Here is a 57,671-nt window from a genome sequence, read left to right as displayed (position 1 = left end):
TTTTGCGCCTTGTCGCTGCTGCGTGTGGTTGGTAAAGTAAGCGGATTTTGTTTTCCGCCCCAGCTTTCAGGATTATCCCTTAGTATGTTGAAAAAATTTCGTGGCATGTTTTCCAATGACCTGTCCATTGACCTGGGTACCGCGAATACCCTTATTTACGTAAAAGGACAAGGCATCGTATTGAATGAGCCTTCTGTTGTGGCCATTCGTCAGGATCGTGCAGGCTCGCCGAAAAGCGTCGCCGCAGTGGGTCATGACGCGAAGCAGATGCTGGGTCGTACCCCTGGCAACATCGCCGCAATTCGCCCAATGAAAGACGGCGTTATCGCTGACTTCTTCGTGACTGAAAAAATGCTTCAGCACTTCATCAAGCAGGTTCACAGCAACAGCTTCATGCGTCCAAGCCCGCGTGTTCTGGTGTGTGTGCCGGTTGGCGCAACCCAGGTAGAACGTCGTGCAATCCGTGAATCTGCTCAGGGTGCGGGTGCTCGTGAAGTGTTCCTGATTGAAGAGCCAATGGCGGCGGCAATCGGTGCAGGTCTGCCTGTGTCTGAAGCAACCGGTTCAATGGTGGTGGATATCGGTGGTGGTACCACAGAAGTAGCCGTTATTTCTCTGAACGGTGTGGTGTACTCCTCCTCCGTACGTATCGGTGGTGACCGCTTCGATGAAGCCATCATTAATTACGTGCGCCGTAACTACGGCTCTCTGATCGGTGAAGCGACCGCAGAGCGTATCAAACACGAAATCGGCTCTGCTTATCCGGGCGATGAAGTGCGTGAGATCGAAGTGCGTGGTCGTAACCTGGCGGAAGGTGTGCCACGCGGCTTTACCCTGAACTCCAACGAAATTCTGGAAGCGCTGCAGGAACCGCTGACTGGCATCGTGAGCGCGGTAATGGTTGCGCTGGAACAGTGCCCACCAGAACTGGCGTCCGATATCTCCGAGCGCGGTATGGTTCTGACCGGTGGTGGTGCGCTGTTGCGTAACCTCGACCGCCTGTTAATGGAAGAGACAGGTATTCCTGTCGTAGTTGCAGAAGATCCACTGACTTGCGTCGCCCGTGGTGGTGGCAAGGCGCTGGAAATGATCGACATGCACGGCGGCGACTTGTTCAGCGAAGAGTAGTCATTGTGAAAGGGTAGCGAATCGCTACCCTTTCTCTCTGACACGAGAATACGCATAGCCTATGAAGCCAATTTTTAGCCGTGGCCCATCGCTACAGTTTCGCCTTATTCTGGCGGTTCTGGTTGCGCTTGGCGTCATTATTGCCGATAGCCGCCTCGGTACGTTCAGCCAGATCAGAACGTACATGGATACCGCCGTCAGTCCTTTCTACTTTATATCAAATGGTCCCCGTGAACTGCTCGACTCCGTTTCTCAAACGCTGTCTTCACGAGACCAGCTCGAACTTGAAAACCGGGCATTACGCCAGGAACTGCTGCTGAAAAACAGCGAACTGCTGATGCTGGGGCAATATAAGCAGGAAAACGCGCGTCTGCGTGAACTGCTCGGCTCGCCGCTGCGTCAGGATGAGCAGAAGATGGTCACCCAGGTGATCTCCACCGTGAACGATCCTTACAGCGATCAGGTTGTGATCGACAAAGGGAGTGTGAACGGTGTGTATGAAGGCCAGCCCGTAATCAGTGATAAAGGCGTAGTGGGGCAGGTTGTTGCCGTCGCCAAGCTGACCAGCCGCGTGCTGCTGATTTGCGATGCCACGCATGCGCTGCCTATCCAGGTCCTGCGTAACGATATCCGCGTGATTGCGGCCGGTAACGGCTGTACGGACGATCTGCAGCTGGAGCACCTGCCTGCGAACACGGACATCCGTGTCGGTGATGTACTGGTGACTTCCGGTTTGGGTGGACGCTTCCCTGAGGGTTACCCGGTTGCGGTGGTCTCTTCCGTGAAGCTCGATACTCAACGTGCGTACACCGTCATTCAGGCTCGTCCGACTGCGGGTTTACAGCGTCTGCGCTACCTGCTGCTGCTCTGGGGTGCCGATCGTAATGGCACGAATCCGATGACGCCTGAAGAGGTGCACCGTGTCGCAAACGAACGCCTGATGCAGATGATGCCGCAGGTTCTTCCGCCTGCGGACTCCATGGGGCCACCTGCGCCAGTGCCCGCGCCGGCAACCGGGTTAACGCAGCCGCTGCCTGATGCGCCGCCACCGCCTAAACTCTCTTCGGGAGGGCAGTAGTGGCAAGTTATCGTAGCCAGGGACGCTGGGTCATCTGGCTCTCGTTCCTCATTGCACTGTTGCTGCAGATTATGCCCTGGCCGGATAACATTCTCGTTTTCCGGCCAAACTGGGTCTTGCTCATTTTACTTTACTGGATCCTTGCCCTGCCGCACCGCGTAAATGTCGGCACGGGTTTTGTTATGGGTGCCATACTGGATCTCATTAGTGGCTCTACGCTGGGCGTTCGCGCCCTGTCCATGAGCATTATTGCGTACCTCGTCGCACTGAAATTCCAGCTCTTTCGTAACCTCGCGCTCTGGCAACAGGCCCTGGTCGTGATGTTGTTGTCGCTTGCTGCGGATATCGTTGTTTTCTGGGCAGAGTTTTTAGTGATCAACGTCTCTTTCCGACCGGAAGTGTTCTGGAGTAGTGTAGTAAACGGTGTGCTCTGGCCGTGGCTGTTCCTGCTGATGCGTAAGGTTCGCCAGCAGTTTGCCGTGCAATAAAAAGGTTTCTATGACGTCTTTGTATCTCGCTTCCGGTTCCCCGCGCCGTCAGGAACTCCTGACCCAGTTAGGGGTATCTTTTGAACGCATCGTGACCGGCATTGAAGAAAAACGTGCTGAGGGCGAAAGTGCGCAGCAATACGTCTCTCGCCTGGCGCGCGAGAAAGCGCAGGCGGGCGTGGCGTTAGTGCCCCGCGATCTGCCGGTGCTGGGAGCAGATACCATCGTTATCCTTAATGGTGAAGTGCTTGAGAAACCGCACGATACCGAACATGCGGCGCGTATGCTGCGCAAAATGTCCGGGCAAACGCATCAGGTAATGACGGCGGTCGCGCTGGCGGATAGCCAGCACGTGCTGGATTGTCTGGTGGTAACCGATGTCACGTTCAGAGTACTTACCGACGACGAGATCGCCGCTTATATTGCCAGCGGTGAACCGATGGATAAAGCAGGTGCATACGGTATTCAGGGGCTGGGTGGCTGTTTTGTCAGGAAGATTCATGGCAGCTATCACGCCGTAGTCGGCTTACCGCTGGTGGAAACGTATGAGTTGCTCAGCAATTTTAACTCACTGCGTGAGGGAAGGGATAATTATGACGGCTGAATTGTTGGTAAACGTAACGCCATCGGAAACCCGTGTGGCCTATATTGACGGTGGCATTCTTCAGGAAATTCATATTGAGCGTGAAGCGCGGCGCGGAATAGTAGGCAATATCTACAAAGGTCGTGTCAGTCGTGTACTGCCGGGTATGCAGGCGGCTTTTGTAGATATTGGTCTGGATAAGGCGGCATTTTTACATGCCTCCGATATCATGCCGCACACCGAGTGCGTTGCGGGCGAAGAGCAAAAGCAGTTTGCCGTGCGCGATATTTCCGAACTGGTGCGTCAGGGACAGGACTTAATGGTGCAGGTGGTGAAAGATCCCCTGGGCACCAAAGGCGCTCGTCTGACCACCGACATCACCTTACCCTCCCGTTATCTGGTCTTTATGCCCGGCGCGTCACACGTCGGCGTTTCGCAGCGCATTGAGAGCGAAAGCGAGCGCGAGCGTTTGAAGAAAGTGGTCAGCGCCTACTGCGATGAACAGGGCGGGTTTATTATCCGCACCGCCGCGGAAGGGATCAGCGAAGACGATCTGGCATCCGATGCCGCATACCTTAAGCGCGTCTGGACCAAAGTGATGGAGCGTAAAAAACGCAACCAGACCCGCTACCAGCTTTACGGTGAGCTGGCGCTGGCTCAGCGCGTTCTGCGTGACTTTGCCGATGCGCAGCTCGACCGCATTCGCGTGGACTCTCGCCTGACGTATGAAGCGCTGCTGGAATTTACCGCTGAATACATCCCGGAAATGCCGGGCCTGCTGGAGCACTACACCGGGCGTCAGCCTATCTTCGATCTCTATGATGTCGAAAACGAGATCCAGCGTGCCCTGGAGCGTAAGGTTGAGCTCAAGTCCGGCGGGTATCTGATTATCGATCAGACCGAAGCGATGACCACCGTCGATATCAACACCGGCGCGTTTGTTGGCCATCGCAACCTCGATGACACCATCTTCAACACCAACATTGAAGCCACGCAGGCGATTGCCCGCCAGCTGCGTCTGCGCAATCTCGGCGGCATTATCATCATCGACTTCATCGATATGAGTAATGAAGATCACCGCCGCCGCGTGCTGCATTCACTGGAGCAGGCGCTGAGTAAGGATCGCGTGAAAACCAGCATTAACGGTTTCTCGCAGCTGGGGCTGGTGGAAATGACGCGTAAGCGCACCCGAGAAAGCGTTGAGCATGTGCTGTGTAATGAATGCCCAACCTGCCATGGACGCGGAACGGTAAAGACGGTTGAGACCGTCTGCTACGAAATTATGCGTGAAATCGTCCGAGTTCATCACGCCTACGACTCCGACCGTTTTCTGGTCTATGCTTCCCCTGCGGTGGCGGAAGCGTTGAAAGGCGAAGAGTCGCACGCGCTGGCGGAAGTGGAAATCTTTGTCGGCAAACAGGTAAAAGTACAAATTGAACCGCTCTATAACCAGGAGCAGTTTGACGTTGTGATGATGTAAAACGCAGTACGCTGCGTGACGAAAGCTGACAAGGAGAGATGCGTGAGGCGATTGCCGGGGATTTTATTGCTTACAGGGGCAACGCTGGTCGTGATTGTCGCGTTGCTCGTGAGCGGGCTACGCCTCGTTTTGCCGCATCTCGACAGCTGGCGTCCGCAGCTGCTGGCAAAAATCGAATCTACCACCGGTGTGCCGGTCGACGTAAGCCAGCTAAGCGCCAGCTGGCAAAATTTTGGCCCGACGCTCGACGTCCGGGATATCAATGCCAGCCTGAAAGATGGCGGCCATCTGAAAATCAAACGCGTGACCCTGGCGCTGGACGTCTGGCAAAGCCTGCTGCATCTGCGCTGGCAGTTTCGCGATCTCACCTTTTACCAGCTTCAGTTTCTGACCAATACGCCGCTAACGGGCGGTGAGGATAATCAGGGCCTGGAAGCCAACCGCTTCAGCGATCTCTTCCTCCGTCAGTTCGATCATTTCGATCTGCGCGACAGCGAAGTGAGCTTTATTACCCTTTCCGGCCAGCGCGCCGAACTGGCGATCCCGCAGCTCACCTGGCTTAACGGCAAGAACCGACACCGCGCGGAAGGACTGGTGAGCCTGTCCAGCCTGAACGGCCAGCACGGCGTGATGCAGGTACGTATGGATCTGCGCGACGATGACGGCCTGCTAAACAACGGTAAAGTCTGGCTGCAGGCCGACGATGTGGACGTGAAGCCCTGGCTCGGCGACTGGTTACAGCAAAACATGCAGCTGGAAACCGCCCGCTTTAGCCTTGAGGGCTGGCTAACCCTGACGAAGGGAAAATTCGCCAGCGGCGATATCTGGCTGAAGCAAGGGGGAGCAAGCTGGAAGGGCGAAAATCAGCAGCATCAGCTTTCCGTCGATAACCTCACCGCGCATGTGACGCAGGAGAAAGAGGGCTGGCAGTTTGCTATTCCGGATACGCGCATCACGATGGACGGCAAGCCGTGGCCGCGCGGTGCGCTGACGCTGGCCTGGATGCCGGAGCAGGACGTGGGCGGCGCGGCCAGTAAACGCAGCGATGAGCTGCGTATCCGCGCCAGTAACCTGGATCTGACAGCCATCGAAGGCCTGCGCTCAATGGCGGCGAAACTCTCCCCGGATTTGGGCGAGATTTGGCTGGCAACGCAGCCGAGCGGCAAGATTGATGCGCTGGCGCTGGATATCCCGCTTCAGGCCACAGAGAAAACCCGTTTCCAGGCCTCGTGGAACGATCTTGCCTGGAAGCAGTGGAAGCTGCTTCCAGGAGCCGAGCACTTCAGCGGCAAGCTGGAAGGTAGCGTGGAAAACGGCAGGCTGACGGTGGATATGCACCACGCCAAAATGCCTTACGAGACGGTCTTCCGTGCGCCGCTGGAAATTGAACAGGGCAATGCGGTGCTGAACTGGCTCCGTAATGATAAGGGCTTCCAGCTTGATGGCAGGCATATCGACGTCAAAGCCAAAGCGGTGCATGCACGCGGCGATTTCCGCTACCTGCAGCCAGATGGCGATGAGCCCTGGCTGGGTATTCTGGCCGGCATCAGTACCGATGATGGTTCTCAGGCCTGGCGCTATTTCCCGGAAAACCTGATGGGGAAAGCGCTGGTCGACTATCTGAGCGGCGCGATTCAGGGCGGTCAGGCGGATAATGCCACACTGGTCTACGGTGGTAATCCGCACCTTTTCCCGTACAAACATAATGAAGGTCAGTTCCAGGTGCTGGTGCCGCTGCACAACGCCACCTTCGCGTTCCAGCCTGGCTGGCCTGCGCTGAAAAACCTGGATATCGAACTTAACTTCCTCAATGACGGCTTATGGATGAAGTCTGACAGCGTTGCGCTGGGCGGCGTGACGGCCAGCAACCTGACGGCTAACATCCCGGACTACTCAAAAGAGAAGCTGCTTATTGATGCCGACATTAACGGTCCAGGTAAAGCGGTGGGGCCGTACTTTGAGGAGACGCCGCTGAAAGAGTCTCTGGCGGCGACGCTGCAGCAGCTCCAGCTTGATGGCGATGTGAATGCTCGCTTACATCTTGATATCCCGCTGGACGGTGAGATGACCACCGCCAAAGGTGATGTCCGTCTGAAGAACAACAGTCTGTACATTAAACCGCTTGAGAGCACCCTGAAAAACCTCAGCGGGCAGTTCAGTTTTGTGAATGGTAACCTCAAGAGCGAGCCGCTGACCGCCAGCTGGTTTAATCAGCCGGTGAATATTGACTTCACAACCACTGAGGGTGAAAAAGCTTACCAGGTGGCCGTCAATCTGGACGGTAACTGGCAGCCTGCGCGTATGGACGTCCTGCCGAAGCCGATCGCGTCATCAGTGGATGGCACGGTAGCCTGGAACGGCAAAGTGGCTATTGAGCTGCCGTATCACGCAGGCGTGCAGTATAAGGTCGACATCACGGGTGACCTGAAAAACATCCACAGCCAGTTGCCCGCGCCGCTGGATAAACAGGCCGGACAATCGCTGCCGGTGAAGGTCAACGTCGATGGCAACCTGAACAGCTTTGCGTTGACCGGAAATGCGGGCAGCACAAACCATTTCAACAGCCGCTGGCTGCTTAATCGCAAATTCACCCTCGACAGGGCTATCTGGACGACGGACAGCAAAACCACGCCGCCACTGCCCGACCATGCGGGCGTTGAGCTCAATCTTCCGCCGATGGATGGCGCGGAGTGGCTGGCGCTGTTCCAGAAAGGCGTTGGACAAAACGTGGATGAAGCCGCCCAGTTCCCGCAAACCGTTACGGTACGCACGCCGTCGCTGATGTTGGGCGGACAGCAGTGGAACAACCTTAGCATTGTTTCTCAGCCCACCGCGAATGGCTCTAAAGTGGAGGCGCAGGGTCGGGAGATCAACGGCACGCTTACCATGCGTAATAACGCGCCGTGGCAGGCAGCGATTCGCTATCTCTACTACAACCCGGCCACCGCGAGTAAAGATCAACCGGCGAATACATCGCCGCTGAGTCAAGCCTCCCGCGTCGATTTTAGCGGCTGGCCCGATCTCCATCTGCGCTGCGCGGAATGCTGGCTGTGGGGGCAAAAATATGGCCGTATCGACGGCGATTTTGCCATCCAGGGGAATACGCTTACGCTCTCCGGCGGCCTGGTCGATACCGGTTTTGGCCGCATGACAGCCGCAGGGGAATGGGTCAATAACCCGGGCGAACAGCGGACCTCCCTGAAGGGCGACATTAAAGGCAACAAACTGGATGCGGCAACCAATTTCTTTGGCATCACTACGCCGCTGCGGGGATCGTCATTTGACGTGAATTACGATCTTCACTGGCGAGACGCGCCGTGGAAGCCAGACGAAGCGTCACTGAACGGTATTTTAAAAACCCGCTTTGGCAAGGGGGAAATCGCCGATGTGAGCACGGGGCGCGCCGGGCAGATCCTGCGCCTGCTGAGTTTTGATGCGCTGCTGCGCAAGCTGCGCTTCGATTTCAGCGACACCTTCAGCGAAGGTTTCTACTACGATTCCATCCGCAGCACGGCGTGGATAAAGGACGGCGTGATGCATACGGATGACACGCTGGTAGACGGCCTGGAAGCGGATATCGCCATGAAAGGCTCAGTCAATCTGGTACGCCGTGAGCTGGATATGGAAGCCGTGGTGGCGCCGGAAATTTCCGCGAGCGTGGGCGTGGCGGCGGCGTTTGTGGTGAACCCGATAGTCGGTGCGGCGGTATTTGCTGCCAGTAAAGTGCTGGGCCCGCTGTGGAGCAAAGTTTCGATTCTGCGCTATCGCATTACCGGTCCGGTGGATAAACCCCAGATTAACGAGGTACTGCGCCAGCCGCGCAAAGATGCACAGCAATGATTTGACGTGGGCAGGTAATTGCCTCACTCTCAATAAATACGATTTTTATACCGCCACGGGCGGCAACGAACGAGTAGCAATACGATGAGTCTGAACCTGGTAAGTGAACATTTGCTCGCAGCGAACGGCCTGAGCCATCAGGACCTGTTCTCCATTCTTGGTCAACTGACCGAACGCCGTCTCGACTACGGCGATCTCTATTTCCAGTCGAGCTATCACGAATCTTGGGTTTTAGAAGACAGCATCATCAAAGATGGTTCTTATAACATTGACCAGGGCGTCGGCGTGCGCGCCGTCAGCGGTGAGAAAACCGGTTTTGCCTATGCCGACCAGATTAGCCTGGCTGCGCTGGAGCAAAGTGCGCAGGCTGCGCGTACCATTGTGCGTGATACTGGCGATGGCCGTGTGAAAACCCTCGGTGAAGTGTCGCACTCTGCGCTCTATACCAGTATCGATCCGCTGCAAAGCATGAGCCGCGAAGAGAAGCTGGATATTTTGCGCCGCGTGGACAAAGTGGCGCGTGCTGCAGATAAACGCGTGCAGGAAGTCTCTGCCAGCCTGAGCGGTGTTTATGAACTGATTCTGGTGGCGGCAACGGACGGTACGCTGGCCGCCGATGTGCGTCCGCTGGTGCGTCTTTCCATCAGCGTGCAGGTTGATGACAACGGTAAACGCGAGCGTGGCTCCAGCGGCGGCGGCGGTCGTTTCGGCTATGACTGGTTCCTGGGCGATGTAGATGGCGAAGCGCGCGCTGACGCGTGGGCAAAAGAAGCCGTGCGCATGGCGCTGGTGAATCTTAATGCTGTTGCGGCTCCCGCCGGGACGTTCCCGGTGGTGCTGGGCGCAGGCTGGCCGGGCGTGCTGCTGCACGAAGCGGTGGGCCACGGTCTGGAAGGCGACTTTAACCGTCGCGGGACATCCGTGTTCAGCGGTCAGATTGGACAGCTCGTCTCATCTGAGCTGTGCACCGTGGTGGATGATGGCACCATGCCTGACCGTCGCGGTTCGGTGGCTATCGATGATGAAGGTACGCCAGGCCAGTACAATGTGCTGATTGAAAACGGCGTGCTGAAAGGTTACATGCAGGACAAACTCAACGCGCGCCTGATGGGTGTCGCGCCAACGGGTAACGGCCGTCGTGAATCTTACGCGCACCTGCCAATGCCGCGCATGACCAATACTTACATGTTGCCGGGCAAATCCACGCCGCAGGAGATTATCGAGTCTGTAGATTACGGTATCTTTGCGCCAAACTTTGGCGGCGGCCAGGTGGACATCACCTCCGGTAAATTTGTCTTCTCTACCTCAGAAGCGTATCTGATTGAGAAGGGAAAAGTGACCAAAGCGGTAAAAGGTGCGACCCTGATTGGTTCCGGTATCGAAGCCATGCAGCAGATCTCTATGGTCGGTAACGATCTGAAGCTGGACAACGGCGTGGGCGTCTGCGGTAAAGAGGGCCAGAGCCTGCCGGTTGGCGTCGGCCAGCCAACCCTGAAAGTGGATAATCTGACGGTGGGCGGTACAGCGTAGTTTTTCACCGCCTCACCCTAACCCTCTCCCCAACGGGGAGAGGGGAAAGGCCTATTCTTTCCTTCTTCCCCGCATCCCCTGAAACAGCTCTGCCACGTCCACAAAATAGTCGGTCAGATAGTTGATACACACCTGCACTTTGAGCGGCAGCTTGTCCTTTTCGGTATACAGGGCGTAGACCGGGCGCGGATCGGATTGATAGCGAGGGAAAAGGATCTCCAGCACGCCGCTGTTGATCTCATTGATCACCCACATCAACGGGACGTAGGCGATCCCCGCACCGGCCACCAGCCAGCGCGAAATAGTCATCGGATCGTTAGTGACGAATCGCCCTTCCGGCAGCAGCCGGGTGGAGATCCCCTCCGGGGCAATCAACTCGAATTCATTGTCGGGTCGCACGCTGTACTCCAGCCAGGAGTGGTTGGTGAGATCCGCGGGTTTCTCCGGAACGCCGTACTGCGCAAGATAGCTTTTCGAGGCGCAGACAACCATCGGCATGCTGCCCAGTCGACGCGAGAAGAGGCTGGAATCCTGCAACGCCCCCACGCGGATCACCACGTCCAGACCATCGGCGATCAGATCCGGCGCCGGGATACCTGTCACCAGATTGACGCTAAGCCCGGGGTACTCCTTCAGCATATCCGCGGTCATGGCAGCGAGTACATTTTGAGCCATAGTTGAAGAACACCCTATACGGAGTGTGCCGATCGGGGTGTTGTTAAAGGCGTAGAGCTGTTCATGGACGTCTTGTACTTCGTGCATCATGCGTCGGCAGCCCTGATAGTAAATTTTACCCGCCTCCGTCAGCCCAATGCTGCGGGTACTGCGGTTGAGCAGCTTGACCTGTAACTCATCTTCCAGTTTAGAGACCGTCTGGCTAATGGATGAGACGCTCATCTGAAGCTGACGTGCCGCGGCGGTAAACGAACCCAGTTCAACCACTTTGGCGAAGACCGACATGCGTTTTAAACGTTCCATTGTTCACTCTGGCTTAAAAGTGATTTAGATCACATATTATAGATAACAGCATAACAGTTACGTTAATATATTATTAATTACATAACGGCTGCGCCATTCTCGCCCGACGTTTCTTGCTCTTCTGCGATGGCGTGCGCTAAAAAATTCTGAAGCCTGCACTCTCTCTTATCAAGGTCAACATGAGTCTGTTTCCCGTTATCGTGGTGTTCGGTCTGTCGTTCCCACCGATATTTTTCGAGCTACTTTTATCACTGGCGATCTTCTGGCTGGTGCGCAAGGTGCTGGTCCCTACCGGGATTTACGATTTCGTCTGGCACCCTGCATTGTTCAATACCGCGCTGTATTGCTGCCTGTTTTACCTGATATCGCGCATGTTTGTCTGAGGTTGATGTGAAAACGCTAACAAGAAAAATCTCCCGCACTGCCATCACGATGGCGCTGGTTATCCTCGCCTTCATCGCTATTTTTCGTGCCTGGGTCTATTACACCGAATCACCGTGGACGCGTGATGCGCGCTTCAGCGCGGATGTCGTGGCCATCGCCCCCGATGTGGCTGGTCTAATCACGGCGGTGAATGTTCACGATAACCAGCTGGTGAAAAAAGATCAGGTTCTGTTCACCATCGACCAGCCTCGTTACCAGAAGGCGCTGGAAGAAGCGGAAGCAGATGTCGCCTATTACCAGGCGCTGGCATCGGAAAAACGCCGTGAGGCGGGCCGCCGTAACCAGTTGGGCGTTCAGGCCATGTCCCGTGAAGAGATAGACCAGTCTAACAACGTGCTGCAAACCGTGCTGCACCAGCTGGCGAAAGCGCAAGCCACGCGCGATCTCGCTAAGCTCGATCTGGAGCGCACCGTGATCCGCGCGCCATCCGACGGCTGGGTCACTAACCTCAATGTCTATGCCGGGGAGTTTATTACCCGTGGCTCCACTGCCGTGGCGCTGGTTAAACAGAACTCCTTCTACGTGCTCGCCTATATGGAAGAGACCAAGCTGGAAGGCGTGCGTCCGGGTTATCGTGCGGAAATCACGCCGCTGGGCAGTAACCGCGTCTTCAAAGGTACCGTCGACAGTGTCGCTGCAGGGGTGACCAACTCCAGCAGCTCTAACGATACTAAAGGAATGGCGACGGTGGATTCCAACCTGGAATGGGTGCGTCTGGCGCAGCGTGTGCCGGTACGTATTCACCTTGATGAACAGCAGGGCAACCTGTGGCCAGCGGGGACCACGGCGACGGTGGTGATCACCGGTGAAAAAGATCGGGATGCCAGCCAGGACTCCTTCTTCCGTAAAATTGCCCATCGCCTGCGCGAGTTTGGTTAATCGCCATGGGTATCTTTTCCATCGCCAGCCAGCACATTCGCTTCGCCGTGAAGCTGGCCTGTGCAATTGTGCTGGCGCTGTTTGTTGGCTTTCACTTCCAGCTTGAAACCCCTCGCTGGGCGGTCCTGACGGCTGCAATAGTTGCGGCGGGTCCTGCCTTTGCCGCGGGTGGGGAACCCTATTCTGGCGCGATCCGCTATCGTGGGATGCTGCGTATCATCGGGACGTTTATCGGCTGTTTCGCGGCACTCACCATTATTATTCTGATGATCCGCACGCCATTGCTGATGCTGATGGTGTGCTGTATCTGGGCGGGTTTCTGCACCTGGATTTCGTCTCTGGTGAAAGTGGAAAACTCCTACGCCTGGGGGCTGGCGGGTTATACCGCGCTGATTATTATCATCACCATTCAGTCTGAACCTTTGCTCGCGCCGCAGTTTGCCGTTGAGCGCTGCAGCGAGATTGTGATCGGTATTGTGAGTGCGATTGTCGCTGACCTGCTTTTCTCTCCACGCTCCATCAAACAGGAAGTCGACCGTGAACTTGACGCGCTGATCGTTGCCCAGTACCAGCTGATGCAGCTGTGCATTAAGCATGGCGACAGTGAAGAGGTGGATAACGCCTGGAGCGGGCTGGTTCGCCGGACGCAGGCGCTGGAGGGGATGCGTAGCAACCTCAACATGGAGTCCTCGCGCTGGGCCCGTGCGAACCGCCGCCTGAAAGCCCTCAATACTGTTTCCCTGACGCTGATTACCCAGGCGTGTGAAACGTATCTCATCCAGAACACCCGTCCGGAAGCGGTCACCGATACGTTCCGTGAGCTGTTTGCCGAGCCGGTGGAAACCGTGCAGGACGTGCATAAACAGCTTAAGCGTATGCGTCGGGTGATCGCCTGGACCGGGGAGCGCGACACGCCGGTGACCATCTACACCTGGGTCGGGGCCGCGACGCGCTATCTGCTGCTGAAACGTGGCGTGATCGGCAACACTAAAATTAGCGCGGCGGAAGAAGAGGTCCTCCAGGGTGAAGTGGTCATCAAGGCCGAATCTGCCGAACGCCACCACGCGATGGTCAACTTCTGGCGTACCACGCTTGCCTGTATGCTCGGTACGCTGTTCTGGTTGTGGACAGGCTGGACGTCTGGCAGCGGCGCGATGGTGATGATTGCCGTTGTGACCGCACTGGCGATGCGTCTGCCTAACCCCCGTATGGTTGCCGTTGATTTCCTCTACGGTACCATTGCCGCCCTGCCGATAGGGGCGCTCTATTTCCTGGTCATCATCCCGTCGACGCAACAAAGCATGTTGCTGCTCTGTATTAGCCTGGCGGTGATGGCGTTCTTTATCGGCATTGAAGTGCAAAAGCGTCGCCTGGGATCGCTGGGGGCGCTGGCGAGTACGATTAACATCATCGTGCTCGATAACCCGATGACTTTCCATTTCAGCCAGTTCCTCGACAGCGCGCTGGGCCAGCTGGTGGGCTGTTTCCTGGCGATGATGGTCATTCTGCTGGTGCGGGATAACTCACAGGCGCGGACGGGGCGTGTGTTATTGAATCAGTTTGTTTCTGCCGCCGTGTCGTCGATGACCACCAATACCGCGCGTCGTAAAGAGAACCACCTCCCGGCGCTCTATCAGCAGCTGTTTTTACTGCTGAATAAGTTTCCGGGCGACATCGCGAAGTTCCGCCTGGCGTTAACCATGATTATCGCGCACCAGCGTCTGCGCAGTGCACCGGTGCCGATCAACGACGATCTCTCCGCCTGGCACCGTCAGCTGCGTCGTACCGCGGACCATGTGCTTTCCGCCAGCAGTGATGACAAACGTCGCCGTTACTTTACGCAGCTGCTTGAAGAGCTCGATATCTATCAGGAAAAGCTTAAGCACTGGGATGCACCGCTTCAGGTCACCGAACCGGTAGGGCGGCTGGCGCTGATGCTGCGTCGCTATCAAAATGCCCTCACCGATAACTGACTGAAGTAAAAAAACCGACGCCAAAAGCGTCGGTTTTTTTGTGGCTATACTTATTCCAGCACGTTCTTACATTCAGAAAGGGAGGACACATGACGACCCAGGCGCTTCAGGACAATACCCTTTTTCAGACCGGCTATCTGGTTAACGGCCTCTGGAAACCGCTGGATACGACGTTTGATGTGCTTAACCCGGCTACCGGGGAAGTCATCGCCCGCGTCGCGAAAGCCGGCAAAGCAGAGACCGAAGCCGCAATTGCTGCCGCCACCCAGGCTTTCCCTGCATGGCGCGCCAAAACCGCGAAAGAGCGTTCGGCCATTCTTTACCGCTGGTACGAACTGATTATTGAGAATAAAAGCTGGCTCGGACGGCTAATGACCACCGAACAGGGTAAGCCCCTGAAAGAAGCGGAAGGTGAAGTGGAGTACGCCGCCAGCTTTATCCAGTGGTTTGCCGAAGAGGCCAAGCGTGCGAACGGTGAAATTATTCCGCCGATCAAACCCGGCTCGCGCATTCTGGCGACCCGTGAACCGATAGGTGTTGTCGCGGCTATCACGCCGTGGAACTTCCCGATGGCGATGCTCACCCGCAAGTTAGGCCCGGCGCTGGCAGCCGGATGCACCGGGGTAATCAAACCGGCCAATAACACGCCGCTCAGCGCTTTTGCGCTGCTGACGCTGGCAAAACAGGCCGGCGTACCGGATGGGGTACTCAACGCAGTCGCCGGGAATACGCACGAAATCAGCGACGCGATTATGGCCAGCCGGGACGTGCGAAAAATCTCCTTCACCGGCTCGACATCGGTTGGCAAAACGCTGGTGCGTAACGCCGCAGAAACCATGAAAAAAGTCTCGATGGAGCTGGGGGGAAATGCTCCGTACATCGTCTTTGAGGATGCAGACATCGACGCGGCTGTGAAAGGCGCGATCGCCAATAAGTTTCGCAATGCCGGGCAGGTCTGCGTCAGCGTGAACCGCTTCTATATTCAGGAAACCGTCTACGACAAATTCGTGAATAAACTCGCTGATGCGGTGAAGGCGCTGAAGGTGGGAAATGGTCTTGAGGACGGCGTCGTCGTCGGGCCGTTGATTGAAGGTGCAGCGGTCGACAAGGTACGTGAACATGTTGACGACGCTGTTGCGCGTGGCGCGACCGTGCTGGCGGGCGGTAAACCTCATTCCCTTGGCGGCAATTTCTGGATGCCAACCGTACTGGGGGACTGTCATGAAGGGATGAAGCTGGCAGAAGAGGAGACGTTTGGCCCGGTCGCGGCGTGCTTCCGTTTCACCTCAGAAGATGAAGTCATCCAGCGTGCCAACAACACGCCTTATGGTCTGGCGGCGTACTTCTATACACAGAATCTCTCGCGGGTCTTCCGCGTTTCACAGGCAATTGAAAGCGGAATGATTGGGATTAACGAGTGCGCCGTCTCCACAGAGCTGGGGCCCTTTGGCGGCGTAAAAGAATCCGGCCTGGGGCGTGAGGGATCGGTGCTGGGGCTGGAAGAGTATCTGGAAGTTAAAACCCTGCATATCGGGGGATTATAATAGATGGAGCGGCATCTGCCGCTCGCCTGGACTGGTGGCTGGTAATGAAAACCTATACCTTTGATTTTGATGAGATAGACAGTCAGGAAGACTTCTATCGGGAATTTACTCGGGTGTTTGATCTTGAACGGCAAAGCGTGACGAATCTGGATACGCTGTGGGATGTGGTAACCGGCAGTCTGTTGCCGCTACCGCTGGAAATAGAGTTTATCCATCTGCCCGATAAGCTGCGCAGACGTTTCGGGGCGCTGATATTACTGTTCGATGAAGCGGAAGAAGAGCTGGAAGGACAACTGCGTTTCAATGCTCGCCACTGAGCAAGCCATAAAAAAGCCCCTGACCATCAGGCCAGGGGCAAGTCGTATGATGAGATACGACGAGGGTTTATTTATACAGTTCTGCCGTGGCATGCCAGTGGTCACCCTGATTCAGTTCGGTGACGCGATAGCTGCTGGCGCCTGCTTTTTCAGCTTTGGCGGCAAGTTCCTGACGGATATCCATCGGTGAGCCGGTGACCGACGTGACGGATACGCTGCCCATACGCTGCAGATTTTGTGCCTGGTCGGCATTCACTTGCTGTACGGCTGCGCTTGCGCCGAAAGAGAGAACGGATGCCAGACCGAGAGTTGCGATGATCAATTTGGTTTTCATAGTCTTTACTCCTGGAAAAGGTTTTTTGCTCAACGGCGAGAAGGGTTAAACCGCTATTTTTATGCCTGGTGCCGTTGAGTGGAGAATTACATCTTCAGTGATAACTAAAACTTATTTGTACAGCTCTGCGGTTGCGTGCCAGTGGTCACCGGAACGCGCTTCGATGATGCGATAAGATGATGCACCTTTTTCTTCCGCTTTTTTGTTCAGCATTTCATGCATGTCCATTGGCGACGTGCCGACTGCGCCGACCGAAACCGTACCGATTGCCTCACGGGATTGTGCCTGGTCAGCATTAATAGCGTCAGCCGCGAAAGCACCGAAGGACAGGACAGACAGGACGCTCAGCGCCGCTACAGTAGTTTTGATTTTCATGATTCTTACCTCGTCGAATTTTTTAGTGGGGTCTTGTTTCGTGACCCTCATCACAAAATCAAGTATACACTAATAACGGAAAAAATTAATACCAGACTAATGGTTTCCTGTGTTATTACGTGTTAAACACACCGTTTTTTATAACCAAAATGCATAATATTGAGTGATTTTTGAGCTTTAAGTGTGTTTAAATCTAAGCAAATCAGATGGATATCTGCTTTTGATTTTTTGTGCGATTTTTTGATTTATCATTCACCAGATGAATGTTAATAGGTGGTAAAAAGCACTATTTGTTAAAACCAGAGGCAGTGGAATGCAGGGGAAAACGAGGCTGGAGCAGGATGTTCCCCGTAGCAGCGCTACGGGGAGAGAGGATTACAGTTCCTGTTCGAACAGAACCAGAATCGCTTCGTGGAGATCTTTTACGGAGAAACCGCTGGCTGGGGTGGTAAAAATGGTGTCGTCGCCTGCGATGGTACCCAGGATGCCCTCCGTTTTACCTAACGAGTCCAGCATGCGGGCAATCAGCTGTGCGGCACCAGGGCTTGTGTGGATCACCACCACGGCGTCGTTATAGTCGATATCCAGAACCAGATTTTTGAGGGGGCTGGAAGTGGTCGGCACGCCAAGTTCAGCCGGCAGGCAATAGACCATCTCCATCTTCGCGTTACGGGTACGTACCGCGCCAAACTTAGTTAACATGCGGGAGACTTTCGACTGATTGATGTTATCGAAACCTTGTTCCTGCAGCGCCTGAACAATTTCTCCCTGAGAACTGAATTTCTCTTCTTTGAGTAGCGCTTTAAACGCCTTTACTAATTCTTCTTGCTTAGACGAGCTTCGCATAAGTCACCCGGAATATGACGAAAGAAACAACATTATTATGCATGTGGATGAATTTTTATGCAAATTATCTACTCAGCGCAAGGCTGAAATAATGTTATGAAAGGGAGTGATTTTATCAGATTTCGTTATCAGAAAACATGCCTGGGTCACGCCACGCAAATAAGCTTAAAAGTAAATTAAATGTTATCAAAATGATGTTGTTTTGGTGGCGGGGCAGGGTGTATTGTAACCCCCTCTTAATGCGTTGCCTTCTGTCGTCAGATAGCCTTCTGATGAGAGATAAAGACGCGTGACCTCAAATTCTTTAGCTTCGAAAATTGTAATTAAAGACTTGCTGAATTAAGGTCGCGGCAACGGATTTACAGATACTTAAGTTAACCATAATAAGGAGTTTAGGATGAAAGTCGCAGTCCTCGGCGCTGCTGGTGGTATCGGCCAGGCGCTTGCCCTACTACTGAAAACCCAACTGCCTTCAGGCTCAGAACTCTCCCTGTACGATATTGCTCCGGTAACCCCAGGTGTGGCGGTTGACCTGAGCCACATCCCGACAGCTGTAAAAATCAAAGGCTTCTCCGGTGAAGATGCACGTCCTGCACTGCAGGGTGCTGACGTGGTGCTGATTTCTGCAGGCGTGGCGCGTAAGCCAGGCATGGATCGTTCAGACCTGTTTAACGTCAACGCGGGCATCGTGAAAAACCTGGTGCAGCAGATCGCTGAAGTCTGCCCGAAAGCGTGCATCGGCATCATCACTAACCCAGTGAACACCACCGTCGCTATCGCGGCAGAAGTGCTGAAGAAAGCAGGTGTTTACGATAAAAACAAACTGTTCGGCGTGACCACGCTGGATATCATCCGTTCCAACACCTTTGTTGCTGAGCTGAAAGGCAAACAGCCAACAGAAGTGGAAGTGCCTGTCATTGGCGGTCACTCTGGTGTCACCATTCTGCCTCTGCTGTCGCAGATCCCAGGCGTGAGCTTTACCGAGCAGGAAGTGGCTGACCTGACCAAACGTATCCAGAACGCGGGCACCGAAGTGGTGGAAGCGAAGGCGGGTGGCGGTTCTGCAACGCTGTCTATGGGCCAGGCGGCGGCACGTTTCGGTCTGTCACTGGTTCGCGCTCTGCAGGGCGAAAAAGGCGTTGTTGAATGCGCTTACGTTGAAGGCGATGGCGAACATGCCCGCTTCTTCTCTCAGCCGCTGCTGCTGGGTAAAAATGGTATTGAAGAACGTAAGTCTATCGGTACGCTGAGCGCGTTTGAGCAAAACGCGATGGAAGGCATGCTGGATACGCTGAAGAAAGATATCACGCTGGGCGAAGAGTTCGTTAATAAGTAAAACGAGCCAACTGCCGTAGGCCGGGTATGCGTTAGCGCCACCCGGCAAAAAAAACCGAAGCACTGACTGGCTTCGGTTTTTTTATGGCTGTCAGTTTGTTGCCGGATATTCCTGAACCGTCACATGCAGCGTCAGTTTTTTATCGTTACGCATGACTTCAACAGGGATGATCGAACCCGGACGAATTTCTGCCACCTGGTCCATCGTCTCCAGGGCAGAGACGGCCGGTGTGCCGTTAACCGAGACAATGACATCATTCACCTGAATCCCCGCGTTAGCCGCCGGACCGCCAGGCGATACCTCGTTGACCACAATGCCCTGAATCTGATCGATACCGCCGCCCTGGGTATGCATCGGTGCAATTTCGCGCCCGCCAATGCCGATATAGCCGCGGATGACGCGCCCGTCGCGAATCAGCTTATCCATAATCTTGGTCGCCAGCTGGAAGGGAATAGCAAAGCCGATCCCCTCCGGCGTCTCGCCGTCGTTGCTCTTATCGAACGAGAGGGTATTGATGCCCATCAGTTCGCCCAGCGAGTTAACCAGCGCGCCACCCGAGTTACCGTGGTTGATTGACGCATCGGTTTGCAGGAAATTCTGCCGCCCTGACGGGTTAAGGCCAATTCGACCGGTTGCGCTGATAATCCCCTGCGTGATCGTCTGGCCGAGGTTGTAAGGGTTACCAATAGCCAGGACCACGTCGCCAATGTGTGGCGTGCGTTTGCGGTTAATCGGAATGACCGGCAAACCCCCGGTGGCATTGATTTTGAGCACGGCAAGGTCGGTCAGGCTGTCAGAACCCACCAGCAATGCTTCAAACACGCGACCATCCTGCAGGGCAACGATGATTTGGTCGGCATCGTTGATCACATGTTTGTTGGTAATAATGTAGCCGCGCTCGTCCATAATTACCCCGGAGCCCAGCGTGCGGATCTCAAGCTGGTTATGGGCCGAGCTATTGAGGCCGCGGTTATAAACGTTAACCACGGCAGGGGCGGCACGGCGAACGGCCGTGTTATAGGTTGCGGGCGTTTCATCCGCGCTGTCGAACTGGGGAGCGGACAGTTTATTGAACTGACGCAAAGACGGCATCGCCAGCAGCAGCAGGCCAGCGACAATCAAACCGATAACAATGGAACGTAAGAGCTTTGAAAGCATGATGCGCGTGTCGTGATAAAAGGAACGATTTGCAGCATAACATGAGTTATCCGGACATCACACGCAGCGGTGATGTCCGGGATAGCAAATGCTTAGCGCAACAGAATGTAGATGGACTCATTGCCGCGCATCACCTGCAGGGCAATGACCGCCGGCTTGCTCTCCAGCACTTTGCGAAGTTCAGCGATGGATTGCACGCGATTACGGTTTACGCCAATGATGACGTCTTCCTGATGCAATCCGGCCTGCGCGGCAGGGCTGCTCTTCTCAACGGTGTCGATGCGAATGCCTTTCGTTCCGTCTTTCAGTTGTCCGTCGCTCAACGTTGCCCCTTGCAGCGCAGGGGCGATAAGCTCCGCGCTGGCCGATGACGAGGTACTCTTATCCAGCGTCACTTCGACGTTCAACGGCTTACCGTCACGGATCAGACCGAGTTTCACCTTCGCACCGGGCTCAGTCGTGGCAATACGCGAGCGCAATTCAGCAAAGCTGCTCAATGGCTTATCGTTGAGGCTGACGATTACATCGCCTGATTTGATGCCTGCTTTTGCCGAGCCGGAGTTTGGCAGCACTTCACTGACAAAAGCACCACGCTGCACGTTAATATTGAACGCTTTTGCAATATCCGCACTCATCTCCATGCCTTTGATACCCAACAGCCCGCGTTTGACTTCGCCAAACTGGATAAGCTGCTGTGCCAGCGTTTTGGCCATATTGCTCGGGATAGCAAAGCCGATCCCGATACTGCCGCCGCCCGGTGCCAGTATCGCTGTGTTAATCCCAATCAGCTCACCGTTAAGGTTGAGCAACGCCCCGCCGGAGTTCCCGCGGTTGATCGAGGCATCGGTCTGGATAAAGTTTTCCAGACCTTCCAGATTCAGGCCGCTACGCCCCAGCGCAGAGATAATGCCGGAGGTGGCGGTTTGTCCTAAACCAAAGGGGTTGCCCACGGCAACGGCAAAATCACCGACGCGGAGTTTGTCGGAATCCGCAATGGCAATCTGGGTCAGGTTGCTCGGGTTTTGTACCTGCAGCAGTGCGATGTCGCTCTGGTCATCACCGCCAATCAGTTTAGCGTCAAATTCGCGACCATCGTTCAGCTGTACGCTGATTTTATCGGCCTGGCTGATGACATGATTGTTGGTCAGGATATAGCCTTTGGCCGCATCAATAATGACGCCTGAACCCAGACCTTCAAAGGGTTGTGCCTGCTGGTCAGGGCCCTCATCGCCAAAATATTTTTTCAGTTCTTCCGGTACGCGCTGGCTTTGTACTGCCGTACCTTCAACCTGCACGCTGACAACCGCAGGCAACACTTTTTCCAGCATCGGCGCGAGGCTTGGAATGGCTGCTTGTCCCGGCACCTGTGAGGGCAACGCCGCACTGGCAGGGAAGGACGCCGAGAGGGATAACCCGACACTTAACGCTAAAGCGCTCAACAGCTGGTTTTTTTTCTTCATTGATGCTGACTCTCGTATCCTGGAATGAAAGAAGAACGGCCCAAAATCATAATGATGTTATTGAATTTTATACCGCTGAACAATGAGGCGTTTGACTAAATAATAGCTGGGGACGGGAAGAAAGGACGGGCGCAAGGGATGCGCCCGTAAAATATATTCAGGTTGTGCGATTAATCGCGTTTTGCGCCACCGCGTAGCAGACCGGATGCGCCGTCAGAATAGTCACGAGGCATCTGAACCGGAGCCTGATCGTTACCGGCCTCCGAGTCTGCCAGACGGTTGCGGAACGGGTTCGTTTCCGCGGTCATTTCCGGCAGCAGGCTGCTGGAGCTCTTCGCCATATGCTGATACAGCTGACGGTAGTCGGTTGCCATATTGTCCAGCAGCTCAGCGCTACGGGCAAAGTGGCTAACCAGCTCTTCGCGATACTCTTCCAGCTCTGCTTTGTTCTTTTCCAGTTCGTACTGCAGTGACTGCTGCTGACGCAATTTGCGGTTACCGAAACGCATGGCCACAGCACCGATCACGATGCCGACGACTAAACCGATTAGCGCATATTCCCAGGTCATGAACTTCTCCCGTTGTCTTGTTGTTCCGTAGGGTGTTGGCTCGGCTCCTGCCTGTGCCTGATAATGCCACTATAACCGCTATTTCCGCAGAAGTGGAATCCTGACGTATCATCGCGTAGTGTAGAACGGCCTTTTTTTCATCAGTCACGCCTGCTGGTGAGCGTTAATTGAAGGAATAACAATAAGATTATGCAAAACCTGTCCCCTGCGTCGCGATATCAACAGGCCCTTAACGAGGGCACGCACCAACCAGATGATGTTCAACGTGAGGCGGTAAACCGCCTGGAGATGATTTATCAGGAACTCACGGCAAAACCCGCTGACGTTGATCAGAGCAGTGGGCTAAAAGCGGCATTTGGACGATTGCTCGGTAAAAAAACGCCACAGACTCAGGCTCCGGTGCGTGGTTTATATATGTGGGGCGGGGTCGGGCGCGGAAAAACCTGGCTGATGGACCTGTTCTATCTCAGCCTGCCTGGCGCACGTAAGCAGCGTCTGCACTTTCACCGTTTTATGCTGCGGGTGCATGAGGAACTGACCGCGCTGCAGGGCAAAAGCGATCCGCTGGAGATTGTGGCCGACAGATTCAAGGCGGAAACAGACGTGCTCTGCTTCGATGAGTTTTTTGTGTCTGACATCACCGACGCCATGCTGCTAGGCGGCCTGATGAAAGCCCTGTTCGCCCGAGGGATCACGCTGGTGGCGACTTCGAATATTCCGCCGGACGAGCTCTATCGCAACGGCCTGCAACGGGCGCGCTTCTTGCCCGCTATTGATGCTATCAAGCAACACTGCGACATCATGAACGTGGATGCCGGGGTGGATTACCGGTTACGCACGCTGACCCAGGCCCATTTGTGGCTTTCGCCGCTCAATGCGGAGACTACCCGCGAGATGGATAAACTGTGGCTGGCGCTGGCGGGCACAAAACGTGAACATGCACCGACGCTGGAGATAAACCATCGCCCGCTGCCAACGCTCGGCGTCGAAAACCAAACGCTGGCGGTCTCCTTTACGACGCTCTGCGTGGATGCCCGTAGTCAGCACGACTACATTGCGCTTTCGCGTCTCTTCCACACCGTGATGGTACTGGATGTGCCGGTGATGACGAAACTGATGGAAAGTGAAGCGCGACGCTTCATTGCCCTGGTGGACGAGTTTTATGAGCGCCACGTTAAGCTGGTGGTCAGCGCCGAGGTACCTTTATATGAGATCTACCAGGGCGAGCGGCTTAAGTTTGAGTTCCAGCGCTGCCTGTCGCGCCTGCAGGAGATGCAGAGCGAGGAATACCTGAAGCGGGAGCATATGCCATAAATGCCACCCTCTCCCGTGGAGAGGGGCCGGGGGTGAGGGCACCAGACCACACAATACTTAACCCCGAAAAACCCATTCCAAATCACATTTAAGGGTCGATCTTTGACCTCAACTTCTCTATAATCTTGCGACCCCACGTTACGAGAAGGTTTTTTTCCCGAAACTTTCTATGTGTCGGCATGTGCTATTCGAAGGGGTAGGTTTGCCGGACTTTGTCGTGTGAACCTCAACTGACTAAACGTTTGGGTGTTCACCAACGTGTAACTTATTATTTGGGTAAGCTTTTAATGAAAACTTTTACAGCTAAACCAGAAACCGTACAGCGCGACTGGTATGTTGTTGACGCGACCGGTAAAACTCTGGGCCGTCTGGCTACTGAACTGGCTCGTCGCCTGCGCGGTAAGCATAAAGCGGAATACACTCCGCACGTTGATACCGGTGATTACATCATCGTTCTGAACGCTGATAAAGTTGCTGTAACCGGCAACAAGCGTACTGACAAAATGTACTACCACCACACCGGCCACATCGGTGGTATCAAAGAAGCGACCTTTGAAGAGATGATTGCTCGCCGTCCTGAGCGTGTGATTGAAATCGCGGTTAAAGGCATGCTGCCAAAAGGCCCGCTGGGTCGTGCTATGTTCCGTAAACTGAAAGTTTACGCAGGCAACGAGCACAACCACGCGGCACAGCAACCGCAAGTTCTTGACATCTAATCGGGATTATAGGCAATGGCTGAAAATCAATACTACGGCACTGGTCGCCGCAAAAGTTCCGCAGCTCGCGTTTTCATCAAACCGGGCAGTGGTAAAATCGTAATCAACCAGCGTTCTCTGGAACAATACTTCGGTCGCGAAACTGCCCGCATGGTAGTTCGCCAGCCGCTGGAACTGGTTGACATGGTAGAAAAACTGGATCTGTACATCACCGTTAAAGGTGGTGGTATCTCCGGTCAGGCAGGTGCGATCCGTCACGGTATCACCCGCGCTCTGATGGAGTACGACGAATCCCTGCGTTCTGAACTGCGTAAAGCTGGCTTCGTTACTCGTGACGCTCGTCAGGTTGAACGTAAGAAAGTGGGTCTGCGTAAAGCACGTCGTCGTCCACAGTTCTCCAAACGTTAATCCATTCTGCTTACGCAGAACGATTGGCGAAAAACCCGCTTCGGCGGGTTTTTTTATGGATAATGCGCAGGTTATCCACAATATCCATGCATATATCTTCTCTTTTTCCTCTTTTCCAGAATCCCCTCACCACAAAGCCATCAAAATCTGGTAAACTATCATCCAATTTTCTGCCCAAATGTCGGTGAATACTCGATTTTTGTTCGATTCCTGAACAATGTGTCTTCTCTGGGATGGGCGATACAACATCTGGCTGGCCCCTGTTGGGCCGGTAGCAGTAAAAATTCTGAATATACCTGGAGGTTTTCATGGCTGTCGCTGCCAACAAACGTTCGGTAATGACGCTGTTTTCTGGTCCTACTGACATTTATAGCCATCAGGTTCGTATCGTGCTGGCCGAGAAAGGTGTCAGTTTTGAGATCGAGCATGTGGAAAAGGATAACCCGCCTCAGGATCTGATCGATCTCAACCCGAGCCAAAGCGTACCGACGCTGGTGGATCGCGAGCTGACCCTGTGGGAATCCCGTATCATTATGGAATACCTGGATGAGCGTTTCCCGCATCCGCCGCTGATGCCTGTTTACCCTGTTGCGCGTGGTGAAAGCCGCCTGTACATGCAGCGTATCGAAAAAGACTGGTACTCGCTGATGAACGTCATCACCAGCGGTTCCGCTTCTGAAGCCGATGCAGCGCGTAAGCAACTGCGCGAAGAGCTGCTGGCCATTGCCCCTGTATTTGGTCAAAAACCCTTCTTCCTGAGCGATGAGTTCAGCCTGGTGGATTGCTACCTGGCGCCGCTGCTGTGGCGTCTGCCAACCCTGGGCGTAGAGTTCAGCGGTCCTGGCGCGAAAGAGCTGAAGGGCTATATGACCCGCGTATTTGAGCGCGACTCTTTCCTGGCATCTTTAACTGAACCGGAACGTGAAATGCGTCTCGGCCGAGGCTAATGACTGTGGAAATGTCACAACTGACCCCACGCCGTCCGTATCTGCTGCGCGCCTTCTATGAATGGCTGCTGGATAACCAGCTCACGCCGCACCTGGTTGTGGATGTGACGTTGCCGGGCGTGCTGGTTCCAATGGAATATGCACGCGACGGACAAATCGTACTGAACATCGCGCCACGCGCGGTGGGTAACCTCGAACTGGCCAACGACGAAGTGCGCTTTAACGCGCGTTTCGGCGGTGTACCGCGTCAGGTTTCTGTGCCGCTGGCTGCGGTGCTGGCGATTTATGCGCGTGAAAACGGTGCAGGCACCATGTTTGAGCCGGAAGCGGCGTATGACGAAGACGCAATTCACGTCAATGACGATGAAGAAGCTGGCGCTGAAGGTGAAACGGTCATGTCGGTGATCGACGGCGATAAGCCCGACCATCACGACGACGACGATCCTGATGACACACCGCCGCCGCGCGGTGGTCGTCCAGCACTACGCGTAGTGAAATAAATCCGCTTGCGGCCTGTTTATTAAAAGCCAGTGATATCACTGGCTTTTTTTTATTCTTATTTCAAATAATCGTGACGATAGGTATAAACAAGCATTGTTTATACCTCTTGATTCTTCATCACTTGGTTAATAATTAAATGGATTTATAATTCCTGTGAATTATTGTGATTTAAGCCAATATCAAAATAGTGATAAAAGTAAAGGTAAATTTTGAGTAATATTATTTTTTTGATGTTAATCTCCTTTTTAAACGAGTAATTCCTTAATAAATTAAGGAAATAATCAGTTTTTTGATATTCTTAATATCAAAATTAATTTTGCTAAATTGCATGTATTTATAAAAATAATATTATGGGCGCATGCTGACAAGCATGACTACAATCAGTAATCGGTAAAGGCATTTACCATTACGTGATTTAATATTGCAATTTCTCGTATGTTAAGGATTAACAAGTGAAAAAAGTATTACTCGCTACCGCCCTTTCTCTGTGTGTAACATCAGCATTTGCTGCTAACCCTACCGCTGTTCTGAAGGTTAAGGGTACGCTGACAAATGCAGCATGTACGCCAACATTAAGTAATGGTGGTACCGTTGACTACGGTACAATTAATCTGGGCAATTTGAGTGCTACAGCGGTTAACCAGCTGGGTCAGAAAAATATCGACCTGACCATTAATTGCACCGCGGCAACGAAAGTCTCCTGGAACATGGTTGACGATCGCAAAGATTCAAACGCGAAACTCGAAGTTGAGAAGGGCATGTTTGGTGGGGATTCTCAGACTTCTGAAAGCCAGCTTTATGGTGTCGGTAAAACTGCAGGTGCAACACCAGTAAGCATCGGTTCTTATTCAATGTTTGTTAAAACTGACAGCGTAGTGGCTGATGGTGCTACTGTTGATCCAATTTACCAGCAGGGCGCTGCAGGTGTATGGACTAAGAGCAGCAACGGTTCTACTCAGGGCGACAACTATCGTGATTTCACCGTTGCGACTGTTGGCTCTTTGGCTCCTCTGGCGTTCGAAACTGCAACCTTCCCACTGGTAACCTCCCTGGCGATCCAGGATACCACCACGCTGGCGATCACTGATGACACCCAGCTTGACGGTCAGGTAACAATCAGTCTGCGTTATCTGTAAGACTTTTTAATCGAGTAAATGTTATTTAATTACCGGAGAGTAAATGCGCTGCATTTACTCTCTTTTTAACGGCGCGATAAACATGGACTGTTCTGTTGTTGCTTTCAAGGAGATATTATTATGCAAGGTTTAAAATCCACTTTAATTAATACACTTATTACTGCCACATTATTGTCTGCCAGTGTTGCTGTACATGCAGAAGGCATGGTGCCTGAAACCAGTCTGTTAATCATTGATGAAGCGACGCACAGTGGAACGATAAACGTCAAGAATACCGACTCGCACCCTTCACTTTTATATACGAATGTTGTTGATCTGCCGGATGATACCGGTCTTAAGCTTATTGCGACGCAGCCAGTGGTACGTCTTGAGCCAGGTCAGACGCAGCAGTTGCGCTTTATTCTTCAGAATAAACAACCGTTGAACGTTGAGCATTATAAACGCGTCACGTTCGACGGTATTCCACCTAAAAACGATGATAAAAAAATCAAGATCGGTATAAACATTCGCCAGGATATCCCCGTGCTTATTCGTCCGGCATCTCTGGGAGTGGTTACTGATGCCTGGAAGTTCCTTAAGTGGTCTTCAAACGGCGCGTCTGTCACCGTGAAAAACCCTAGCAAATATGTGGTCCGTCTTGGGCAGAACGTAATGCTGCTGCCTTCAGGTGTGAGTGCCACTCTGTCCAAAACCTACATTCTTCCTGGCGAAACGCTAACGGCTGATATGAAAAAGAAAGTCAGCGGTGACAGCAGCGTTAAGTTTTTCCCGGCCAGCCGCTATGGCGTTGAGGTACCGAGCTTTACGTCGGAATTAAATAAATAGGGATATGACGGTGATTAAACAAAGCCGCCTTGCATTTTGTGTCCGCGCCATTCTTTGCGGCACATTACCTCTGGTATTACTTGATTCGACATCCGTCCTGGCGAGGGAAGTCACCTTCGATACGGGGATTATGCAAACGCTGGGGTTGAATACAGATTTCAACCATTACTTCGCTGAAGCACCGCGATTTTTACCCGGAACCCACTCCGTTTCGGTGAAGGTCAATGGGAAAGAGCGAGGAATGGCTGCAGTTCGTTTCAACAAAGATGGCGTGCTTTGCTTTGACAACGATCTCATGGAGTTTGCCGGGCTGATGCCTGTGCCAATAAAGTCCGATGAGGCGTGTCACGATATTCGTGATAACTATCCTAAAGCCATCATCAACGCTTTGCCTAACCAGGAAGCCGTTGAACTCTATCTGCCAGCTGAAGCGGTGAACAGTCTGTCGGGAGATATCAAAAACTTTCAGCATGGCGGAACGGCGGCGCTGCTGAACTATTCATTGTTCAGTACCCATAACGACTATGGTGACAACGACACTAGCCGCTACTCTCAGGCCAGCCTGGAAGCCGGATTCAACACGATGGACTGGGCGCTGCGCAGCCGTTATATCCTGACGGATGACAACGGTAGCCGAAATGCTGAAAGCATTTACACCTATGCAGAACATGTATTTGCCGCGCAGAAGATGACGATGCAGGTGGGTGAAATCAACGCCATGTCTAACGTGTTGAGCGGCGTGCCGATTACCGGCGTGCAGTTTATGCCGACCAGCGGCCTGGCGAAAACAAGCTCTGGCGTGAGTGTTTCCGGTATCGCCCAGTCTTCCCAGGCACGTGTAGAAGTCCGCCAGAACGGGCAGTTGGTCTTCAGTACCCTTGTGCCTGCTGGCCCCTTCACGCTGGATGACGTGCCCGTGGTTCGCAACAATGTGGATCTGGACGTCTCGGTGGTAGAGTCCGATGGTGCGACTAACCGGTTTATTGTCCCGGCGTCTCAGGTAAGGGCGCGCAACCTTTCACGCCCACAGGGGTTGACCCTTTCTGTAGGTCAGGTGCGCAGCATCGAAAGCGAATATAGCGATCCGCTGGTAATGAACATTTCTGACGGCTGGCGCATCTCACCGTGGATGAATCTCCTGGCTTCTGGTGCAGCTGCGGAAAACTACCAGGCAGCAGGCGGCAGAACAGAGTTCCTGATAAACGATGACTGGACTCTTTCAACGGGCGCAGCAGTCAGCAGTGCAAGCTTTGGTGACAGCAGCAGCGGAGTAAAAACCGATCTGCAAAGTGATTATATCCTGAACCAGTATGTCGGTCTTTCAGGCAGTGCGACGCATTACAGCGGCGAGTACCGCGAAATGGCTGACGCAATGGATGACGATTATCAGGGATATGACAATACCTATTCTGGCAACGTTCGTTTCTCCTCCCCTCTGGCGGGGGTGTTTAGCGCAGGGTTCAACTACAACCAGACCAATGGTGGTAGGGATGACTCACGTTATCTCCTGCTGTCCTGGGGCAAGACCTTTTCGTACGCGTCAGTGTCCATGAACTGGCAAAGTGCGGTCGGTAATGTCGATGACGATCAGGACAATGAGATGTTCTACGTCAATGTGAGCATCCCGCTCGGTGGCAGTCAGTCGATCAGTTCCTATATGCGTAAACAGGGTGATAGCACCACCTATGGCGTGTCTAACAGCGGCTCGCTGGGAGACAATACGCACTATTACATCTCAGCCGATCGCGATCAGGATACCAAAGACAACAGCTTCAATGGCAACATCAACACTAACCTCCACTATACGCAGCTAAGCGTGGGGGGCGGAACCAGTGGTGATAATCAGCGGAACTACAGTGCGACATTGTCGGGTGGCGTGGCCATGCATAAAGAGGGCGTGACTTTCTCGCCGTATTCGATTCAGGATACCTTCGCGATTGCCAGACTGAGCGAGAAGAAGAGCGGCGTTGAAATTTCCACTCCGCAAGGCACCGTCTGGACCGATCCATGGGGCCAGGCCGTGGTGCCTTCTCTCAACGAATGGCATAACTCCCGCATAGAAATTGATGCTAACAAGCTGCCGCAGAGTATGACGCTTGCTAACGGCACGAAATATATCGCCGCAGGCCATGCTTCGGTCAGCGAGATTGATTTCAAAGTACTCAACAGCCGCCGCGTCATGCTGAGCGTAAAGCAGGCTAACGGTCAGCCCCTGAATAAAGGGATCTCGATTGTTGATGAGAAAGGTAACTATATCGTGACCACGGTTGATGATGGCCACGTCTTTATTAACGATGCCGATCAGCTGAGCGCCCTCTACGCGCTAGACGGTAACAATAACCGACTGTGTAAGATTGATTACACTCTGGCTGATAAGCGTGACGAAAATGCCTTCTACGAAGAAGTGAACGGAGTCTGCCGATGAACAGTCGACACTTATCGGGCTTAGTTGCCTTGCTGATGCTCGGTATGACAGGGGTAACCCATGCTGAAGACTGCCAGATCAGCCTCTCACAGCCGGTGGTGGATTATCACGAGATGCGTCGGGATACGATCGAAACGACGCAACAGGACTGGCACAAAATGGCCGATCGTGACATCACGGTCAACGTTTTCTGTCCTCAGACTCAGCAGATGGCGGTGTTACTGCGCGGTACAGCTGGAGATAAGGGGCGGTTTCTTTTTGGGCAGTCCGGTGGTGTCGCGGTCAAAATTGACAACATGACCGTCGATGGCAAAAGTTACAGTGTGGGTAAAACAGTTGATCAGCTAAATTTTACGCCTGAAAACGGTACGCCGACACCTCTCTACCTGCGTAATAACGAGGCGGTGATTGCGCTTGAGAATAACCAGGTTCCTTCCGGCCAGCAGATGAGTTTCAACGTAACGCTCTCGCCGGTTCTCAACGATAGCGCGTTCAGCCATCTGACAGATCAAACTACGCTGGAAAGTGATTTGTCCTGGAGTTTATTGACGAAGTAACCCTTCTCTTCGCGGCACTCCTTAAAAGCGGAGCTGCATGCGGGGGAGGGTGATAATCAATGGCTGTAAACCGCATAAAAAAAGCCGGAGGGTAAATACCATCCGGCTTTTTTCTTACACTTCCAGGTAGTTCATAATCCCGTCGGCCGCTTTACGCCCTTCGGCAATGGCTGTCACCACCAGGTCAGAACCGCGAACGATATCGCCACCCGCGAAGATTTTTGGGTTGCTGGTCTGGAAAGCGTTATCGCTGCCTTCAGGGGCGATAATACGACCCTGAGAGTCAAGCTCAACGCTGTGCTTCGCCAGCCACTCCATGCTGTGAGGACGGAAACCGAACGCCATCACCACGGCATCAGCCGGGATCACATGCTCAGAGCCTGCGACAATCTCTGCACGACGACGGCCTTTCGCATCCGGCGCACCCATCTCCGTACGCGCCATCTTCACGCCGCTCACTTTGCCGTTAGCATTCACTTCAATACCCAGAGGCTGGATGTTGAACTGGAATTCCACGCCCTCTTCACGCGCGTTTTTCACTTCGCGTTTAGAGCCCGGCATGTTCTCTTCGTCACGGCGGTAGGCGCAGATGACGTGCGCCGCATTCTGACGAATAGAGGTACGCACGCAGTCCATCGCGGTATCACCGCCGCCCAGCACCACCACGCGTTTGCCTTCCATGCTGACGAACGGTTCGTCGGCGGTTTCGCCGTAGCCCATAATCTGCTTAGTATTGGCAATCAGGAACGGCAGAGCATCAAACACGCCCGGCGCATCTTCGTTCTCCAGACCGCCGCGCATGGACTGATAGGTGCCCACGCCGAGGAACACCGCGTCGTAATCCTTCAGCAGATCGTCGAGCTGCACGTCGCGGCCCACTTCCACATTCAGTTTGAACTCAATACCCATGCCGGTGAAGATTTCACGGCGACGGGTCATGACCTCTTTTTCCAGCTTAAAGGCCGGAATACCAAAGGTCAGCAGACCACCGATTTCCGGATGACGGTCAAAGACCACCGCCTTCACGCCGTTGCGGGTCAGCACGTCCGCACAGGCCAGGCCCGCCGGGCCAGCACCGATGATCGCCACGCGCTTATCGGTTTGCTTCACGCCGGTCATATCCGGACGCCAGCCCATCTCGAACGCTTTATCATTGATGTAGCGCTCAATGTTACCGATGGTCACCGCACCAAACTCGTCGTTCAGGGTACAGGAACCTTCACACAGGCGGTCCTGAGGACACACGCGGCCGCACACTTCCGGCAGGGTGTTGGTCTGGTGTGAGAGTTCGGCGGCTTCAAAAATACGCCCTTCGTTGGCCAGCTTCAGCCAGTTCGGGATGTAGTTATGGACCGGGCATTTCCATTCGCAATAAGGGTTACCGCAGGACAGGCAGCGGTCTGCCTGCGCTTTGGCCTGGCCTTCTGAGAACGGCTCGTAAATCTCAACAAATTCAATTTTACGGATCTTCAGCGGTTTCTTTGGCGGATCAACACGCTGCAGGTCGATAAACTGGTATACGTTCTGGCTCATCTGAATTCCTTACTGCGCCTGCACGCGCAGCTCTGCTGCGCTACGACTACGGTGACCCAACAGGGCTTTAACATCGCTGGACTTCGGTTTAACCAGCGCAAATTTCGCTGAGAACGCTGGCCAGTTCGCCAGGATCTCTTCGCCGCGCGAAGAACCGGTATGCTGCACGTGTTCGGTAATCAAACCGCGCAGGTGTTCTTCATGGATAGCCAGCGTATCAACGTCCAGCACTTCCACCAGTTCCGGGTTCACGCGTTTGCGGAACTCACCGTCTTCATCCAGGACGTAGGCAAAACCGCCCGTCATGCCTGCGCCAAAGTTCACGCCGGTTTTACCCAGAACGCAAACAATCCCGCCCGTCATGTATTCACAACCGTTATCGCCAATGCCTTCCACCACGGTGATGGCACCGGAGTTACGCACCGCAAAACGCTCACCCGCACGGCCCGCGGCGAACAGACGACCGCCGGTCGCGCCGTACAGACAGGTGTTACCGATGATGCTCGCTTCGTGGCTGCGGAAGGCAGAGCCGACCGGAGGGCGCACTGCCAGCAGACCACCCGCCATGCCTTTACCGACGTAGTCGTTGGCGTCACCGGTCAGGTACAGCTCAACGCCGCCTGCGTTCCACACCCCGAAGCTCTGACCCGCAGTGCCGCTGAAGTGCGCGGTAATCGGATCCGCTGCCAGTCCCTGGTCACCGTGCGTTTGCGCGATATAACCGGAGAGCGACGCGCCTACAGAACGGTCGGTGTTGCGGATATCAAACCAGAACGTCTTGCTCTGCTTCTCGTCCACATACGGTTTCGCCTGATGCAACAGCTGCGCATTCAACACGCCATTGTCAAACGGTGGGTTGTTCTCGGTGCAGTACACCGCTTTGCCTGGGTGTGGCTGCGCGGTTTCCAGCAGCTTGCTGAGCTCCAGCTTCTGCTGCTTCGCCGTGAAGCCTTCCAGCTCTTTCAGCAGGTCGGTACGGCCAATCAGATCCACCAGACGCTTCACGCCCAGCTGCGCCATCAGCTCGCGGGTTTCCCGGGCGATGAAGTCAAAGTAGTTGGTCACTTTGAACGGCAGCCCGTGATAGTGGTTCTTACGCAGCTTCTCATCCTGGGTCGCCACACCGGTTGCGCAGTTGTTCAGGTGGCAAATACGCAGGTATTTACAGCCGAGCGCCACCATTGGGCCTGTACCGAAGCCGAAGCTTTCCGCACCGAGGATCGCGGCTTTGATGATGTCGAGGCCAGTTTTCAGGCCACCGTCCACCTGAAGACGGATCTTATGACGCAGACCGTTCGCCACCAGCGCCTGCTGGGTTTCCACCAGGCCCAGCTCCCACGGACAGCCCGCGTATTTCACGGAGGAGAGCGGGCTTGCACCGGTACCACCGTCGTAACCGGCGATGGTAATGAGATCCGCATAAGCTTTCGCCACGCCGGTGGCGATGGTGCCCACGCCCGGTTCGGAAACCAGCTTCACGGAGATCATCGCTTTCGGGTTGACCTGTTTCAGGTCGAAAATCAGCTGCGCTAAGTCCTCGATAGAGTAGATATCGTGGTGCGGTGGCGGGGAGATCAGCGTCACGCCCGGCACCGAGTAGCGCAGTTTGGCGATGTACGGGGTAACTTTATCCCCCGGCAGTTGACCGCCTTCGCCCGGTTTCGCACCCTGAGCGACTTTAATCTGAATCACGTCGGCGTTGACCAGGTACGCAGGCGTCACGCCAAAACGACCGGATGCTACCTGCTTGATACGGGACACTTTATTGGTGCCGTAACGCGCCGGATCTTCACCGCCTTCACCGGAGTTGGAGTTACCGCCGATGCTGTTCATGGCTTCGGCCAGCGCCTCGTGGGCTTCCGGGCTCAGTGCGCCGATGGACATTGCCGCGGTGTCGAAGCGTTTGAACAGCTCGGAAGCAGGCTCAACGTCGTCAATGCTGACCGCTTCATCACCCGGATTCAGGGCAATGAGATCGCGCAGCGTCGCCGCCGGACGGTTGTTCACCAGCTCAGCATACTGCTGATAATCGCTGTATTCACCGCTCTGCACCGCCTGCTGCAGCGTGCGCACCACGTCCGGGTTATAGGCGTGGTATTCACCACCGTGAACGTATTTCAGCAGACCGCCCTGATCCAGCGGCTTACGTGCCAGCCAGGCACGTTTGGACAGGTTCACCAGATCCTGCTGGAAGTCAGCAAAACCGGCTCCACCGATACGGCTAACCACGCCCTGGAAGCAGAGATTTGCCACGTCATCATGCAGGCCGACCGCTTCAAAGAGCTTCGAACAGCGATAAGAGGCAATGGTCGAGATGCCCATTTTGGACATGATCTTGTACAGGCCTTTGTTGATGCCGTTACGGTAGTTCAGCATCACAGTACGGTAATCTTTGTCGATCGCGCGGGTATCCACCAGACGGGCCAGCGTTTCGTAGGCCAGGTACGGGTAGATCGCCGTCGCGCCAAAGCCTAACAGCACGGCAAAGTGGTGCGGGTCGCGGGCGCTGGCGGTTTCAACAATGATGTTGGCATCGCAGCGCAGGCTCTTATCCACCAGACGCGTCTGGATAGCACCCACCGCCATTGGCGCAGGCACCGGCAGACGGTTTTTCGCGATATTGCGGTCAGACAGCACCAGCAGAACGGTACCGTTACGCACCATCTGTTCGGCTTTGTCACACAGCGCATTCACCGTCTCTTCTAGGCTCGCGTCGTTCACGTCAAACGTAATGTCGAGCGTGTCGGCGCGGTAGTGCTCCTCGGTCATGGTGGTGAGCTGTTTGAAGTCGGAGTACAGCAGGATCGGCGATTTAAAGGTCAGACGGTGCGCCTGGCCTTCGGCTTCGCAGAAGACGTTCATCTCGCGACCGATGCTGGTGGCCAGCGACATCACGTGGGCTTCACGCAGCGGATCGATTGGCGGGTTAGTAACCTGCGCGAACTGCTGGCGGAAGTAGTCATAAATGATGCGTGGCTGGCTGGAGAGCACGGCAAATGGGGTATCGTCACCCATGGAGCCGACTGCTTCCTGGCCGTTTTCACCGAGCACACGGATAACCGAGTCCAGCTCTTCCGCGCTGTAGTTAAACTGTTTCTGGAAACTTGCGAGCGTATCGTCGTCCAGCTCGCGGCTGCCCACTTCTTCGTCCGACAAATCTTCAAACGGCACCAGACGACGCACGTTCTTCTCCATCCACTCTTTGTATGGATGACGGCTCTTCAGATCGTGATCGGTTTCGGCAGAGTGCAGGATGCGCCCACCGCGGGTGTCAATAACCATCAGCTCGCCCGGACCGACGCGGCCTTTCTCGACCACTTCATCAGGCTGGTAATCCCAGATACCGACTTCAGAGGCACAGGTGATGAGCTTGTCTTTTGTGATGACGTATCGCGCCGGACGCAGACCGTTACGGTCCAGGTTGCAGGCGGCAAAACGACCGTCGGACATAACGATGCCCGCCGGGCCGTCCCACGGCTCCATGTGCATGGAGTTAAAGTCGAAGAAGGCGCGCAGCTCAGGGTCCATATCCGGGTTGTTCTGCCATGCCGGTGGCACCAGCAGACGCATGGCGCGCACGATGTCCATCCCGCCCGCCAGCAGCAGCTCCAGCATGTTGTCCATGGAGCTTGAGTCCGAGCCAGTTTCATTCACGAACGGCGCAGCGTCGTGCAGGTCAGGGATCAGTGGCGTCTGGAACTTATAAGTACGGGCGCGAGCCCACTGGCGGTTACCGGTGATGGTGTTGATCTCGCCGTTGTGCGCCAGATAGCGGAACGGCTGCGCCAGCGGCCAGCGTGGAACGGTGTTGGTGGAGAAGCGCTGGTGGAACAGGCAAATGGCCGATTCCAGACGCAGGTCCGCCAGGTCCAGGTAAAAGCGCGGCAGATCAGCCGGCATACACAGACCTTTATAGATATTGACCAGGTTGGAGAGGCTACAGACGTAGAACTCTTTATCGTCCTGGAGACGTTTTTCAATGCGGCGACGGGCGATAAACAGGCGGCGTTCCATATCGCGCGGACGCCAGCCCGCAGGCGCGTTAACAAAAATCTGCTCAATACGAGGCAGTGAGGAGAGGGCGATTTCACCGAGCACCCCTTCGTTGGTTGGCACATCGCGCCAGCCGACAATCGACAGGGTTTCACGCTGAAGTTCTTCTTCGACGATGCGGCGTGAAGCGGCAGCCTTTTCAGGATCCTGGTTCAGGAACAGCATACCGACAGCGTAGTTTTTGGCTAAACGCCAGCCGCGCTCTTCCGCAACGATACGGAAGAAACGATCCGGTTTTTGCAGCAGCAGGCCACAACCGTCGCCGGTTTTACCATCAGCAAGGATGGCGCCACGGTGCTGCATACGGGCCAGTGCGTGAATAGCGGTACGCACTACCTTGTGGCTAGGTTCGCCTTCTATGTGGGCGATCAGGCCGAAACCACAGTTATCCTTCTCAAGGGATTTATCGTACAACATATCAGTGAACCTCCCCAGGCTCGTCGGGCTTCTCTCTGAACTTTACCGTGGCGCACAGGCGCAGAAAGAGCATGGCGACGGGGTTTGCGCTTCATACGCGTACCTCGCATTCGCCCTCTTTTCATCCTTTCGCGCAGGTAAACAAGTTTGAGGACTTGCTTCAGAGGGAATCTCAATTACTGCATAAATATGATGAGCAGGCCGCTCATCCAGAAAGCTTCCAGCGGATTTCCAACTTATCGGGAATTGGTACACAGGTCAAATGGCAATCTTATTTATCCAAAAATGTGCTAAAGAGTGGCTATGTATTTGTAAATAAAGGGTGTTTAACTATTTTTACATTGATTGAAAGCCCTTGTAGACCGCAACGGAGTGTGATCTGTCTCACTATATGTAAGCGGTATTATCAACGTAGCGTGCTGAATAGTGGTTTTAACGCAGAACAATAATCTGGCATGGGTTCTAAACCCGCATAAAGTCACTGTTTTTCAGTGCTGGCGCTATAAATGAAAAAAACAATCAGAACATAAGAAAAAGTAATCACAGGTGGTGTGAATGAAACTGCAGTAATCCTGAGTATTTATTCATATAGGTAAAGGCCGTCCAGGGCGATTGATCCAGGTCATCGCCGACAGAGGCTAAAAATGGCAGGCTTGTCCCCTTTCTTTGGGACGGTCTATCAGATTATGCAGTTACAGAAATTAGTCAATATGTTTGGTGGGGATCTTTTGCAGCGCTACGGGCAAAAGGTTCACAAGCTGACGCTGCACGGCGGTTTTAGCTGTCCGAATCGCGATGGCACCATCGGGCGCGGTGGCTGCACTTTCTGTAACGTGGCCTCCTTTGCTGACGAAGCTCAGCAGCATAAATCTATTGCAGAGCAGCTCGCACATCAGGCCAGCCGGGTTAACCGCGCAAAGCAGTATCTGGCCTATTTCCAGGCGTACACCAGTACCTGGGCGGAAGTGCAGGTGCTGCGGTCCATGTATCAGCAGGCAGTCACGCAGGCGAACATTGTGGGGTTGTGCGTCGGTACGCGTCCGGACTGTGTGCCGGAGGCGGTGCTGGACTTGCTCAGCGAGTATAAGGAGCAAGGCTACGAGATCTGGCTGGAACTGGGCCTGCAGACCGCACATGACAAAACCCTGCACCGCATTAACCGTGGCCATGATTTCGCCTGTTACCAGCGCACCACACGCCTCGCGCGCGCGCGTGGGTTGAAGGTCTGTTCACACCTGATTGTCGGTCTCCCTGGCGAAGGGCAGCAGCACGGCCTGGAGACGCTGGAAAAGGTCGTTGAGACCGGTGTGGACGGTATCAAGCTGCATCCGCTACACATCGTTACGGGAAGCATTATGGCGAAAGCCTGGCAAGCGGGGCGGTTAAGCGGTATTGAGCTTGAGGACTATACGGTGACCGCGGGGGATATGATTCGCCACACGCCGCCGGAGATTGTTTACCATCGCATCTCGGCCAGCGCTCGCCGTCCAACGCTTCTGGCACCGCTCTGGTGTGAGAACCGCTGGACGGGGATGGTGGAAATTGACAGCTATCTGCAGCAAAACGGCGTACAGGGTTCGGCGCTGGGGCGCCCGTGGGTTCCCCGTCTACCGGCGACGGCCGCCTAACAAACTCCCCAGCATGCCGCGTACAATCTGATTGGTGACCTGCCGCGCCGCGCTTTTCGCCATGGTTTGCACCACGCCGTCGCGTTTGCCGCCGCGCGGACCGGTGCTGCCAAACAGAATGTCTTTGAGTCCACCGAGAATGCCATCATCTACGGCGACGGACTGCCCTTTTGCGGCAGGGGCATCCTGGGACTCCGTTGTTGCCTGCACGCCTTTTTGCAGCATCTCAAACGCGGACTCGCGATCCACCTCGTCTTCGTACTTACCGTAAACCGGAGAATGGTTAATCAGGCCGTTACGTTCATCATCAGTGACGGGCCCCATACGCGAGCAGGGCGCAATCACCATCGCACGTTCCACGATGGATGGGCTGCCCTTCGCATCAAGGAACGATATCAGCGCTTCACCGGTGCCCAGCGCCTGAATGGCGGCTTCGGTATCAAAGGCTGGATTCGCACGCATGGTTTGCGCGGCGGCTTTCACCGCTTTCTGATCCTTTGGCGTGAAGGCGCGCAGGGCATGCTGGACGCGGTTGCCGAGCTGTCCGAGCACGTTATCGGGGATATCCGACGGGTTTTGCGAGACAAACCAGACGCCGACGCCTTTGGAGCGGATGAGGCGGATGACCTGTTCAATCTTATCCAGCAAGACCTGTGGGGCGTCGTTGAACAGCAGGTGTGCTTCGTCAAAGAAGAACACCAGCTTCGGTTTTTCCAGGTCACCCGCTTCGGGCAGCTGCTCATAAAGCTCGGAGAGCATCCACAGCAGGCTGGCGGCGTAGAGTTTCGGCATCTGGTAGAGCTTCTCTGAGCTCAGAATGTTGATGATGCCTTTTCCACTGCTGTCGGTGCGCATCCAGTCTTTGATATCCAGCATCGGTTCACCAAAGAAGTGTTCGGCACCCTGTTGTTCCAGAGTCAGTAACCCGCGTTGAATCGCGCCGACAGAAGCGCTGCTGATATTGCCGTACTGGTTCTGGAAAGATTTAGCGTTATCCCCGATGTACTGGGTAATGGCCCGCAGATCTTTGAAATCGAGCAGCAGCAGTCCCTGGTCATCGGCGATGCGGAAGATAATATTCAGTACCCCAGACTGGACATCGTTAAGGTTAAGCAGACGGGCGAGCAGCAGCGGGCCGAGGTCGGAGACGGTGGCGCGGACCGGGTGGCCTTTCTCACCGAAGATATCCCATACCACCACCGGGTTGCCATGCGGCGTCCAGTCCGTGATGCCAATATTCTTCAGCCGCTCGAGCAATTTTTCAGAGGCGGTACCCTCCTGAGCCACACCGGTTAAATCGCCTTTCACGTCAGCCATAAAGACCGGCACGCCAATCTCTGAAAGCGACTCCGCCAGCTTCTGCAGGGTGACGGTTTTCCCCGTCCCGGTCGCGCCGGTGATCAGGCCGTGGCGGTTCGCCATCGCGGGCAGAAGATACAGCTCTTTTTCCAGCGTCCGGGCAATTAACAATGGTGTACTCATAATGCGCTTCCTCTCTTAGTCCTGGGTGGAGTATAGGCAACCTGACGGCAAAATGGCTGAGTAAATTGCTGACTTTGCGGCGCATTATCCAGCGCGGACTATGCTTTTGCATACGGTTAACAAAATAGTGGGAAACTATGTCCAGATTCTTCTTTAACGATCGCAAACAGCTGGTCAACGATGCCATTGAAGGCATACTGCTTTCTGCGCCACACGCGAATCTCGTCAAACTCGATATTGATCCTGCCATCAGGATTGTCGCGCGCGGTGACTGGGACAAAAGCCGCGTGGCGGTGATCTCCGGCGGCGGCTCTGGCCACGAGCCCGCGCATGCCGGGTTTGTCGGCAAAGGCATGCTGACGGCTGCCGTCTGCGGCGATCTGTTTGCCTCGCCGAGCGTGGATGCGGTGCTGAATGCCATTGTCGCGGTCACGGGCGATCGCGGCTGCCTGCTGATTGTCAAAAATTACACCGGCGATCGGCTGAACTTCGGTCTGGCGGCCGAGAAGGCCAAACGTTACGGGCTGAAGGTCGAAATGGTGATTGTGGCGGACGATATCGCGCTGCCCGACAACAAACAGCCGCGCGGTATTGCCGGTACGGCGCTGGTGCATAAGATTGCGGGCTATGCGGCGGAGCAGGGGAAATCGTTGAGTGAAGTGCGGGATATTGCGCAACAGGCCTGCGATAACCTCTGGAGTCTGGGCGTGGCGATGCAAACCTGCAACCTGCCGGGCAGTGACGATGAAGAGGGACGCATTAAGCAGGGTCATGTCGAGCTGGGGCTGGGGATCCACGGTGAGCCGGGCGCTTCCGTTGTCGACACACAAAACAGCAAAGCGATTATCGACACGCTGGTGACCCCGCTGAAAGCGCAGGCGGGTGAAGGGCGCTTTGCTGTGCTGATTAACAATCTTGGTGGCGTATCGGCGCTGGAAATGGCGTTACTGACCAAAGAGCTGGCGCACTCGGCGCTGAAAGAGAGTATTGCTTATCTTATTGGCCCGGCCCCGCTGGTAAGCGCCCTGGATATGAAGGGTTTTTCGCTGACGCTGCTGAAGCTCAACGATCTATTCGAAAAAGCGCTTCATGAAGAGGTGGAAACGCTCGGCTGGCAGAAACCCGTGGCGTTTGCGCCACTGCGTACCGTCGCACATAGCGCCATCCATGACCGCGTGGAATACACTCCGTCGGAAAACCCACAGGTCGAAAAGTCTGTCTCCTCGGTAGCCAGGACGCTGATCCAACTGGAAAATCGTCTGAACGCGCTGGATGCCAAAGTGGGCGACGGCGATACCGGCTCCACCTTTGCGCAAGGCGCGCGGGATATCGCGCAGCGTCTGGAGGAGCATGCGCTTCCGCTTGATGATGTCTCTAAGCTTCTGCTGCTGGTAGGGGAGCGGCTGGCAACGGTGATGGGCGGATCGAGTGGCGTACTGATGTCGATCTTCTTTACGGCAGCCGGGCAAAAGCTGCATGACGGAAAATCGCTTCCGGATGCGCTGCTGAGCGGGCTGGCGCAAATGAAGCAGTATGGCGGCGCGGATCTCGGCGATCGCACCCTGATCGATGCGCTACAACCGGCGCTGGAGGCGTTGCAGAAAAATGATCTTCAGGCAGCGGCGCAGGCAGCACAGCTGGGGGCAGAAGCAACGGCAAAAATGGAGAAAGCAGGAGCTGGGCGCTCGTCGTATGTGAACAAAGAGAACCTGGATGGCGTGATGGATCCGGGGGCGGTTGCGGTGGCAGAAGTATTTAACGTATTGGCACAGCGGTAAAAGTAGGCCGGGTAAGGCGAAGCCGCCACCCGGCAAACTCACATCAAAAATCCGCTTTCAACACCACGCGATACCGGGCTTTCCCGTCGCGTACGTGCTGGATAGCTTCGTTAATTTTTGACATCGGATAAAGCTCGGTGGTGGGCGCCACTTTGGTGCGTCCGGCGAACTTCATCAGCTTGCGCAACTCGTACGGCGTACCGGTTGCGGAACCGGATACGCTGCGATCCCCGCCGATCAGGGTAAACGCCGGAACCGGCAGAGGCTTCATCACCGCACCCACGGTGTGGAAGTTACCGCCGTAGGCCAGCGCTTCAAAGTATGGCTGCCAGTTGAGATCGACGTTGACGGTGTTGATGATCAGATCAAACTGACCCGCCAGCGCCTTCAGCGCTTCAGGATCGCGGCTGTTCACCACTTTATCCGCACCCATCGCCAGCACTTCCTGTTCTTTTGCCGGGTTCGAGCTGAACGCCGTCACTTCACAGCCCATTGCGTGCAGCAGTTTGATGGCAATATGTCCCAGGCCGCCAATACCAATGACGCCTACGCGGCTGGTCGCAGTGACGTGGTGCATCAGCAGTGGTTTAAAGACGGTGATACCGCCACAGAGCAGCGGACCGGCGGATTCAATATCAATGCTCTCCGGCAGGGGGATAACCCATTGCCAGTCGGCACGCAGTTTATCGGCAAATCCGCCTTTGTTCAGAATGGTTGGCACCGCGCCTTCAAGGCAGTTGATCTGGTTGCCGCTGATACAAGCATCACAATGACCGCAGCTGCGTGCCGTCCAGCCAATACCTACGCGCTGGCCGACCTTCAGCCCTTTGTCCTGGGCGGCGCTACCGAGCGCCGCGACGCGACCAATGACTTCATGCCCGGCAATCAGTGGATAGCTCGAGAAGCCCCATTCGTTGTCGATCATCGAGAGATCCGAGTGACAGATCCCGCAGTAATCAACCTGCACTTCGACGTCTTCTGCTTTTAGTTCGCCCGCATCGTATTCGTACAGCTCAAGTTCTGCACCCGCCTGCGGTGCGGCGTAGCTTTTTATCTTCGACATCGTGTTTCCCCCGTTGTGGTGTGAACTGAGAGTGTAGAGCATTCAGTTTACGGCCGCTTAACAGAAGGGGGCAGGAACAAAATTTACAGATTTTTCAGCATTCTCACTTCGCAGTCGACGTGGCCCGTGCAGCCCAGCGGCGCATCGATATGCTCAAAGCCAAGATGTTCATACAGGCCGATGGCCTCTTTGAGGAAGGCGGTTGTTTCGAGGTAACAGCGCGTAAAACCCTGAGTACGAGCATGATCAAGGGCGAGCTGCGCCAGTTTTTTTGCCAGCCCTTGTCCGCGAGCGGACGGCAGGAAATACATTTTCTGTAGCTCACAGATGTCCGGCTCGCTGCAGCTCAGCGGCGCAACGCCGCCACCGCCTACTACCTGGCCGTTCTGCTCTATGACCCAATAGGCGTGGCCCGGTTGGCTGTAGAGCTGAAAAAGCTCGTCAAGATTGGGGTCAGCAACGGTATAGCCTTTATCCGCTGTCAGCCCATACTCCGCAGAAACGGTGCGGATAACGGTGGCAATAGCCGGATTGTCCTGCTCAGTGATCCGACGCATCGTCGTCGCGACGGGGGTAATCACGCTCATAGTATTACTCATGACAAAAATTGACACACAACTGCTGTTAATAGCACCGCAGAAAAGGGAGTGCAAGCGAGGAGTTTTCAGGAAGGGTACCCCTTACGCCCTGAAGCGTAAGGGGTAAAAGCATTACAGGGCAGCAATAACCGCCTGCTGCTCAATCAGCTTGGTCTTCGCATCCGCGAAGGCAACCAGACGTTCACGCTCTTTGGCAATGACCGCCTCCGGCGCACGGGCGACAAAGCCTTCGTTCGCCAGTTTGCTTTCGATTTTGCCAATTTCTACGTCGACTTTCGCCACTTCTTTCGCCAGACGCGCCAGCTCAGCATCTTTGTCGATCAGACCTGCCATCGGGATCAGCAGCTCGGCGCCGTCGATGATTTTGGTCACCGAAACCGGACCTTTGTCATCTGCAGGCAGCACGGTGATGCTTTCCAGACGCGCCATCGTTTTCAGGAAGGTGCTGTTCTCGTTCACGCGACGCACTGCAGCCTCGCTGCAGCCGCGCAGCAGCAGTTCCAGCGGCTTGCTCGGAGCGATGTTCATTTCTGCACGAACGTTACGCACGGCAACAATCGCCTGCTTCAGCCATTCGGTATCGGCAGCAGCGGCTTCATCAACGCGCGCAGCATCGAATTCCGGGAACGGCTGCAGCATGATGGTATCGGCATTGATACCTGCAATCACTTTCACGCGCTGCCAGATGGTTTCGGTAATGAATGGAATGACCGGATGCGCCAGGCGCAGCAGACCTTCCAGAACGGTAATCAGCGTGTTGCGCGTGCCGCGCAGCTCCGCTTCAGAACCGCCGTTCATCACCGGCTTCGCCAGCTCCAGGTACCAGTCGCAGAACTGGTTCCAGGTGAATTCATACAGAATGCCCGCTGCGATATCGAAGCGGTAGCTGTCCAGCGCCTCACGGAACGCTTTCACGGTCTGGTTGAATTCCGCCAGGATCCAGCGGTCCGCCAGGGACAGGGTCATCTCGCCGCCGTTGAAGCCGCAATCCTGATCTTCGGTGTTCATCAGCACGAAGCGGCTGGCATTCCACAGCTTGTTACAGAAGTTACGGTAACCTTCCAGACGCTTCATGTCCCAGTTGATGTCGCGGCCGGTCGAGGCCAGCGCCGCCAGGGTGAAGCGCAGGGCGTCGGTACCGTGAGACTCAATCCCGTTCGGGAACTGCTTCTCGGTGCGCTTGCGGATTTTCTCTGCCAGCTGCGGCTGCATCATGTTGCCGGTACGTTTTTCCAGCAGATCTTCCAGCGAAATACCGTCAACCATATCCAGTGGGTCGATAACGTTACCCTTGGATTTGGACATCTTCTGGCCTTCATCGTCACGGATCAGACCGGTCATGTAGACGGTATGGAACGGAACCTGAGGCTTGCCGTCTTCGTCTTTGATGAAGTGCATGGTCATCATGATCATGCGCGCAATCCAGAAGAAGATGATGTCGAAACCGGACACCATCACGCTGGTTGGGTGGAACTGACGCAGCGCGTCGGTGTTCTCAGGCCAGCCAAGGGTGGAGAAGGTCCACAGCGCGGAAGAGAACCAGGTATCCAGTACGTCTTCGTCCTGACGCAGCGCAACGTCAGCGCTCAGGTTGTTTTCCTGACGCACTTCGTCTTCGCTGCGGCCAACGTAGACGTTGCCTTCGTTGTCATACCACGCCGGGATGCGGTGACCCCACCACAGCTGACGGGAGATACACCAGTCCTGAATATCACGCATCCAGGAGAAGTACATGTTTTCGTACTGCTTCGGCACAAACTGGATGCTGCCGTTTTCAACCGCTTCCACCGCCGGTTTCGCCAGCACGTCGGCACGGACGTACCACTGGTCGGTCAGCATTGGCTCGATAACTACGCCACCACGATCGCCGTACGGCACGGTCAGGTCGTGAGGTTTAATCTCTTCCAGCAGGCCGAGTGCGTCAACGGCAGCCACAATCGCTTTACGCGCGGCAAAACGTTCCAGTTTCTGGAATTCAGCCGGGATCTCGCTGGAGTAAACGTCAGATTCGTTGCCTTTGGTGTCGTACACTTCTGCGCTTTCACGGATATCACCGTCGAAGGTCAGAATGTTGATCATTGGCAGGGCGTGACGACGACCCACTTCATAGTCGTTGAAGTCGTGCGCCGGAGTGATTTTCACGCAGCCAGTGCCTTTTTCCATGTCGGCGTGTTCGTCGCCCACGATCGGAATACGGCGGTTTACCAGCGGCAGCACTACAAATTTGCCGATCAGATCTTTATAACGCGGATCTTCCGGGTTAACGGCCACGCCGGTATCGCCCAGCAGGGTTTCCGGACGGGTGGTGGCAACGACCAGATAATCTTTACCGTCTGCGGTTTTTGCGCCGTCGGCCAGCGGATAGCGGATGTGCCACATGGAGCCTTTAGACTCGCGGTTTTCCACTTCCAGGTCAGAGATGGCGGTACGCAGTTTCGGATCCCAGTTCACCAGGCGCTTGCCACGGTAAATCAGGTCTTCTTTGTACAGACGGACGAAAACTTCTTTCACGGCATTGGACAGGCCTTCATCCATGGTGAAGCGCTCGCGCTCCCAGTCCACGGAGTTGCCGAGGCGGCGCATCTGACGGGTAATGGTGCCGCCGGATTCCGCTTTCCACTGCCAGATTTTGTCGATGAAGGCGTCGCGACCGTAGTCGTGGCGGGTTTTTCCTTCTTCAGCGGCAATTTTACGCTCAACCACCATCTGGGTCGCGATACCCGCGTGGTCAGTCCCCGCCTGCCACAGGGTGTTTTTACCCTGCATGCGCTGGTAGCGGATCATGGTGTCCATGATGGTCTGCTGGAAAGCATGTCCCATATGCAAACTGCCGGTGACGTTCGGCGGCGGGATCATGATGCAGAAGGACTCTTTGCTTTCGTCGCCGTTAGGCTTGAAATAGCCCTGCTGTTCCCAGTGCTCGTAAAGCGGCTGTTCGATATCGCGTGGGTTATATGTCTTTTCCATTATTTCCAGGTTGCCGTATTCAGGTTAAAACCAGCCAGGCGGTACGCTTTATAGCGTTCGCGCGCCAGTTGTTTCAAAGATTCTTCGTAAGGGACAAAGTCTACCACTTCTGTGAAAGCGGTGGCAAAATCTGCAAAGTCTGCCCGCAGGCTAATGAGAATATCGCGCGCGCTGCTGTTGCGCTTTTGTGGCCAGGCGATCTCGACCGGGGCGCCACCGCGCGGACCTTCGCCCGACAGGTTATGCGGGACAAAACTCTCCGGTGGGCGGGCCCACAGGGCTTCATCAAGGCGAATCGCCTGCTGTTCATCTTCACAGGCAATCAGAACGCGTTTACCTGCGCGCCAACGTTCTGCGGCAATGTCACACACCAGCTGTTCGACGGCGCTGAGGCCATCCTGATGGGTGTCGTTGTCCAGAAGGTAGAACGTTGCATTCTTCATATATGGGGCTTCTTGTCGTGGATTTAAATGCAAAGCCGGGTGGCGCTACGCTTACCCGGCCTACGGTTGAGCGACGTTGTCGGCCGGGTAAGGCGAAGCCGCTACCCGGCGTTTTACATCACTCGTCGCCGTTAAAACCCGCACGATTGAGCAGGAACTGCGACAGCAGCGCCACCGGACGGCCGGTGGCACCTTTGGCTTTACCGGAGCGCCATGCGGTACCCGCGATATCCAGGTGTGCCCAGTTATACTTGCGGGTGAAGCGTGCCAGGAAGCAGCCCGCGGTGATAGCCCCACCAGGACGACCGCCGATGTTCGCCATATCCGCAAAGTTAGACTCCAGCTGTTCCTGGTACTCGTCACCCAGCGGCAGACGCCATGCGCGATCGCCAGCCTGTTCAGATGCCCCGATAAGCTCGTGCGCCAGCGGATTGTGGTTCGACATCAGTCCGGTGATGTGGTGGCCTAGTGCAATCACGCAGGCACCCGTCAATGTGGCGACGTCAATTACCGCTTCAGGCTCGAAGCGCTCAACGTAGGTCAGCACGTCGCACAGCACCAGACGGCCTTCGGCATCGGTGTTCAGCACTTCAACGGTCTGGCCTGACATCGTGGTCAGCACGTCACCCGGACGATAGGCGCGTCCGCCAGGCATGTTTTCGCAGCCTGCCAGAACGCCGATCACGTTAATGGGCAGCTGGAGCTCCGCGACCATGCGCATCACGCCGTAAACCGCCGCCGCGCCGCACATGTCGTACTTCATCTCATCCATGCCTTCGGCAGGCTTGATGGAGATGCCGCCGGAGTCGAAGGTCAGGCCTTTACCGACGAGCACGACAGGGCGCGCATCTTCCGACGGGTTGCCCTTGTATTCGATGACCGACATCAGGGATTCGTTCTGCGAGCCGTTGCCGACCGCCAGATAGGAGTGCATCCCCAGCTCTTTCATCTGCTGTTCACCGATGACGCGAGTGATGACGTTTTTGCTGTAGGAGTCTGCCAGCTGGCGCGCCTGAGAGGCCAGATAGGCAGCGTTACAGATGTTCGGCGGCATGTTGCCGAGGTCTTTCGCCGCTTTAATACCGGCGGCAATCGCCAGACCATGCTGAATAGCGCGTTCGCCGCTGGTCAGTTCGCGACGGGTTGGCACATTGAAGACCATTTTACGCAGCGGACGACGCGGCTCGCTTTTATTGGTCTTCAGCTGATCGAAGCTGTACAGGCTCTCTTTTGCGGTTTCAACCGCCTGACGGACTTTCCAGTAAGTGTTACGGCCTTTAACGTGCAGCTCGGTCAGGAAGCAGACGGCTTCCATTGAACCGGTATCATTCAGCGTATTAATGGTTTTCTGAATGACCTGCTTATACTGACGCTCGTCCAGCTCGCGCTCTTTGCCGCAGCCAATCAGTAGAATACGCTCTGACAGGACGTTTGGAACATGGTGCAGTAACAGCGTCTGCCCAGGTTTGCCTTCCAGTTCGCCACGGCGCAGCAGGGCGCTGATATAGCCGTCACTGATTTTATCGAGTTGCTCGGCGATCGGGGAGAGTCGGCGTGGTTCAAAGACACCCACAACGATGCAGGCACTCCGCTGTTTCTCCGGGCTACCGCTTTTTACACTGAACTCCATGCACTACGCTCCTGAATCTTAAAGACAACAGCGGCTGCTACGGATAGAATTGAAACCTTTCGTAACTCATGTCCGCTGTTGTGGTGACTTCGTGTTAATCTTACGTTACTACGGTTTCGACACGTCAGAAAAAGTCCTGAAGCGTGAATCCGCCGGATGTTTTAATCTTAGCGATGATTTCGACGACTCAAGAGAATAAATGACGTTTAAGCCATGAAACAAGCGATTTTCCAGCAAAGAGACGGGTTTTTACGGGCGTATTTAAAGTGATAATCATAAGATATCTGGTGCGGGAGACGCTCAAAAGCCAACTGGCGATCCTCTTCATCCTGCTGCTGATTTTTTTCTGTCAGAAGCTGGTTAAGATCCTCGGTGCGGCCGTTGACGGCGAAATTCCAACGAATCTGGTGCTTTCCCTGCTTGGTTTAGGGATCCCGGAAATGGCGCAGCTGATCCTGCCGCTGAGTCTTTTCCTCGGCCTGCTCATGACGCTCGGCAAGCTGTACACCGAGAGTGAAATCACGGTGATGCATGCCTGTGGCCTGAGCAAAGCCGTACTGGTGAAAGCGGCGATGATACTGGCGCTGTTCACGGGGATCGTGGCGGCAGTGAATGTGATGTGGGCGGGCCCCATGTCTTCTCGTCATCAGGACGAAGTGCTGGCCGAAGCGAAAGCGAACCCCGGCATGGCGGCGTTAGCGCAGGGGCAGTTCCAGCAGGCGACCGACGGTAACTCTGTGCTGTTCATTGAGAGCGTTGACGGCAGTAAATTCAACGATGTATTCCTGGCCCAGCTGCGACCTAAAGGTAACGCGCGTCCATCCGTCGTGGTGGCCGATTCCGGTCAGCTGGCTCAGAGTAAAGATGGTTCGCAGATTGTCACGCTGAATAAAGGCACTCGCTTTGAAGGCACCGCGATGCTGCGCGACTTCCGTATTACGGATTTCCAGAACTATCAGGCTATTATCGGCCATCAGGCGGTGGCGCTCGATCCGACGGATACCGAGCAAATGGATATGCGTACATTGTGGAACACTGACACCGACAGAGCGCGTGCGGAGTTCCACTGGCGTATTACGCTCGTATTCACCGTGTTTATGATGGCACTGATTGTGGTTCCGCTGAGCGTGGTGAACCCGCGTCAGGGGCGCGTGCTCTCTATGCTGCCAGCGATGCTGCTTTACCTGATCTATTTCCTGCTGCAAACCTCTATTCGCTCTAACGGCGCGAAGGGTAAGCTGGATCCTATGGTCTGGACGTGGTTCGTTAACAGCTTGTACATCTTACTGGCGCTGGGATTAAACCTGTGGGATACGGTGCCAGTGCGCCGCATACGTGCCCGATTTTCGCGTAAAGGAGCCATCTAATGCAGGCGTTTGGCGTTCTTGACCGCTATATCGGTAAAACCATTTTTACCACCATCATGATGACGTTGTTCATGCTGGTGTCGCTCTCCGGCATTATCAAATTTGTCGACCAGCTGAAAAAAGCCGGGCAGGGCAGTTATGACGCGCTGGGCGCGGGGATGTACACCCTGCTCAGCGTGCCAAAAGATGTGCAGATCTTCTTCCCAATGGCGGCCCTGCTGGGGGCACTCCTCGGGCTGGGCATGCTGGCACAGCGCAGCGAGCTGGTGGTGATGCAGGCCTCAGGCTTTACCCGTATGCAGGTTGCGCTGTCGGTAATGAAAACCGCTATCCCGCTGGTGCTGTTGACCATGGCGATTGGTGAGTGGGTGGCACCGCAGGGCGAGCAGATGGCGCGTAACTATCGTGCTCAGGCGATGTACGGTGGTTCACTACTCTCGACGCAGCAAGGGCTGTGGGCGAAAGATGGTAAAAACTTCGTCTACATCGAACGGGTAAAAGGCGATGATGAACTGGGCGGCGTGAGCATCTACGCCTTCAATGACCAGCGCCGCCTGGAGTCAGTACGACATGCCTCTTCGGCAAAGTTTGACCCCGAACATAAGCAGTGGCGTTTGTCGCAGGTGGATGAATCTGACCTGACCGATCCAAAACAGATCACCGGTTCGCAGACCGTCAGCGGCACGTGGAAGACCAACCTCACGCCGGATAAACTCGGCGTCGTGGCGCTGGATCCTGATGCGCTCTCTATCAGCGGCTTGCACAACTATGTGAAGTACCTGAAGGCGAGCGGGCAGGATGCCGGACGTTATCAGCTCAACATGTGGAGCAAGATCTTCCAGCCGATGTCCGTGGCGGTAATGATGCTGATGGCGCTGTCGTTTATCTTCGGTCCGCTGCGTAGCGTACCGATGGGCGTGCGCGTGGTGACGGGGATCAGCTTCGGCTTTGTCTTCTACGTTCTCGATCAAATCTTCGGACCGCTGACGCTGGTGTACGGTATCCCGCCGATTATTGGCGCGCTGCTACCGAGTGCCAGTTTCTTCCTGATCAGCCTCTGGCTGCTTTTGAAACGCTCCTGACAGACCTCTCCTCGCTTCCGGTTGACCGGGAGCGAGGCTAATCTCCTGTTTCACCCCGCACTTTTTCTCACAACCTTCAACGTCCTGCCCCGAATTTGAGTATTATTGAGCGATAAAGTCGTGAAGGGATCCTCTATGAAGCAAATTCGAATGCTTGCCCAGTATTACGTCGACCTGATGATGAAGCTTGGGCTGGTGCGTTTCTCCATGCTGCTGGCGCTGGCGCTGGTCGTTCTGGCCATTGTCGTGCAAATGGCCGTCACCATGGTTCTGCATGGCCAGGTCGAGAGTATCGACGTCATCCGCTCTATCTTCTTTGGCTTGCTTATTACCCCCTGGGCCGTCTATTTCCTTTCCGTCGTGGTTGAACAGCTTGAGGAGTCTCGTCAGCGCTTGTCAAAACTGGTGGATAAACTGGAGGAGATGCGCGAGCGCGATCTGAAACTCAACGTTCAGCTTAAAGACAATATTGCGCAGCTGAATCAGGAAATTTCAGATCGTGAGAAGGCGGAGGCGGAGCGTCAGGCCACGCTGGAACAGCTGAAAGTTGAAATGAAAGAGCGCGAGGTGACGCAGATCCAGCTTGAGCAGCAATCCTCTTTCCTGCGTTCGTTCCTGGATGCTTCGCCGGATCTGGTGTTCTACCGCAACGAAGATAAAGAGTTTTCCGGCTGTAACCGGGCAATGGAACTCCTGACCGGAAAAAGCGAGAAGCAGTTGATTCACCTGAAGCCGCAGGACGTTTACTCTGAGGAGGCGGCAGCCAAGGTTATGGAAACGGACGAAAAAGTGTTCCGCCATAACGTCTCGCTGACCTACGAGCAGTGGCTGGATTATCCGGATGGCCGCAAAGCCTGCTTTGAGATCCGTAAGGTGCCCTATTATGACCGCGTAGGGAAACGCCACGGCCTGATGGGCTTCGGCCGTGATATCACCGAGCGTAAGCGCTATCAGGATGCCCTGGAGCGCGCCAGCCGCGATAAAACCACCTTTATCTCCACCATTAGCCACGAACTGCGTACGCCGCTCAATGGCATTGTGGGGCTGAGCCGTATTTTGCTGGATACCGATCTCACTGCAGAGCAGGAAAAGTACCTGAAAACAATTCATGTCTCGGCGGTTACGCTGGGTAATATCTTCAACGATATTATCGATATGGATAAGATGGAACGCCGTAAGGTTCAGCTTGATAACCAGCCGATTGATTTCACCAGTTTCCTTGCCGATCTGGAAAATCTGTCTGGTCTTCAGGCGCAGCAGAAAGGGCTGAGGTTCGTCATGGAGCCCACCCTGCCGCTGCCGCATAAAGTGGTTACCGACGGTACGCGGTTGCGCCAGATCCTGTGGAACCTGATCAGCAACGCGGTGAAATTTACCCAGAAAGGGCAGGTGGCGGTGCGTATCCGCTATGACGCAGGCGACATGCTGCACTTCGAGGTGGAGGACTCCGGGATCGGTATTCCACAGGAAGAGCAGGACAAAATTTTCGCGATGTACTACCAGGTGAAGGACAGCAACGGCGGAAAACCTGCCACCGGGACCGGTATTGGCCTGGCGGTGTCTAAACGGCTGGCGAAGAGCATGGGCGGTGATATTACCGTTGCCAGCCAGCCGGGCAAAGGATCAACCTTTACGCTGACGGTGCATGCGCCAGCTGTGGCGGAAGAAGTTGAGGATACCTTTGAAAACGACGATATGCCGCTGCCAGCCCTGCACGTCCTGCTGGTGGAAGATATTGAGCTGAACGTCATTGTGGCGCGCTCGGTGCTGGAAAAACTGGGCAACAGCGTGGATGTGGCAATGACCGGTAAAGCCGCGCTGGAGATGTTTACACCGGGCGAATATGACCTCGTTCTGCTGGATATCCAGTTGCCGGATATGACCGGGCTGGATATCTCGCGTGAACTGACGCGTCAGTACGCGGCTGACGAACTGCCGCCGCTTGTGGCGCTAACGGCAAACGTACTGAAAGACAAAAAAGAGTATCTCGACGCCGGTATGGACGATGTACTCAGCAAGCCGCTGGCGGTGCCTGCTCTGACCGCCATGATCAAGAAGTTCTGGGATACCCGTGATGAAGAGGAGAGCACCATGACGTCTGTTGATAGCGCAAAAGCCCAAACGATACTCGATACCGCGATGCTGGAGCAGTACATTGACCTGGTCGGCCCGAAACTGATTACCGACGGTCTGGCTGTGTTTGAAAAAATGATGCCGGGCTATCTGAGCGTGCTGGAGTCAAACCTGACGGCACGGGACCAGAAGGGCATCGTGGAAGAAGGGCATAAAATCAAAGGGGCCGCCGGCTCGGTCGGGTTACGCCACCTGCAGCAGCTGGGCCAACAGATTCAGTCGCCTGATTTACCCGCCTGGGAAGATAACGTGGGTGATTGGGTTGAAGAGATGAAACAAGAGTGGCAGAACGATGTGGCGGTGCTTAAAGCCTGGGTGGACGCCAGAAAAAAATGACCCCGGTTTAACCGGGGTGCGCGAATACTGCGCCAACACCAGGGAAATCGTGGCTGCGCCTGTTTTTAAACGTTATTTTCGAATGGGCGCCGCCTGAAAAATTTAGGCCGCACGCAGATAAGATAGCAAATCTTAAATGGTTTGTTACATGAATCAGTGAAATGTGTGAAGCATAGCGTTTTAATCAAAATTATTAATGTGCTTCAGCAAGTTGCAAAGAAGGATCGTCAAGATGAAAAAAATGGGTGTCGTCCTGAGCGGATGCGGTGTTTATGATGGCTCAGAGATACATGAAGCCGTAATTACCCTACTGGCTCTGGCAAAACAGGGTGCAGAGGTGATGTGTTTTGCGCCAGATAAAAATCAGGCGGATGTCATTAACCATCTGACCGGCGAGCCAATGGCCGAAACCCGTAATGTGTTGATTGAAGCCGCGCGTATTGCCCGGGGAGAAATTCGTCCGCTGGCCCAGGCAAATGCTGCTGAACTGGATGCGCTCATTGTGCCGGGTGGCTTTGGTGCCGCGAAAAATCTCAGCACTTTTGCTGCTGAAGGCGCGGCTTGCAAGGTGGACGCGGATTTAAAAGCGCTGGCGCAGGCGATGCATGCGGCGAGTAAGCCGCTGGGCTTTATCTGCATTGCACCGGCCATGCTGCCAAACATTTTTGATTTCCCGTTACGGCTGACAATCGGGACCGATATCGATACTGCTGAGGTCATCGAGGAGATGGGTGGCGAACACGTTCCGTGCCCGGTCGATGACATTGTCGTGGATGAAGAGAACAAAATTGTCACCACGCCCGCATACATGCTGGCGCAGAATATCGCGCAAGCGGCTGAGGGTATTGAAAAACTGGTAGCCCGGGTACTGGTGCTGACGGAATGAGCCGACAGTCTTCCGCAGGAAAATGGGTGAAATACCTTCTTTTGCGCATCGTACTCGTGCTGGCGGTGTTCTGGGGAGGCGGACTGGCCGTGTTCAGCATTTTGCCAGTACCGTTTTCAGCCGTTATGGTTGAGCGTCAGCTCAGCGCGTGGTTCTCCGGTGATTTTGGCTATGTCGCGCATTCTGACTGGGTGAGTACGGACGAGATCTCACCGTGGATGGGGCTGGCAGTCATCGCGGCGGAAGATCAGAAGTTCCCGGAGCACTGGGGGTTCGATGTGGCCGCGATTGAAAAGGCGCTTGCCCATAACGAACGCCATGAAAATCGCGTGCGCGGTGCGTCTACCCTGTCGCAACAGACGGCAAAAAATCTGTTCCTGTGGGATGGCCGAAGCTGGGTGCGAAAAGGGCTGGAAGCGGGGCTGACGCTTGGAATGGAAACAGTCTGGAGCAAAAAGCGCATTCTGACCGTCTATCTCAATATTGCCGAGTTTGGGGAGGGGGTATTTGGTGTCGAAGCAGCATCACAACGCTATTTTAATAAACCTGCCAGCAGACTAAGCATGTCGGAGGCCGCGCTGTTAGCCGCTGTACTGCCTAATCCTCTTCGCTTTAAGGCCAGTGCCCCATCAGGCTACGTGCGAAGCCGTCAGGCGTGGATCATGCGTCAGATGCGACAGCTGGGTGGAGAGGGGTTTATGCAGCGTAATCATCTGATGTAGGGCGGGTAAGCGCAGCGCCACCCGCCAGAATGGCAGACCTAATCTTCGTCAAACCCGGCATTAAACAGCGCAATCACCGCCGCCAGCGCTTCCTCTTCCTGAGGGCCGGTGGCTTCGACCTCAATCTGGCGCCCTTTGGCAGAATCCAGCATCAGCAGGGCGATAACGCTGTTCGCTTCCGCTTCGGTGCCTTCATCATTGCGCAACAGAACTTCTGCATCAAAACCCTGCATCAGCTCAAACAGTTTCATCGCCGGGCGTGCATGCATTCCCAGCTTGTTGGTGATCTCAACGGTTTGTTTTACGGTCATGTTTTACGTTTTTCCAGCGTGCGATGACGGGACTGAACGTTCTTGCCGCGCGAGCGGAAATAGTCGGCCAGCTGTTCGGCAATGTAGACCGAACGATGTTTACCGCCGGTACAGCCAATCGCCACCGTCAGGTAGCTACGATTGTTTGTCTCCAGCATAGGTAACCATAGCTCAAGGTAGCTTCGCGTCTGGTAGATAAAATTGTGAACTTCTGTGTGCCTGTCGAGGAACGCCGCAACGGGTTTATCCAGGCCGGTCATAGGACGCAGTTTAGGATCCCAGTGCGGGTTCGGCAGGAAGCGCACGTCGAAAACATAGTCCGCATCAATCGGAATACCGTGCTTAAAGCCAAAGGATTCGAACACCATCGTCAGTTCACGCTCGCGTTTGCCCAGCAGGCGGGTACGCAGCATTTCCGCCAGTTCATGAACGGACATCTCTGAGGTATCGACAATCAGGTCGGCGCGTGAACGCAGCGGTTCCAGCAGATCGCTCTCTTCGTCGATGGCGCTTTCCAGCGAGAGATTTTTACTGGAAAGCGGATGCAAACGGCGGGTATCGCTGTAGCGGCGGATCAGGGTATTGCGATCGGCATCGAGAAACAGCAGCTGAGGCGAGAACGCGTCAGGCAGGTTACTCATTGCCTGCTCGAAGATTTCAGGCGACTCGGGCATGTTACGAACGTCGATACTGACGGCAGCAGAGGTTTGTCTCTCCGCCAGGGTACGCGCCAGATCGGGCAATAACACCACCGGCAGGTTATCTACGCAGTAAAAACCCATGTCTTCCAGCGCGCGCAGGGCAACGGATTTCCCCGACCCTGAACGACCGCTGACAATCATCAGCACCATGTTCCGTTTCTCCTCAGGACAACAGATGTGAAGGCCATCTCCTGGTTACGCGTCATCCTGATTGCCTTCTGCTTCAGTGATAATCTGATAAAGCTCTTCATCACTTTGGGCTGAGCGCAGTCGACGGCAGATGGTTTTATCGGCCAGACGTTTAGCGACCAGCGAAAGCGTGTGTAGATGGGTTTTGGTCTGGTCGGCAGGAACCAGCAGCGCGAAGAGGAGATCGACGGGCTGATTATCAATGGCATCAAAGGCAATTGGCGTTTCCAGTTGCACAAACACACCGACGGCACGCAGGGTGTCCTCTTCCAGCTTGCCGTGCGGGATCGCGATGCCGTTGCCGATACCGGTACTGCCCATCTTTTCACGGGTCAGGATCGCTTCGAACACCACCTGCGGCGGCAGGCCCAGCTGTTTTGCAGCCAGTTCACTGATGATCTCCAGCGCACGTTTTTTGCTCTGGCAGTGAACGGCACTGCGGGTACATTCCTGGTTAAGGACATTGCTCAGTTGAAGAGCGGAATCGTTGTTCATCATAATTTCACCTAAGCGCTAACTGTACAAATGGCCTGTTGTTTTTCACAACAGGCCGTCCTGCACCCGTTAACTGCCCGGACAATTAGTGTTGTTTCAGTTTATCTTTATGTTTATTGAGCTGTCGCGCAAGCTTATCAATCAAGCCGTCGATAGCAGCGTACATGTCTTGCCCTTCCGCACTGGCATGGAGTTCACCCCCGTTTACATGCAGGGTCGCATCCGAGATATGAGTCACTTTCTCCACTTTCAACACAACGTAGACCTGGTTGATCCTTTCGAAATACTGCTCGAGTTTCGCGAACTTAGCGTTCACAAAATCACGTAAGGCCTCAGTAATCTCGACATTGTGTCCTGTGATATTGAGCTGCATAGTGTCTTCCTTATCGGTTGTGTCACACCAGTTGTTTACGCTGGTTTGACGGCGGAATGGATAAAGACTCTCGATACTTCGCAACAGTACGACGTGCCACCATAATACCCTGATCGGACAGCATGGTGGTTAACTTACTGTCACTCAGTGGCTTCGCGGGGTTCTCCGCGGCGATCAACTTCTTCACCAGTGCGCGAATCGCCGTTGACGACGCTTCGCCGCCGCCCTCGGTACTCACGTGGCTGGAGAAGAAATACTTAAGCTCAAAAATACCGCGCGGACTGTGCAGATACTTCTGCGTGGTGACGCGGGAA

At 54.9% G+C, this 57,671-nt stretch carries 49 protein-coding genes (1 of these 49 only partly in view); 29 read left to right on the top strand and 20 right to left on the bottom strand.

Features of this window, described 5'->3' with window-relative positions; translation table 11 throughout:
* Positions 1–84: 84 nt before the first annotated feature.
* The 7 genes from mreB to tldD all read left to right on the top strand — a co-directional run bounded on the left by mreB (position 85) and on the right by tldD (position 10,127).
* Entirely contained in the window at positions 85–1,128 is a 1,044-nt protein-coding gene (gene mreB / locus L3068_RS20640) for a rod shape-determining protein MreB (protein ID WP_000913396.1), read from the top strand.
* Positions 1,129–1,189: 61 nt separating this feature from the next.
* Positions 1,190–2,206 (top strand): rod shape-determining protein MreC, encoded by a 1,017-nt coding sequence (gene mreC, locus L3068_RS20635; protein ID WP_008502850.1) that lies wholly within the window; start codon positions 1,190–1,192, stop codon positions 2,204–2,206.
* On the top strand, positions 2,206–2,694 hold the full coding sequence (gene mreD, locus L3068_RS20630) for a rod shape-determining protein MreD (protein ID WP_008502849.1): 489 nt from the start codon (positions 2,206–2,208) through the stop codon (positions 2,692–2,694). Before mreC ends, mreD begins: the two co-directional genes overlap by 1 nt.
* A gap of 10 nt (positions 2,695–2,704) precedes the next feature.
* Positions 2,705–3,298: a Maf family protein gene (locus L3068_RS20625; RefSeq protein WP_014885433.1), complete on the top strand. Its 594-nt coding sequence runs from the start codon at positions 2,705–2,707 to the stop codon at positions 3,296–3,298.
* Positions 3,288–4,757: a ribonuclease G gene (gene rng / locus L3068_RS20620; RefSeq protein ID WP_014885432.1), complete on the top strand. Its 1,470-nt coding sequence runs from the start codon at positions 3,288–3,290 to the stop codon at positions 4,755–4,757. Before L3068_RS20625 ends, rng begins: the two co-directional genes overlap by 11 nt.
* Positions 4,758–4,799: 42 nt before the next feature.
* Positions 4,800–8,597, top strand: a complete 3,798-nt coding sequence (gene yhdP / locus L3068_RS20615; protein ID WP_117581499.1) for an AsmA2 domain-containing protein YhdP — start codon at positions 4,800–4,802, stop codon at positions 8,595–8,597.
* A gap of 84 nt (positions 8,598–8,681) precedes the next feature.
* Positions 8,682–10,127: a metalloprotease TldD gene (tldD, locus tag L3068_RS20610; protein ID WP_023331419.1), complete on the top strand. Its 1,446-nt coding sequence runs from the start codon at positions 8,682–8,684 to the stop codon at positions 10,125–10,127.
* Positions 10,128–10,178: 51 nt separating this feature from the next.
* Here tldD and aaeR read toward each other — a convergent pair whose 3' ends face one another.
* Entirely contained in the window at positions 10,179–11,105 is a 927-nt protein-coding gene (aaeR, locus tag L3068_RS20605) for an HTH-type transcriptional activator AaeR (protein ID WP_032635411.1), read from the bottom strand.
* 179 nt (positions 11,106–11,284) lie between these two features.
* Here aaeR and aaeX point away from each other — a divergent pair, with 179 nt between their 5' ends.
* The 5 genes from aaeX to L3068_RS20580 all read left to right on the top strand — a co-directional run bounded on the left by aaeX (position 11,285) and on the right by L3068_RS20580 (position 16,262).
* Entirely contained in the window at positions 11,285–11,488 is a 204-nt protein-coding gene (gene aaeX / locus L3068_RS20600; protein WP_003860416.1) for a p-hydroxybenzoic acid efflux pump operon protein AaeX, read from the top strand.
* A 7-nt stretch (positions 11,489–11,495) separates the two neighbouring features.
* The gene (aaeA, locus tag L3068_RS20595; protein ID WP_014885428.1) at positions 11,496–12,428 is read left to right on the top strand and encodes a p-hydroxybenzoic acid efflux pump subunit AaeA; all 933 of its coding nucleotides are present in this window, start codon (positions 11,496–11,498) and stop codon (positions 12,426–12,428) included.
* Between the two features lie 5 nt (positions 12,429–12,433).
* Positions 12,434–14,401 (top strand): p-hydroxybenzoic acid efflux pump subunit AaeB, encoded by a 1,968-nt coding sequence (aaeB, locus tag L3068_RS20590; RefSeq protein ID WP_014885427.1) that lies wholly within the window; start codon positions 12,434–12,436, stop codon positions 14,399–14,401.
* An 89-nt stretch (positions 14,402–14,490) separates the two neighbouring features.
* Positions 14,491–15,945, top strand: coding sequence for an NAD-dependent succinate-semialdehyde dehydrogenase (locus L3068_RS20585; RefSeq protein WP_014885426.1), 1,455 nt, complete (start codon positions 14,491–14,493; stop codon positions 15,943–15,945).
* 44 nt (positions 15,946–15,989) lie between these two features.
* Complete coding sequence (locus tag L3068_RS20580; RefSeq protein ID WP_014885425.1) at positions 15,990–16,262, top strand: barstar family protein; 273 nt, start codon at positions 15,990–15,992, stop codon at positions 16,260–16,262.
* 67 nt (positions 16,263–16,329) lie between these two features.
* On the opposite strand, the gene yhcN (L3068_RS20575) is transcribed toward L3068_RS20580, so the two are convergent.
* The 3 genes from yhcN (L3068_RS20575) to argR form a co-directional block, all read right to left on the bottom strand.
* Positions 16,330–16,596 (bottom strand): peroxide/acid stress response protein YhcN, encoded by a 267-nt coding sequence (gene yhcN / locus L3068_RS20575; RefSeq protein ID WP_014885424.1) that lies wholly within the window; start codon positions 16,594–16,596, stop codon positions 16,330–16,332.
* Between the two features lie 111 nt (positions 16,597–16,707).
* Positions 16,708–16,971, bottom strand: a complete 264-nt coding sequence (yhcN, locus tag L3068_RS20570) for a peroxide/acid stress response protein YhcN (protein WP_014885423.1) — start codon at positions 16,969–16,971, stop codon at positions 16,708–16,710.
* A 375-nt stretch (positions 16,972–17,346) separates the two neighbouring features.
* On the bottom strand, positions 17,347–17,817 hold the full coding sequence (gene argR, locus L3068_RS20565; RefSeq protein WP_008502836.1) for a transcriptional regulator ArgR: 471 nt from the start codon (positions 17,815–17,817) through the stop codon (positions 17,347–17,349).
* Between the two features lie 397 nt (positions 17,818–18,214).
* On the opposite strand from argR, the gene mdh reads away from it, so the two are divergent.
* Positions 18,215–19,153 carry a malate dehydrogenase gene (gene mdh / locus L3068_RS20560; RefSeq protein ID WP_014885422.1) on the top strand — a complete coding sequence of 313 codons (939 nt, stop codon included), beginning with the start codon at positions 18,215–18,217 and terminating at the stop codon, positions 19,151–19,153.
* Positions 19,154–19,243: 90 nt separating this feature from the next.
* Here the strand turns inward: mdh and degS are convergent, their stop codons facing one another.
* The 3 genes from degS to zapG all read right to left on the bottom strand — a co-directional run bounded on the left by degS (position 19,244) and on the right by zapG (position 22,340).
* Positions 19,244–20,311: an outer membrane-stress sensor serine endopeptidase DegS gene (gene degS / locus L3068_RS20555; protein WP_014885421.1), complete on the bottom strand. Its 1,068-nt coding sequence runs from the start codon at positions 20,309–20,311 to the stop codon at positions 19,244–19,246.
* Positions 20,312–20,403: 92 nt separating this feature from the next.
* Entirely contained in the window at positions 20,404–21,771 is a 1,368-nt protein-coding gene (gene degQ / locus L3068_RS20550) for a serine endoprotease DegQ (RefSeq protein ID WP_023331415.1), read from the bottom strand.
* A gap of 170 nt (positions 21,772–21,941) precedes the next feature.
* Positions 21,942–22,340 carry a Z-ring associated protein ZapG gene (gene zapG / locus L3068_RS20545; RefSeq protein ID WP_010436126.1) on the bottom strand — a complete coding sequence of 133 codons (399 nt, stop codon included), beginning with the start codon at positions 22,338–22,340 and terminating at the stop codon, positions 21,942–21,944.
* A 189-nt stretch (positions 22,341–22,529) separates the two neighbouring features.
* Here zapG and zapE point away from each other — a divergent pair, with 189 nt between their 5' ends.
* From zapE to L3068_RS20500, 9 genes are all read left to right on the top strand, one after another.
* Positions 22,530–23,654 (top strand): cell division protein ZapE, encoded by a 1,125-nt coding sequence (zapE, locus tag L3068_RS20540; RefSeq protein WP_045134757.1) that lies wholly within the window; start codon positions 22,530–22,532, stop codon positions 23,652–23,654.
* A gap of 287 nt (positions 23,655–23,941) precedes the next feature.
* Entirely contained in the window at positions 23,942–24,370 is a 429-nt protein-coding gene (gene rplM / locus L3068_RS20535; protein ID WP_003860434.1) for a 50S ribosomal protein L13, read from the top strand.
* 15 nt (positions 24,371–24,385) lie between these two features.
* Positions 24,386–24,778 (top strand): 30S ribosomal protein S9, encoded by a 393-nt coding sequence (gene rpsI, locus L3068_RS20530; RefSeq protein ID WP_003860436.1) that lies wholly within the window; start codon positions 24,386–24,388, stop codon positions 24,776–24,778.
* A gap of 308 nt (positions 24,779–25,086) precedes the next feature.
* The gene (sspA, locus tag L3068_RS20525; protein ID WP_014885418.1) at positions 25,087–25,725 is read left to right on the top strand and encodes a stringent starvation protein SspA; all 639 of its coding nucleotides are present in this window, start codon (positions 25,087–25,089) and stop codon (positions 25,723–25,725) included.
* 5 nt (positions 25,726–25,730) lie between these two features.
* Entirely contained in the window at positions 25,731–26,225 is a 495-nt protein-coding gene (sspB, locus tag L3068_RS20520; RefSeq protein WP_014885417.1) for a ClpXP protease specificity-enhancing factor, read from the top strand.
* A gap of 453 nt (positions 26,226–26,678) precedes the next feature.
* On the top strand, positions 26,679–27,362 hold the full coding sequence (locus L3068_RS20515) for a DUF1120 domain-containing protein (RefSeq protein WP_117581495.1): 684 nt from the start codon (positions 26,679–26,681) through the stop codon (positions 27,360–27,362).
* Between the two features lie 120 nt (positions 27,363–27,482).
* The gene (locus L3068_RS20510) at positions 27,483–28,187 is read left to right on the top strand and encodes a fimbria/pilus chaperone family protein (RefSeq protein ID WP_214602839.1); all 705 of its coding nucleotides are present in this window, start codon (positions 27,483–27,485) and stop codon (positions 28,185–28,187) included.
* A 4-nt stretch (positions 28,188–28,191) separates the two neighbouring features.
* On the top strand, positions 28,192–30,612 hold the full coding sequence (locus tag L3068_RS20505; protein ID WP_117581491.1) for a fimbrial biogenesis usher protein: 2,421 nt from the start codon (positions 28,192–28,194) through the stop codon (positions 30,610–30,612).
* Positions 30,609–31,169 (top strand): DUF1120 domain-containing protein, encoded by a 561-nt coding sequence (locus L3068_RS20500; protein WP_032635417.1) that lies wholly within the window; start codon positions 30,609–30,611, stop codon positions 31,167–31,169. The genes L3068_RS20505 and L3068_RS20500 overlap by 4 nt, the downstream gene beginning before the upstream one ends.
* Before the next feature lie 114 nt (positions 31,170–31,283).
* Here L3068_RS20500 and gltD read toward each other — a convergent pair whose 3' ends face one another.
* Positions 31,284–32,702: a glutamate synthase subunit GltD gene (gene gltD / locus L3068_RS20495; protein WP_045134760.1), complete on the bottom strand. Its 1,419-nt coding sequence runs from the start codon at positions 32,700–32,702 to the stop codon at positions 31,284–31,286.
* 9 nt (positions 32,703–32,711) lie between these two features.
* Entirely contained in the window at positions 32,712–37,172 is a 4,461-nt protein-coding gene (gene gltB, locus L3068_RS20490) for a glutamate synthase large subunit (RefSeq protein WP_045268617.1), read from the bottom strand.
* 686 nt (positions 37,173–37,858) lie between these two features.
* Here gltB and mnmL point away from each other — a divergent pair.
* Complete coding sequence (gene mnmL, locus L3068_RS20485; RefSeq protein WP_117581501.1) at positions 37,859–38,800, top strand: tRNA modification radical SAM protein MnmL/YtqA; 942 nt, start codon at positions 37,859–37,861, stop codon at positions 38,798–38,800.
* On the opposite strand, the gene L3068_RS20480 is transcribed toward mnmL, so the two are convergent.
* Positions 38,780–40,282: a helicase HerA-like C-terminal domain-containing protein gene (locus tag L3068_RS20480; protein WP_014885409.1), complete on the bottom strand. Its 1,503-nt coding sequence runs from the start codon at positions 40,280–40,282 to the stop codon at positions 38,780–38,782. The two genes, mnmL and L3068_RS20480, sit on opposite strands and share 21 nt — an antisense overlap.
* 137 nt (positions 40,283–40,419) lie before the next feature.
* Between L3068_RS20480 and L3068_RS20475 the strand changes: the two genes are divergently transcribed.
* On the top strand, positions 40,420–42,060 hold the full coding sequence (locus tag L3068_RS20475; protein ID WP_014885408.1) for a dihydroxyacetone kinase subunit DhaK: 1,641 nt from the start codon (positions 40,420–40,422) through the stop codon (positions 42,058–42,060).
* A gap of 43 nt (positions 42,061–42,103) precedes the next feature.
* On the opposite strand, the gene ahr is transcribed toward L3068_RS20475, so the two are convergent.
* The 5 genes from ahr to pepA all read right to left on the bottom strand — a co-directional run bounded on the left by ahr (position 42,104) and on the right by pepA (position 48,762).
* Positions 42,104–43,123: an NADPH-dependent aldehyde reductase Ahr gene (gene ahr / locus L3068_RS20470; RefSeq protein ID WP_014885407.1), complete on the bottom strand. Its 1,020-nt coding sequence runs from the start codon at positions 43,121–43,123 to the stop codon at positions 42,104–42,106.
* A gap of 83 nt (positions 43,124–43,206) precedes the next feature.
* A complete protein-coding gene (locus L3068_RS20465) occupies positions 43,207–43,710 on the bottom strand; it encodes a GNAT family N-acetyltransferase (RefSeq protein ID WP_023331404.1) in 504 nt (167 codons plus the stop codon).
* A 123-nt stretch (positions 43,711–43,833) separates the two neighbouring features.
* Positions 43,834–46,689, bottom strand: a complete 2,856-nt coding sequence (locus L3068_RS20460) for a valine--tRNA ligase (protein ID WP_014885405.1) — start codon at positions 46,687–46,689, stop codon at positions 43,834–43,836.
* A complete protein-coding gene (gene holC, locus L3068_RS20455; protein ID WP_014885404.1) occupies positions 46,689–47,132 on the bottom strand; it encodes a DNA polymerase III subunit chi in 444 nt (147 codons plus the stop codon). The genes L3068_RS20460 and holC overlap by 1 nt, the downstream gene beginning before the upstream one ends.
* Before the next feature lie 118 nt (positions 47,133–47,250).
* Positions 47,251–48,762 carry a leucyl aminopeptidase gene (pepA, locus tag L3068_RS20450; protein ID WP_014885403.1) on the bottom strand — a complete coding sequence of 504 codons (1,512 nt, stop codon included), beginning with the start codon at positions 48,760–48,762 and terminating at the stop codon, positions 47,251–47,253.
* Positions 48,763–49,028: 266 nt separating this feature from the next.
* Between pepA and lptF the strand changes: the two genes are divergently transcribed.
* The 5 genes from lptF to mtgA all read left to right on the top strand — a co-directional run bounded on the left by lptF (position 49,029) and on the right by mtgA (position 55,288).
* Entirely contained in the window at positions 49,029–50,129 is a 1,101-nt protein-coding gene (lptF, locus tag L3068_RS20445) for an LPS export ABC transporter permease LptF (RefSeq protein ID WP_014885402.1), read from the top strand.
* A complete protein-coding gene (gene lptG / locus L3068_RS20440) occupies positions 50,129–51,211 on the top strand; it encodes an LPS export ABC transporter permease LptG (RefSeq protein ID WP_014885401.1) in 1,083 nt (360 codons plus the stop codon). Before lptF ends, lptG begins: the two co-directional genes overlap by 1 nt.
* A gap of 135 nt (positions 51,212–51,346) precedes the next feature.
* Positions 51,347–53,680, top strand: a complete 2,334-nt coding sequence (arcB, locus tag L3068_RS20435; RefSeq protein WP_014885400.1) for an aerobic respiration two-component sensor histidine kinase ArcB — start codon at positions 51,347–51,349, stop codon at positions 53,678–53,680.
* A gap of 232 nt (positions 53,681–53,912) precedes the next feature.
* Positions 53,913–54,566 carry an isoprenoid biosynthesis glyoxalase ElbB gene (elbB, locus tag L3068_RS20430; protein ID WP_117581489.1) on the top strand — a complete coding sequence of 218 codons (654 nt, stop codon included), beginning with the start codon at positions 53,913–53,915 and terminating at the stop codon, positions 54,564–54,566.
* Positions 54,563–55,288: a monofunctional biosynthetic peptidoglycan transglycosylase gene (mtgA, locus tag L3068_RS20425; RefSeq protein ID WP_023337859.1), complete on the top strand. Its 726-nt coding sequence runs from the start codon at positions 54,563–54,565 to the stop codon at positions 55,286–55,288. The genes elbB and mtgA overlap by 4 nt, the downstream gene beginning before the upstream one ends.
* 38 nt (positions 55,289–55,326) lie before the next feature.
* On the opposite strand, the gene npr is transcribed toward mtgA, so the two are convergent.
* The 5 genes from npr to rpoN all read right to left on the bottom strand — a co-directional run.
* Complete coding sequence (gene npr / locus L3068_RS20420; RefSeq protein WP_003861872.1) at positions 55,327–55,599, bottom strand: PTS phosphocarrier protein NPr; 273 nt, start codon at positions 55,597–55,599, stop codon at positions 55,327–55,329.
* On the bottom strand, positions 55,596–56,450 hold the full coding sequence (rapZ, locus tag L3068_RS20415) for an RNase adapter RapZ (RefSeq protein ID WP_014885397.1): 855 nt from the start codon (positions 56,448–56,450) through the stop codon (positions 55,596–55,598). Before rapZ ends, npr begins: the two co-directional genes overlap by 4 nt.
* A 45-nt stretch (positions 56,451–56,495) precedes the next feature.
* Entirely contained in the window at positions 56,496–56,987 is a 492-nt protein-coding gene (gene ptsN / locus L3068_RS20410; protein WP_008501443.1) for a PTS IIA-like nitrogen regulatory protein PtsN, read from the bottom strand.
* An 82-nt stretch (positions 56,988–57,069) separates the two neighbouring features.
* Positions 57,070–57,357 carry a ribosome hibernation promoting factor gene (gene hpf / locus L3068_RS20405; RefSeq protein ID WP_014171818.1) on the bottom strand — a complete coding sequence of 96 codons (288 nt, stop codon included), beginning with the start codon at positions 57,355–57,357 and terminating at the stop codon, positions 57,070–57,072.
* Positions 57,358–57,379: 22 nt separating this feature from the next.
* Positions 57,380–57,671, bottom strand: partial view of an RNA polymerase factor sigma-54 gene (gene rpoN / locus L3068_RS20400; RefSeq protein ID WP_117581487.1) — the end only. The gene runs 1,142 nt beyond the window's last position; only the last 292 of its 1,434 coding nucleotides appear in the window; its start codon lies off the right edge, out of view; it ends in the stop codon at positions 57,380–57,382.

This window comes from Enterobacter cloacae complex sp. ECL414, assembly GCF_021869685.1.
GTDB lineage: Bacteria > Pseudomonadota > Gammaproteobacteria > Enterobacterales > Enterobacteriaceae > Enterobacter > Enterobacter kobei.
The sequence above is the reverse complement of the archived record's forward strand: the minus strand, read 5'-3'. Positions and strand labels throughout refer to the sequence as shown.

What these genes read in the sequence shown, in the direction of transcription:
- mreB (WP_000913396.1), top strand. Translation starts at nt 85, where the DNA reads ATGTTGAAAAAATTTCGTGGCATGTTTTCCAATGACCTGTCCATTGAC.
- mreC (WP_008502850.1), top strand. Translation starts at nt 1,190, where the DNA reads ATGAAGCCAATTTTTAGCCGTGGCCCATCGCTACAGTTTCGCCTTATT.
- L3068_RS20625 (WP_014885433.1), top strand. Translation starts at nt 2,705, where the DNA reads ATGACGTCTTTGTATCTCGCTTCCGGTTCCCCGCGCCGTCAGGAACTC.
- rng (WP_014885432.1), top strand. Translation starts at nt 3,288, where the DNA reads ATGACGGCTGAATTGTTGGTAAACGTAACGCCATCGGAAACCCGTGTG.
- tldD (WP_023331419.1), top strand. Translation starts at nt 8,682, where the DNA reads ATGAGTCTGAACCTGGTAAGTGAACATTTGCTCGCAGCGAACGGCCTG.
- aaeR (WP_032635411.1), bottom strand. Translation starts at nt 11,105, where the DNA reads ATGGAACGTTTAAAACGCATGTCGGTCTTCGCCAAAGTGGTTGAACTG.
- aaeX (WP_003860416.1), top strand. Translation starts at nt 11,285, where the DNA reads ATGAGTCTGTTTCCCGTTATCGTGGTGTTCGGTCTGTCGTTCCCACCG.
- aaeB (WP_014885427.1), top strand. Translation starts at nt 12,434, where the DNA reads ATGGGTATCTTTTCCATCGCCAGCCAGCACATTCGCTTCGCCGTGAAG.
- L3068_RS20585 (WP_014885426.1), top strand. Translation starts at nt 14,491, where the DNA reads ATGACGACCCAGGCGCTTCAGGACAATACCCTTTTTCAGACCGGCTAT.
- L3068_RS20580 (WP_014885425.1), top strand. Translation starts at nt 15,990, where the DNA reads ATGAAAACCTATACCTTTGATTTTGATGAGATAGACAGTCAGGAAGAC.
- yhcN (WP_014885424.1), bottom strand. Translation starts at nt 16,596, where the DNA reads ATGAAAACCAAATTGATCATCGCAACTCTCGGTCTGGCATCCGTTCTC.
- yhcN (WP_014885423.1), bottom strand. Translation starts at nt 16,971, where the DNA reads ATGAAAATCAAAACTACTGTAGCGGCGCTGAGCGTCCTGTCTGTCCTG.
- argR (WP_008502836.1), bottom strand. Translation starts at nt 17,817, where the DNA reads ATGCGAAGCTCGTCTAAGCAAGAAGAATTAGTAAAGGCGTTTAAAGCG.
- mdh (WP_014885422.1), top strand. Translation starts at nt 18,215, where the DNA reads ATGAAAGTCGCAGTCCTCGGCGCTGCTGGTGGTATCGGCCAGGCGCTT.
- degS (WP_014885421.1), bottom strand. Translation starts at nt 20,311, where the DNA reads ATGCTTTCAAAGCTCTTACGTTCCATTGTTATCGGTTTGATTGTCGCT.
- degQ (WP_023331415.1), bottom strand. Translation starts at nt 21,771, where the DNA reads ATGAAGAAAAAAAACCAGCTGTTGAGCGCTTTAGCGTTAAGTGTCGGG.
- zapG (WP_010436126.1), bottom strand. Translation starts at nt 22,340, where the DNA reads ATGACCTGGGAATATGCGCTAATCGGTTTAGTCGTCGGCATCGTGATC.
- zapE (WP_045134757.1), top strand. Translation starts at nt 22,530, where the DNA reads ATGCAAAACCTGTCCCCTGCGTCGCGATATCAACAGGCCCTTAACGAG.
- rplM (WP_003860434.1), top strand. Translation starts at nt 23,942, where the DNA reads ATGAAAACTTTTACAGCTAAACCAGAAACCGTACAGCGCGACTGGTAT.
- rpsI (WP_003860436.1), top strand. Translation starts at nt 24,386, where the DNA reads ATGGCTGAAAATCAATACTACGGCACTGGTCGCCGCAAAAGTTCCGCA.
- sspA (WP_014885418.1), top strand. Translation starts at nt 25,087, where the DNA reads ATGGCTGTCGCTGCCAACAAACGTTCGGTAATGACGCTGTTTTCTGGT.
- L3068_RS20510 (WP_214602839.1), top strand. Translation starts at nt 27,483, where the DNA reads ATGCAAGGTTTAAAATCCACTTTAATTAATACACTTATTACTGCCACA.
- L3068_RS20505 (WP_117581491.1), top strand. Translation starts at nt 28,192, where the DNA reads ATGACGGTGATTAAACAAAGCCGCCTTGCATTTTGTGTCCGCGCCATT.
- L3068_RS20500 (WP_032635417.1), top strand. Translation starts at nt 30,609, where the DNA reads ATGAACAGTCGACACTTATCGGGCTTAGTTGCCTTGCTGATGCTCGGT.
- gltD (WP_045134760.1), bottom strand. Translation starts at nt 32,702, where the DNA reads ATGAGCCAGAACGTATACCAGTTTATCGACCTGCAGCGTGTTGATCCG.
- gltB (WP_045268617.1), bottom strand. Translation starts at nt 37,172, where the DNA reads ATGTTGTACGATAAATCCCTTGAGAAGGATAACTGTGGTTTCGGCCTG.
- mnmL (WP_117581501.1), top strand. Translation starts at nt 37,859, where the DNA reads ATGCAGTTACAGAAATTAGTCAATATGTTTGGTGGGGATCTTTTGCAG.
- L3068_RS20480 (WP_014885409.1), bottom strand. Translation starts at nt 40,282, where the DNA reads ATGAGTACACCATTGTTAATTGCCCGGACGCTGGAAAAAGAGCTGTAT.
- L3068_RS20475 (WP_014885408.1), top strand. Translation starts at nt 40,420, where the DNA reads ATGTCCAGATTCTTCTTTAACGATCGCAAACAGCTGGTCAACGATGCC.
- ahr (WP_014885407.1), bottom strand. Translation starts at nt 43,123, where the DNA reads ATGTCGAAGATAAAAAGCTACGCCGCACCGCAGGCGGGTGCAGAACTT.
- L3068_RS20465 (WP_023331404.1), bottom strand. Translation starts at nt 43,710, where the DNA reads ATGAGCGTGATTACCCCCGTCGCGACGACGATGCGTCGGATCACTGAG.
- L3068_RS20460 (WP_014885405.1), bottom strand. Translation starts at nt 46,689, where the DNA reads ATGGAAAAGACATATAACCCACGCGATATCGAACAGCCGCTTTACGAG.
- holC (WP_014885404.1), bottom strand. Translation starts at nt 47,132, where the DNA reads ATGAAGAATGCAACGTTCTACCTTCTGGACAACGACACCCATCAGGAT.
- pepA (WP_014885403.1), bottom strand. Translation starts at nt 48,762, where the DNA reads ATGGAGTTCAGTGTAAAAAGCGGTAGCCCGGAGAAACAGCGGAGTGCC.
- lptG (WP_014885401.1), top strand. Translation starts at nt 50,129, where the DNA reads ATGCAGGCGTTTGGCGTTCTTGACCGCTATATCGGTAAAACCATTTTT.
- arcB (WP_014885400.1), top strand. Translation starts at nt 51,347, where the DNA reads ATGAAGCAAATTCGAATGCTTGCCCAGTATTACGTCGACCTGATGATG.
- elbB (WP_117581489.1), top strand. Translation starts at nt 53,913, where the DNA reads ATGAAAAAAATGGGTGTCGTCCTGAGCGGATGCGGTGTTTATGATGGC.
- mtgA (WP_023337859.1), top strand. Translation starts at nt 54,563, where the DNA reads ATGAGCCGACAGTCTTCCGCAGGAAAATGGGTGAAATACCTTCTTTTG.
- npr (WP_003861872.1), bottom strand. Translation starts at nt 55,599, where the DNA reads ATGACCGTAAAACAAACCGTTGAGATCACCAACAAGCTGGGAATGCAT.
- rapZ (WP_014885397.1), bottom strand. Translation starts at nt 56,450, where the DNA reads ATGGTGCTGATGATTGTCAGCGGTCGTTCAGGGTCGGGGAAATCCGTT.
- ptsN (WP_008501443.1), bottom strand. Translation starts at nt 56,987, where the DNA reads ATGATGAACAACGATTCCGCTCTTCAACTGAGCAATGTCCTTAACCAG.
- hpf (WP_014171818.1), bottom strand. Translation starts at nt 57,357, where the DNA reads ATGCAGCTCAATATCACAGGACACAATGTCGAGATTACTGAGGCCTTA.